The 56,636-nt window shown below is 56.7% G+C and carries 54 protein-coding genes, 2 pseudogenes and 1 riboswitch (2 of these 57 cut by a window edge); of the genes and pseudogenes, 24 read left to right on the top strand and 32 right to left on the bottom strand.

Annotated elements, in window-relative coordinates:
• The 3 genes from HF679_RS22105 to HF679_RS22095 all read left to right on the top strand — a co-directional run.
• Positions 1-647, top strand: the 3' portion of a protein-coding gene (locus HF679_RS22105) for a hypothetical protein (protein ID WP_123756475.1). The gene continues 154 nt to the left of window position 1, outside the view; 647 of the gene's 801 nt are visible here — the last part of the coding sequence; its start codon lies beyond the left edge, outside the window; its stop codon occupies positions 645-647.
• A gap of 315 nt (positions 648-962) precedes the next feature.
• Positions 963-2,882: a tyrosine-protein phosphatase gene (locus HF679_RS22100; protein WP_123756474.1), complete on the top strand. Its 1,920-nt coding sequence runs from the start codon at positions 963-965 to the stop codon at positions 2,880-2,882.
• 170 nt (positions 2,883-3,052) lie between these two features.
• The gene (locus HF679_RS22095) at positions 3,053-3,241 is read left to right on the top strand and encodes a hypothetical protein (protein ID WP_123756473.1); all 189 of its coding nucleotides are present in this window, start codon (positions 3,053-3,055) and stop codon (positions 3,239-3,241) included.
• Between the two features lie 166 nt (positions 3,242-3,407).
• On the opposite strand, the gene HF679_RS22090 is transcribed toward HF679_RS22095, so the two are convergent.
• The 3 genes from HF679_RS22090 to HF679_RS24985 all read right to left on the bottom strand — a co-directional run bounded on the left by HF679_RS22090 (position 3,408) and on the right by HF679_RS24985 (position 6,757).
• Positions 3,408-4,589 (bottom strand): PLP-dependent aminotransferase family protein, encoded by a 1,182-nt coding sequence (locus HF679_RS22090; RefSeq protein ID WP_123756472.1) that lies wholly within the window; start codon positions 4,587-4,589, stop codon positions 3,408-3,410.
• A gap of 116 nt (positions 4,590-4,705) precedes the next feature.
• The gene (gene gss / locus HF679_RS22085; protein WP_123756471.1) at positions 4,706-6,577 is read right to left on the bottom strand and encodes a bifunctional glutathionylspermidine amidase/synthase; all 1,872 of its coding nucleotides are present in this window, start codon (positions 6,575-6,577) and stop codon (positions 4,706-4,708) included.
• A 75-nt stretch (positions 6,578-6,652) separates the two neighbouring features.
• A complete protein-coding gene (locus HF679_RS24985) occupies positions 6,653-6,757 on the bottom strand; it encodes a hypothetical protein (protein WP_315970249.1) in 105 nt (34 codons plus the stop codon).
• A 99-nt stretch (positions 6,758-6,856) separates the two neighbouring features.
• Here HF679_RS24985 and HF679_RS22080 point away from each other — a divergent pair, with 99 nt between their 5' ends.
• Both HF679_RS22080 and yghU read left to right on the top strand, forming a co-directional pair.
• Positions 6,857-7,417, top strand: a complete 561-nt coding sequence (locus HF679_RS22080; protein ID WP_123756470.1) for a DsbA family protein — start codon at positions 6,857-6,859, stop codon at positions 7,415-7,417.
• 154 nt (positions 7,418-7,571) lie between these two features.
• Positions 7,572-8,438: a glutathione-dependent disulfide-bond oxidoreductase gene (gene yghU / locus HF679_RS22075; protein ID WP_123756469.1), complete on the top strand. Its 867-nt coding sequence runs from the start codon at positions 7,572-7,574 to the stop codon at positions 8,436-8,438.
• Between the two features lie 34 nt (positions 8,439-8,472).
• On the opposite strand, the gene HF679_RS22070 is transcribed toward yghU, so the two are convergent.
• Complete coding sequence (locus HF679_RS22070; RefSeq protein WP_123756468.1) at positions 8,473-8,760, bottom strand: DUF2623 family protein; 288 nt, start codon at positions 8,758-8,760, stop codon at positions 8,473-8,475.
• Between the two features lie 147 nt (positions 8,761-8,907).
• Complete coding sequence (yghX, locus tag HF679_RS22065) at positions 8,908-9,795, bottom strand: YghX family hydrolase (RefSeq protein ID WP_123756932.1); 888 nt, start codon at positions 9,793-9,795, stop codon at positions 8,908-8,910.
• A gap of 147 nt (positions 9,796-9,942) precedes the next feature.
• Here yghX and mgrA point away from each other — a divergent pair, with 147 nt between their 5' ends.
• Positions 9,943-10,983 (top strand): L-glyceraldehyde 3-phosphate reductase, encoded by a 1,041-nt coding sequence (gene mgrA, locus HF679_RS22060; RefSeq protein WP_123756467.1) that lies wholly within the window; start codon positions 9,943-9,945, stop codon positions 10,981-10,983.
• A 39-nt stretch (positions 10,984-11,022) separates the two neighbouring features.
• Here mgrA and HF679_RS22055 read toward each other — a convergent pair whose 3' ends face one another.
• The 3 genes from HF679_RS22055 to exbB form a co-directional block, all read right to left on the bottom strand.
• Positions 11,023-11,517, bottom strand: coding sequence for a TIGR00645 family protein (locus HF679_RS22055; RefSeq protein ID WP_123756466.1), 495 nt, complete (start codon positions 11,515-11,517; stop codon positions 11,023-11,025).
• A 130-nt stretch (positions 11,518-11,647) separates the two neighbouring features.
• Entirely contained in the window at positions 11,648-12,073 is a 426-nt protein-coding gene (gene exbD, locus HF679_RS22050) for a TonB system transport protein ExbD (protein WP_123756465.1), read from the bottom strand.
• 6 nt (positions 12,074-12,079) lie between these two features.
• Positions 12,080-12,811, bottom strand: a complete 732-nt coding sequence (gene exbB / locus HF679_RS22045; RefSeq protein ID WP_123756464.1) for a tol-pal system-associated acyl-CoA thioesterase — start codon at positions 12,809-12,811, stop codon at positions 12,080-12,082.
• Between the two features lie 251 nt (positions 12,812-13,062).
• On the opposite strand from exbB, the gene metC reads away from it, so the two are divergent.
• Positions 13,063-14,250: a cystathionine beta-lyase gene (metC, locus tag HF679_RS22040; protein ID WP_123756463.1), complete on the top strand. Its 1,188-nt coding sequence runs from the start codon at positions 13,063-13,065 to the stop codon at positions 14,248-14,250.
• A 129-nt stretch (positions 14,251-14,379) separates the two neighbouring features.
• Positions 14,380-15,042 (top strand): DedA family general envelope maintenance protein YghB, encoded by a 663-nt coding sequence (gene yghB, locus HF679_RS22035; RefSeq protein ID WP_123756462.1) that lies wholly within the window; start codon positions 14,380-14,382, stop codon positions 15,040-15,042.
• Between the two features lie 27 nt (positions 15,043-15,069).
• On the opposite strand, the gene HF679_RS22030 is transcribed toward yghB, so the two are convergent.
• From HF679_RS22030 to HF679_RS22015, 4 genes are all read right to left on the bottom strand, one after another.
• A complete protein-coding gene (locus HF679_RS22030) occupies positions 15,070-15,690 on the bottom strand; it encodes an ABC transporter ATP-binding protein (RefSeq protein ID WP_123756461.1) in 621 nt (206 codons plus the stop codon).
• Entirely contained in the window at positions 15,677-16,489 is an 813-nt protein-coding gene (locus HF679_RS22025) for an ABC transporter permease (protein WP_123756460.1), read from the bottom strand. Before HF679_RS22025 ends, HF679_RS22030 begins: the two co-directional genes overlap by 14 nt.
• 6 nt (positions 16,490-16,495) lie before the next feature.
• Positions 16,496-17,242, bottom strand: coding sequence for a molybdate ABC transporter substrate-binding protein (gene modA, locus HF679_RS22020; protein WP_123756459.1), 747 nt, complete (start codon positions 17,240-17,242; stop codon positions 16,496-16,498).
• Positions 17,243-17,579: 337 nt separating this feature from the next.
• Entirely contained in the window at positions 17,580-18,479 is a 900-nt protein-coding gene (locus HF679_RS22015; RefSeq protein WP_123756458.1) for an AraC family transcriptional regulator, read from the bottom strand.
• 196 nt (positions 18,480-18,675) lie between these two features.
• Between HF679_RS22015 and yqhD the strand changes: the two genes are divergently transcribed.
• Entirely contained in the window at positions 18,676-19,839 is a 1,164-nt protein-coding gene (gene yqhD / locus HF679_RS22010; protein ID WP_123756457.1) for an alcohol dehydrogenase, read from the top strand.
• A gap of 144 nt (positions 19,840-19,983) precedes the next feature.
• Positions 19,984-20,811 carry a 2,5-didehydrogluconate reductase DkgA gene (gene dkgA / locus HF679_RS22005; protein ID WP_123756456.1) on the top strand — a complete coding sequence of 276 codons (828 nt, stop codon included), beginning with the start codon at positions 19,984-19,986 and terminating at the stop codon, positions 20,809-20,811.
• A 162-nt stretch (positions 20,812-20,973) separates the two neighbouring features.
• On the opposite strand, the pseudogene HF679_RS22000 reads toward dkgA, so the two are convergent.
• The 6 genes and pseudogenes from HF679_RS22000 to HF679_RS21975 form a co-directional block, all read right to left on the bottom strand.
• Positions 20,974-23,212 (bottom strand): annotated as a pseudogene (locus tag HF679_RS22000) (YgiQ family radical SAM protein); the annotation flags it as partial.
• Between the two features lie 33 nt (positions 23,213-23,245).
• The gene (gene ftsP / locus HF679_RS21995) at positions 23,246-24,658 is read right to left on the bottom strand and encodes a cell division protein FtsP (RefSeq protein WP_123756454.1); all 1,413 of its coding nucleotides are present in this window, start codon (positions 24,656-24,658) and stop codon (positions 23,246-23,248) included.
• A gap of 85 nt (positions 24,659-24,743) precedes the next feature.
• Positions 24,744-25,481, bottom strand: a complete 738-nt coding sequence (gene plsC, locus HF679_RS21990) for a 1-acylglycerol-3-phosphate O-acyltransferase (protein WP_123756453.1) — start codon at positions 25,479-25,481, stop codon at positions 24,744-24,746.
• Positions 25,482-25,666: 185 nt separating this feature from the next.
• Positions 25,667-27,925 (bottom strand): DNA topoisomerase IV subunit A, encoded by a 2,259-nt coding sequence (parC, locus tag HF679_RS21985; protein WP_154144084.1) that lies wholly within the window; start codon positions 27,923-27,925, stop codon positions 25,667-25,669.
• 121 nt (positions 27,926-28,046) lie between these two features.
• Positions 28,047-28,916, bottom strand: coding sequence for a GyrI-like domain-containing protein (locus HF679_RS21980; RefSeq protein WP_123756451.1), 870 nt, complete (start codon positions 28,914-28,916; stop codon positions 28,047-28,049).
• A gap of 72 nt (positions 28,917-28,988) precedes the next feature.
• Positions 28,989-29,396: a YgiW/YdeI family stress tolerance OB fold protein gene (locus HF679_RS21975; RefSeq protein ID WP_123756450.1), complete on the bottom strand. Its 408-nt coding sequence runs from the start codon at positions 29,394-29,396 to the stop codon at positions 28,989-28,991.
• A gap of 175 nt (positions 29,397-29,571) precedes the next feature.
• On the opposite strand from HF679_RS21975, the gene qseB reads away from it, so the two are divergent.
• From qseB to HF679_RS21955, 4 genes are all read left to right on the top strand, one after another.
• On the top strand, positions 29,572-30,231 hold the full coding sequence (qseB, locus tag HF679_RS21970) for a quorum sensing response regulator transcription factor QseB (protein ID WP_154144085.1): 660 nt from the start codon (positions 29,572-29,574) through the stop codon (positions 30,229-30,231).
• Entirely contained in the window at positions 30,228-31,568 is a 1,341-nt protein-coding gene (gene qseC / locus HF679_RS21965) for a quorum sensing histidine kinase QseC (RefSeq protein ID WP_187042376.1), read from the top strand. The genes qseB and qseC overlap by 4 nt, the downstream gene beginning before the upstream one ends.
• A 107-nt stretch (positions 31,569-31,675) precedes the next feature.
• Positions 31,676-32,257, top strand: a complete 582-nt coding sequence (locus tag HF679_RS21960; RefSeq protein ID WP_123756447.1) for an NAD(P)H-dependent oxidoreductase — start codon at positions 31,676-31,678, stop codon at positions 32,255-32,257.
• 35 nt (positions 32,258-32,292) lie between these two features.
• Complete coding sequence (locus HF679_RS21955; protein ID WP_123756446.1) at positions 32,293-32,607, top strand: putative quinol monooxygenase; 315 nt, start codon at positions 32,293-32,295, stop codon at positions 32,605-32,607.
• Between the two features lie 125 nt (positions 32,608-32,732).
• Here the strand turns inward: HF679_RS21955 and parE are convergent, their stop codons facing one another.
• From parE to nudF, 5 genes are read right to left on the bottom strand one after another with little or no spacing between them, the layout of a single operon-like run.
• Positions 32,733-34,628 (bottom strand): DNA topoisomerase IV subunit B, encoded by a 1,896-nt coding sequence (gene parE / locus HF679_RS21950; protein ID WP_123756445.1) that lies wholly within the window; start codon positions 34,626-34,628, stop codon positions 32,733-32,735.
• Positions 34,629-34,658: 30 nt separating this feature from the next.
• Entirely contained in the window at positions 34,659-35,234 is a 576-nt protein-coding gene (gene yqiA, locus HF679_RS21945) for an esterase YqiA (RefSeq protein ID WP_187042375.1), read from the bottom strand.
• Positions 35,234-36,061, bottom strand: a complete 828-nt coding sequence (gene cpdA / locus HF679_RS21940) for a 3',5'-cyclic-AMP phosphodiesterase (RefSeq protein ID WP_123756443.1) — start codon at positions 36,059-36,061, stop codon at positions 35,234-35,236. Before cpdA ends, yqiA begins: the two co-directional genes overlap by 1 nt.
• 24 nt (positions 36,062-36,085) lie before the next feature.
• The gene (locus tag HF679_RS21935) at positions 36,086-36,508 is read right to left on the bottom strand and encodes a DUF1249 family protein (protein WP_123756442.1); all 423 of its coding nucleotides are present in this window, start codon (positions 36,506-36,508) and stop codon (positions 36,086-36,088) included.
• Positions 36,505-37,137: an ADP-ribose diphosphatase gene (nudF, locus tag HF679_RS21930; RefSeq protein ID WP_187042374.1), complete on the bottom strand. Its 633-nt coding sequence runs from the start codon at positions 37,135-37,137 to the stop codon at positions 36,505-36,507. The genes HF679_RS21935 and nudF overlap by 4 nt, the downstream gene beginning before the upstream one ends.
• Positions 37,138-37,332: 195 nt before the next feature.
• Here nudF and tolC point away from each other — a divergent pair, with 195 nt between their 5' ends.
• The 3 genes from tolC to HF679_RS21915 all read left to right on the top strand — a co-directional run bounded on the left by tolC (position 37,333) and on the right by HF679_RS21915 (position 40,824).
• On the top strand, positions 37,333-38,805 hold the full coding sequence (gene tolC / locus HF679_RS21925; RefSeq protein WP_187042373.1) for an outer membrane channel protein TolC: 1,473 nt from the start codon (positions 37,333-37,335) through the stop codon (positions 38,803-38,805).
• 181 nt (positions 38,806-38,986) lie between these two features.
• Entirely contained in the window at positions 38,987-39,658 is a 672-nt protein-coding gene (locus HF679_RS21920) for a DUF1190 family protein (RefSeq protein WP_123756439.1), read from the top strand.
• Positions 39,659-39,663: 5 nt separating this feature from the next.
• The gene (locus HF679_RS21915; protein WP_123756438.1) at positions 39,664-40,824 is read left to right on the top strand and encodes a glutathionylspermidine synthase family protein; all 1,161 of its coding nucleotides are present in this window, start codon (positions 39,664-39,666) and stop codon (positions 40,822-40,824) included.
• Between the two features lie 53 nt (positions 40,825-40,877).
• Here HF679_RS21915 and ygiD read toward each other — a convergent pair whose 3' ends face one another.
• Entirely contained in the window at positions 40,878-41,669 is a 792-nt protein-coding gene (gene ygiD, locus HF679_RS21910) for a 4,5-DOPA dioxygenase extradiol (protein WP_123756437.1), read from the bottom strand.
• 263 nt (positions 41,670-41,932) lie between these two features.
• Here ygiD and zupT point away from each other — a divergent pair, with 263 nt between their 5' ends.
• Positions 41,933-42,703 (top strand): zinc transporter ZupT, encoded by a 771-nt coding sequence (gene zupT / locus HF679_RS21905; protein ID WP_123756436.1) that lies wholly within the window; start codon positions 41,933-41,935, stop codon positions 42,701-42,703.
• A gap of 55 nt (positions 42,704-42,758) precedes the next feature.
• Here zupT and ribB read toward each other — a convergent pair whose 3' ends face one another.
• The gene (gene ribB / locus HF679_RS21900) at positions 42,759-43,412 is read right to left on the bottom strand and encodes a 3,4-dihydroxy-2-butanone-4-phosphate synthase (RefSeq protein WP_154144088.1); all 654 of its coding nucleotides are present in this window, start codon (positions 43,410-43,412) and stop codon (positions 42,759-42,761) included.
• A gap of 105 nt (positions 43,413-43,517) precedes the next feature.
• Positions 43,518-43,668, bottom strand: a riboswitch (FMN riboswitch).
• A 120-nt stretch (positions 43,669-43,788) separates the two neighbouring features.
• Between ribB and ubiK the strand changes: the two genes are divergently transcribed.
• Entirely contained in the window at positions 43,789-44,058 is a 270-nt protein-coding gene (gene ubiK, locus HF679_RS21895) for a ubiquinone biosynthesis accessory factor UbiK (protein ID WP_123756434.1), read from the top strand.
• An 85-nt stretch (positions 44,059-44,143) separates the two neighbouring features.
• Here ubiK and glgS read toward each other — a convergent pair whose 3' ends face one another.
• The 4 genes from glgS to HF679_RS21875 all read right to left on the bottom strand — a co-directional run bounded on the left by glgS (position 44,144) and on the right by HF679_RS21875 (position 50,237).
• Positions 44,144-44,347: a cell surface composition regulator GlgS gene (gene glgS / locus HF679_RS21890; RefSeq protein WP_123756433.1), complete on the bottom strand. Its 204-nt coding sequence runs from the start codon at positions 44,345-44,347 to the stop codon at positions 44,144-44,146.
• A gap of 240 nt (positions 44,348-44,587) precedes the next feature.
• Positions 44,588-46,021, bottom strand: a complete 1,434-nt coding sequence (gene hldE / locus HF679_RS21885; protein WP_123756432.1) for a bifunctional D-glycero-beta-D-manno-heptose-7-phosphate kinase/D-glycero-beta-D-manno-heptose 1-phosphate adenylyltransferase HldE — start codon at positions 46,019-46,021, stop codon at positions 44,588-44,590.
• 58 nt (positions 46,022-46,079) lie between these two features.
• Positions 46,080-48,917: a bifunctional [glutamate--ammonia ligase]-adenylyl-L-tyrosine phosphorylase/[glutamate--ammonia-ligase] adenylyltransferase gene (glnE, locus tag HF679_RS21880; protein ID WP_187043077.1), complete on the bottom strand. Its 2,838-nt coding sequence runs from the start codon at positions 48,915-48,917 to the stop codon at positions 46,080-46,082.
• A gap of 21 nt (positions 48,918-48,938) precedes the next feature.
• Positions 48,939-50,237, bottom strand: a complete 1,299-nt coding sequence (locus tag HF679_RS21875; RefSeq protein ID WP_187042372.1) for an inorganic triphosphatase — start codon at positions 50,235-50,237, stop codon at positions 48,939-48,941.
• Between the two features lie 221 nt (positions 50,238-50,458).
• On the opposite strand from HF679_RS21875, the gene HF679_RS21870 reads away from it, so the two are divergent.
• Entirely contained in the window at positions 50,459-51,079 is a 621-nt protein-coding gene (locus HF679_RS21870; protein ID WP_123756429.1) for a TIGR04211 family SH3 domain-containing protein, read from the top strand.
• 61 nt (positions 51,080-51,140) lie between these two features.
• Positions 51,141-52,382, top strand: a complete 1,242-nt coding sequence (locus tag HF679_RS21865; RefSeq protein ID WP_123756428.1) for a multifunctional CCA addition/repair protein — start codon at positions 51,141-51,143, stop codon at positions 52,380-52,382.
• Positions 52,383-52,409: 27 nt separating this feature from the next.
• Here HF679_RS21865 and bacA read toward each other — a convergent pair whose 3' ends face one another.
• Positions 52,410-53,231 carry an undecaprenyl-diphosphate phosphatase gene (gene bacA, locus HF679_RS21860; protein WP_123756427.1) on the bottom strand — a complete coding sequence of 274 codons (822 nt, stop codon included), beginning with the start codon at positions 53,229-53,231 and terminating at the stop codon, positions 52,410-52,412.
• Between the two features lie 257 nt (positions 53,232-53,488).
• Positions 53,489-53,842, bottom strand: coding sequence for a bifunctional dihydroneopterin aldolase/7,8-dihydroneopterin epimerase (gene folB, locus HF679_RS21855; RefSeq protein ID WP_123756426.1), 354 nt, complete (start codon positions 53,840-53,842; stop codon positions 53,489-53,491).
• A gap of 230 nt (positions 53,843-54,072) precedes the next feature.
• Here folB and plsY point away from each other — a divergent pair, with 230 nt between their 5' ends.
• Together plsY and HF679_RS21845 are read left to right on the top strand one after the other, a co-directional pair.
• Positions 54,073-54,693 carry a glycerol-3-phosphate 1-O-acyltransferase PlsY gene (gene plsY / locus HF679_RS21850; RefSeq protein ID WP_123756931.1) on the top strand — a complete coding sequence of 207 codons (621 nt, stop codon included), beginning with the start codon at positions 54,073-54,075 and terminating at the stop codon, positions 54,691-54,693.
• Between the two features lie 213 nt (positions 54,694-54,906).
• Positions 54,907-56,376 carry an MFS transporter gene (locus tag HF679_RS21845; protein ID WP_123756425.1) on the top strand — a complete coding sequence of 490 codons (1,470 nt, stop codon included), beginning with the start codon at positions 54,907-54,909 and terminating at the stop codon, positions 56,374-56,376.
• 63 nt (positions 56,377-56,439) lie between these two features.
• Here HF679_RS21845 and HF679_RS24935 read toward each other — a convergent pair.
• Positions 56,440-56,524, bottom strand: a pseudogene (locus HF679_RS24935) (short-chain dehydrogenase); the annotation flags it as partial.
• Here HF679_RS24935 and HF679_RS21840 point away from each other — a divergent pair.
• Positions 56,514-56,636, top strand: the start of a protein-coding gene (locus tag HF679_RS21840) for an urease accessory protein UreD (RefSeq protein ID WP_123756424.1). It continues 702 nt past the right edge of the window; only the first 123 of its 825 coding nucleotides appear in the window; it begins with the start codon at positions 56,514-56,516; its stop codon lies off the right edge, out of view. The pseudogene HF679_RS24935 and the gene HF679_RS21840 overlap by 11 nt on opposite strands.

Below are 56,636 nucleotides of genomic sequence, written 5' to 3'. Positions count from 1 at the left end.
ACTATGAGATGAACGACAGCAACGTCTCATTCTCAGGCTCTCTGGCCTTCGATCAGGTCAAGAAACTGAACGTCCGGGTCAATAGCGATGCTTCAGAGTGGCGCGTCGGTGGCTCATGGTTATTTCCGATTGGGATTTTGAATTTCAACTTTGGTAAAAATGAGTTTCCCGATGATTCATCGCAAACCAACTATTCCGTCGGCACCTTTATCCCTCTGAGTTTCTTTGGTATCGAGCCGGCCGGCTTCCAGATCTTCCCGATGGCGGGATATACCTATAACGATGGCGACCACATGGCGTGTAATACCGATAAACACAAGGCCTGTTCACAGCCGGGTTTTGACGGTATGCCATCGCCAGCTAACGGTTTTGAGTCCACCAATGTGACCGGCAGTAGCGGCTATCTGGGGGCATTCGCGCTGAAGCCACTTAGCGAAAATCTGCGCCTGCTGGGTTTTCTGGCGGGATCCTACGGTTCGAAGAACGATGCCGGCGACAACTACAAAGGCTACTTTGCCGGTATCGGCCTTGGCTATAACCTGACGGAACATAACTCGGTCAAAGTGATGACCTATGTTCAGGATAACAATACCTATCTGGATGAGGCGGACAAGCGCATCCTGCTCGGCTGGCAATATCAGCTGTGATCCTGCGGTGGAGGCCACGACGGCCTCCACCACTCCCCCACTATTCCCCCGCAATTACCGCAACAACGAAGGATTAGCTGGCTAACGATTGGATAAAACAACATTCTGCTTTTCCACCGCCGGGACCCCCGTTAAAAATAGCGATAAATTAAAAAATAGCTCACTATTTTGTTTTTTAATCCCCCGAACATTTCACATAACGGGTTGTTGCGAATCATAAAATCTCAGGCAGAAATAATTCTGCAACAATTCACACCTATATTTCCAGGCCTCAACAAAAAGTCAGTTTCACCCCATATATAACTGAGGCTCATTGTGAATCGCTATATTCCTTTTTCTTTGTCTCTGGTCGCCAGCACCCTTTCAGGTGCGCTCTACGCTACGCCGATTAATACCCCAATACTCTCCAGCATTGATAATTTCCGCGATATCGCGGGGACGACCTCGGTTTATACCACCAGCCACGATGGCACCATGCGCACCGGAGTGTTTTATCGCGCCAACGCGCTGACGCTCTCTGCCGCGGACCAGGCGACGCTCAGTTCACTGGGGATCAGTGACGTTTATGACTTACGTACCCCCAGCGAAATCGCCAGCGCCCCGGACGTGCTGCCGGACGGCGCCACCTATACCAACATCGACATCATCGGGAGCGGCACCTCCGGCAGCAACATCACCAGCGTGTCCGTCACCAGCGCTGCCGCCGCGAAAGCCATGATGCAGCAGGCTAACGTCTCGTTCGTCAGCGATGCGGGAATGCGCGCGCAGTTCACGACCCTGTTTAACGATTTAGCCAGCGCCGATGGCGCCGCCCTGTTTCACTGCACCGCCGGCAAAGACCGGACCGGCTGGACCGCGGCGATGCTGCTGAGCATTGCCGGCGTCGATAGCGCCACCATCATGGAAAACTACCTCGCGACCAATGACTATACCCGCCAGCGGATTGCGGCGACTCTCGCGGCGATGCCACCGGCGATGGCGGCGATCTACGAGCCGCTGCTTGGCGTCGATGCCAGCTATCTGCAGGCCGGTCTCGATGAGATCACCTCGCAATACGGCACGGTAGATAATTACCTCAAGGAAGGGCTGGGGCTGTCACAGGAGACTATCTACGTGCTGCGCGGCAAAATGGTTCACTATGCGCAGCTGCCGGGTCAGAGCGCGCTACGCGGCAACGCCGCCCAGGGCGCAGCGCTGCTGAATGCGCTACAAAATAGCGAGCTGTCCGGCCACTACACGGCTTACAACAACTACCTGCAATCGGCGATCGATGCCGGGACGCTCGGGGGCGTGGAATCGCAGGTTGGCGGGCAGATTTATGCCGATACCGCCAGCTATCTGCTGCGCAGCGGTTCGCGACTGGACAAGGCGCTGGCGCCGAATACCGACAGCCGTCAGCTACGGGACGGCGAAGGTAAGCTCTGGCTGACCGCGCTGAACGGCTATCTGGGGACCGATGGTTCTTCCCGTGCCGCCAGCAGCAACGAACACTCCACCGGGACGCTGCTGGGCTATACCCAACGGGTGAACGCGCAGCTCAGCGCTTACGGCACCGTAGGCTATAGCTGGGGCTCGCTGAGCAGCGCCAACGCGGAAGCCGACGCCAACACCACGCTGGTAGGGATCGGTACGCGTTACGCCTTCGAGGATCTCGCCCATGGTCCTTTTGCCGCCGCTGACCTTAACGCTGGCTGGGTCGATTACAGCAGCACCCGTCGGCTGAATGGCGGGTTAGGCACCGCCTCCGGCGATACCCACGGTCAGGTGGTGGGCGGTACGCTGCGCCTGGGTTACGTCAGCGCGTTTGAGGCGGTCAGCGTGGAATCCTCCATCGGCACCCGGCTCACCCATCTGCGCATGGATGCCTTCCACGAAAGCGGCAGCGAGCTGGCGCTGGACGTCGATAGCGTGAGTGAAAACAGCAGCAGCGGGCTGGCCGGGGTGAATCTCGCCTTTAACCCGCACAGCCTCGGCAGCTGGACGCTCTCGCCGGCGGTAAATATCGGCTACGAGCACTTCTTCAGCGGCCCGTCGGTCAGCACCGGTGGCCAGGTCTATCGTTATGAGGTGTGGCAGCATTCTGCCTATGATAGCCGCGATATCGTTAACGCCGGGGCCAATATTGGCCTCACCCGCGGGGCGCTGAGCCTGAATCTTGGCGGCCAGGCGGAAATCGCCAGCGGCGGAGACAGCCACGGCTACAGCGGAAACCTCAGCGTGGCTTACGCCTTTTAACGCACCGGGGCAGAGCGTTAAATGACGTTTTGCCCCGTTCATTTCTCTCGCCGGCTATTTTCCTTTGTAATAATAAGGAAATAGTCTATTTCTCACCGCTATCAAAAAAGAGTTGATCTGATATGCACAAGCTCTTACTTTGCTAACCAGTTTTCATACGAGATAAGACGATGCCGACAATAACAGCCAGTAGTATGCAAGAAGCAAAGGAATTAATTCACTGCGGGAATTACCGGGAAATTGTTCTGAATTTTGATATTGATGCTGATGATTTCTTCACCCTCGCGACGTCCCAGAATACGACCAAAGTGACCATGCGCAACACCAACCACCACTCACCGGTAACAGCAGAAAAATAATAAAACACCTCTGAGGGATTCTTTTATGTGGCTCTTTATTGGCACGCTTGCCGTGGCCTTTCTCTCTTCATTAATGCTGATTTGGCTTGATGATCGTATTGCCGAAAGCGATTAAACCATATTAAAACTCTGCGCCGCCCGGCGGCGCGGAGTTAATGATTCAGACCTACAGCGACTTCGCCAGACGTTCGACGGCGGTCATCAGCCCTTCTTCCGACACCGTAGAATAAGACAGACGCAGCGTGCGGGTGTCCGGATTGTCGTGATAGAACGCTTCGCCCGGGACGTACACCACGCCGTTTTCCAGCGTTTTCTGCAACCATGCCATGGTATCAAACGGATAACGGAAACGGGCCCACAGGAACATACCGCCTTGCGGTCGGCTGAACTCGATGTGCTCTCCGAGGCGCGATTCCAGCGCATCCGCCAGCGCCACACACTTCTTACGATAATCTTCACGGATCAGCGCGATCTGGCTATCCAGCCGGTTCATTGCCAGGTATTCCGCGGTGATCACCTGCGACAGCATATTGGTATGCAGATCCGCCGCCTGCTTGACGATCACCGTCTGGTGCGCCAGCCAGTCCGGCATGACGATCCAGCCGATACGCATCCCCGGCGCGAGGATTTTGGAGAACGTCGAGGTGTAGACCACCTGATCTTCACAGCCCAGTTCCACCGCGTGCTGATACAGCGGACGGCGGACTTCATCGGTAAAGCTGATTTCACCGTAGGGGTCATCTTCGATGATGACAAAATCGTGCTGCTTCGCCAGCTCAACCAGACGGCGGCGGCGATCGTCGCTCAGGGTTTTTCCCCCTGGGTTACCGAAGGTCGGCACCAGATAGACCGCTTTCACCTGCGTGGTGGCCAGCAGATCGGCCAGTTGCTCAACCAGCATCCCGTTATCGTCGGTATCCACGCTGAGAATATTGGCCTGCGCCAGCTGGAATACCTGCAACGCCGCCAGATAGGTCGGACGCTCCACCACGATCGCATCGCCCGGATCGAGCAGCGTGCGGGCCACGATATCCAGCGATTGCTGCGAACCGGAGGTGATATAGACGTGGCTGGCCTGGCAGGCAACACCGCGCGCCTGGCACAGTTCGCTCACGGCCTGACGCAGCGGCGGGTAGCCTTCGGTCAGCCCATACTGGAATGCATCGTTGAAGCGCCCGCTCATCACCTGCTGCACCGCCAGATTCAGACCTTCGGTATCAAAAAGTTCCGGAGCCGGAATGCCGCCGCCCAGCGAGATAACGCCGGGGAGCTTACTGTGCTTGAGAAGTTCGCGAACGGCGGAGGGCTTGAGTTCACCCGCGCGGACGGCGAGTCGCCTATCGTGCATGCTATTTTCCTTTTCTGTCTTGTTGTTGTGATGTGTTATCTGTTTCTTACTGCATATTCCCCGGCCGTGCGATGCTGGCCGGGGCTTCAGTACGTATCGTTCAGTCCGGGTTGAGGTTAACGGTTATCGTTGTCGCTCAGCACAATTAACGGCTCGATATCACTCTCTTTTTTGACCACCAGAGAATCATCGCCACGCAGGCAGGTCCCGCCGTAGTTGCCGCCCACGGTAAACGTACATACCTGAATGTATTTACCATCCACCTTCGGCAGGCACCATAGTTGCTGGTAAATATTTTTACGATCGACAAACTGCCCGCTGGTTTTATCCAGCACTTCGTCTTTCGGGCCAATCAGGTCGATGTTATTGCCGCAGCGGCCGGAGATCGGTTTCACCGCATAACCGGTTTTCGCCAGTTCTTCATTGACCACAAAGTCGGTATCCAGCAGATAGCGATGGTTCGGGAACAGCGACCACAGCACCGGCAGAATCGCCTTGTTGCCGGGGATCACCGTCCACAGCGGCTCAAACACCAGCACTTCAGGACGCAGCAGGACGTCGATCAGCCGCACCTCGTTTTGCGGATGTCCGGTGCGGATCGGCACGGCGGCATACTCATCGGCGCTCACTTCACGCACCTGTTCGATGGCGGTTTCCCAGGCCCAGGTTTTCCAGACGCAGTTCACCAGTCGTCCGTCGCCGTCGATCAACTGTCCGGCGGTATCCCAGTGCAGTTCATCGAGGCCGAACAGGATCTTGCTTTCAAAGCCTGCCTGAGTCAGCGAACGCTGGATAAACTGGGCGTGATAGTTCTCTTCCAGATCCTTGTCCTGCATGATGTGCACGAACGGACGAGCACGGCTGTGCTTCCACGCCCCCGCCAGCTCATCAAGCAGATTTTCCGCCGGATTATGGCCGGTACCGTAGTATCCCTGCTTCAGCCACTGCTCGAGGATCAGCCCGCCTTCGGTATGGCAGGAGGCGGAGTCGGCGTTGTACTCATAGACCTTCAGCCCGCGCTCATCCATACAGAAATCCATGCGGCCGGTAATCATATGATGACGACGGCGCTGCCACGAGAGGCGCAAACGCGGCCAGAGGATTTTGGGGATATCAAACAACGCCAGCAGGTTGTCATCTTTCATCACTTTGTCGGTGGCGTGCAGGTACATCAAATGCAGCTCGTTGGTCGCTTTGATCAGCTCCTGCTCGGCGCTTTCGGTGATGGTGAAATACTGGTAGGGGTCTTTATTAATGACGTGGCCGTTGGCGGCGACGTAGGCTTTCTGCAGCGAGTCTTTCTCGTTCAGCCAGTGGCCGCGGAACTGGCCTTTGTTCGGCAGTCTTGCGCCGCGGATAGCCATCGCCTCACCCGGCAGCACCGGCTGCGGCAGGCTGTGCTCGGTATCGGCGGTCTGAATCATCCAGCCTAATATTTCGGTATCGGCAAAGGTGTCTTTGATGGTGTAGAGGCCATTTTTCACCTCCAGCGTCAGCTCGCGGGTCCATTGCTGGCCCTGCGGCAGCGGCGTATGGATAACGTTTTGCTCGGCGATTCTGACCTTATTGCCCACCAGCTGCGTGATCACCGCGACGTGGCCGGTATGTTTAAACTCACCGCCTTTTTGCCAGATCAGCAGCGATCCAACCATCGGCGGGCGCTGAGAGCCGTTGGCGAAGGCCTGGAGCGGTAGAATATTGTCATTCACCACTTCGCGCAGGAAGCGCAGGGAGAATATTTCATAGGCCATGCCGACATCGGTAAAGACAAAGCCGTAGGTGAGGAACAAAAAGCGACGCGCGAATTCGACGCACTGCCATTTGTGCCCCATATACTCGCTACCGATATAACTGCGGAACGTCGCGTCATCCGGATAGTCTCGCGGATTTAAGCTGCTGTAATTCGATGAATAGATTGCTACGCCGCCCGGCGCGTAGCCTAACAATGTACCAAAAGGGGCATCACTGCTTGTCGATCCTTTGCTCATTAGCCTGACCTCAAATTAATGCAGCCTGGGCAGTTGGCGGAACAAAACTCCCTCTTCTTATCCTGCCGCAGGCACTTACCAGACAGAGGTGGGATGATGATACCACTCATTGGATTCACCGATCGTGCCCTGCGGGAAAATAACCCTGCGCCCTCGGGTAAAAGTGATATCGTTATTGATAACCTCTCCCCGTCATACTTCAGGTTGCACGCCGTTGATAACAATCCGGGTTTTTCAGGGAAAAAACAACGAATAACAAAACAACATCAGGAGTTGAGTATGAGCACACAACCGCATCTGCAGGCTCAGCCGCTGGTCTGGGGCCACGGTCCACGGACATTTGAGGTTTTCCTGGAGCCAACCTGCCCCTATTCCGTCAAGGCGTTCAGGAAACTGGACGACCTGCTGGACGAAGTCGGCGCCGATAATGTGACGATCAAAATTCGTCTGCAGTCTCAGCCCTGGCATCTGTTCTCGGGGGTGATCGTGCGTTGTATTCTTGCCGCATCGACGCTGCCGCACGGCAGAGAGCAGGCGCTCAGAGTGCTAAGAGCGGTCGCCGACCATCGCGAAGAGTTTGAGTTTACCGACCACTGTAGCGGGCCGAATATGGACACCACGCCGCAGCAGATTGTCCAGCGCATCGAGCGCTACAGCCAGGTGCTGCTGTCCACCGCCTTTGCCCGTCCTGAGCTGCAGACGGAAATTAAATGGCACAGCAAATATGCCCGGCAGAACGGCATCCACGTTTCGCCGACCTTTATGGTTAACGGTCTGGTGCAGCCGGATCTCGGCAGCGGAGACGATATTAGCGTGTGGGCCGCGCGGATTATGGCCTGAGCCTCTGCCCCTGTTCCCCGGTGAGCGGCGCTTGCCGGGGAATTTTCCCCCGCACTAAGAGCCTAATGGACTAGCCTCTAAGCCTCAGACGGTTAAACCCGACATCTAACTCCTGCTACACTCCCTCAATCTCTCACTAAAAAGGCAGGTCATCATGTCAGAGAATAATTACCAACCCGCGAAAGTGTGGGAATGGAAGCAAGGCAACGGTGGAGCATTCGCCAACATCAACCGCCCCGTCTCCGGCGCCACTCACGAAAAAACGCTGCCGGTAGGCACACATCCGCTACAGCTGTACTCGCTGGGCACGCCAAACGGCCAGAAAGTGACGATTTTGCTGGAAGAACTGCTGGCGCTGGGCGTGAGCGGTGCGGAATATGATGCATGGCTGATCCGCATCGGCGAAGGGGATCAGTTCTCCAGCGGTTTTGTTGAGGTGAACCCTAACTCAAAAATCCCGGCGCTGAGCGACCACTCCACCACCCCGCCAACCCGCGTGTTTGAATCCGGCAGCATCCTGCTCTATCTCGCCGAGAAGTTTGGTTTCTTCCTGCCAAAAGATCCCGCCGGGCGAACCGAAACCCTGAACTGGCTGTTCTGGCTACAGGGCTCAGCCCCGTTCCTGGGTGGCGGCTTTGGGCACTTCTATCATTATGCGCCAGTGAAAATCGAGTACGCGATCGACCGCTTCACGATGGAAGCCAAACGCCAGCTCGACGTGCTGGATAAACAGCTGGCCCGCACCCGCTATGTATCCGGGGAAGAGTACACCATCGCCGATATGGCCATCTGGCCGTGGTATGGCAACGTGGTGCTCGGTGGCGCCTATAACGCCGCGGAATTCCTCGATGCCGGCAGCTATAAAAACGTTCTGCGCTGGGCGCAGGATATCGCTAATCGTCCGGCGGTGAAGCGTGGGCGCATCGTTAACCGTACCAACGGCCCGCTTAACGAGCAGCTGCATGAACGCCATGATGCCAGCGACTTCGATACCCTGACCGAAGACAAACGCCAGGCATAGCCGAACGCCTACCGAAGGCTGCGGCCTTCGGTAGTTAACTCTCCAGCCGGTACCCCGCCATAAAGTAACGCACCGCCGTACAGGATTGCCCCTCTTTGAAGAAGTCCATCACCATATTACGGTCGAGGCCATAGCGACGGGTCAGGATCCCGGCTTCCCAGGCGCTAAGCTGGCGATCGCCGGTTTTTTCAAACATGCGCTGCGAATAGCCCAGCACAAACCCGCGCTTATAGTCGGCGCAAAAACTGGCCGCCTTACTGGCGCTTTCCGCCTGGGGGGCATTGAGCCCCGCCATGAGTCCTTTGCCGAAGTGGTTATCCATCTCTGCCTCCCCATCAGGCTATTTTGTGACCAAGTTGGCTGCAACAATGTACGCCTACTGGGATAGGCTCCTAATCGTTATATATAAAATTATATAGCGATTTTTTGAGCCAGCGTTAGCGCTATTTCTGGCAATTTTCCGGCAACGTTAGCTCAGGTATTTATCGAACCAGGCCAGCGTCCGTTTCCAGGCCAGTTCGGCGGCCTCGCGGTCATAGCGCGGTGTGGAGTCGTTGTGAAAACCGTGATTCGCCTGGGGATAGATGTAGGCTTCGTACACTTTGTTGTGCGCCTTCAGCGCCGCTTCATAGGCCGGCCATCCGGCGTTGATTTGCTTATCCAGCTCCCCATAGTGCAGCAGCAGCGGCGCATGGATTTTTTCAACATCGGCGACCGGCGCCTGACGGCCATAAAACGGCACCGCGCAGGCCAGCTCCGGGATGGCGACCGCGGCGGCATTGCACACTCCGCCGCCGTAACAAAAACCGGTGATCCCCACCTTGCCGCTCGCCTGCGGATGCTTTTCCATAAAGGCGACAGCGGCAAAAAAATCGTTCATCAGCTTCTGCGGATCGACTTTTTTCTGCAGCTCGCGTCCCTCGTCATCGTTGCCGGGATAGCCACCCACGGAGCTCAGGCCATCCGGCGCCAGCGCGATATAGCCGGCTTTTGCCACCCGCCGGGCAACATCTTCAATATAGGGATTCAGGCCGCGATTCTCATGCACCACAATCACCGATGCCGGTTTCACGGTCGCGGTGGTCGGCACCACCAGATAAGCGCGCACCTCGCCGTGGCCGTCGGGAGAGGGATAGCGAATATATTCCGCACGAATATCCGGGTCGGTAAACAGCACCTGCTCTGCCAGCGCATAGTTGGGTTTCAGCAGGTTAAACAGCGCCAGCGCGGTCATGCCGCCGACGGCGTATTTACCGGCCAGCTGCAAAAACTCCCGCTTGGTAATTTTGCCGTGCGCGTAATAGTCGTAATACTCCAGTAACTCTTGCGGAAAATCTTTCGCCGTCAGTCGCGTCATCATCTTTTCTCCGGAAATGAAGCCCTATTAAGCAAAGCATAAGCTCACTATGTCGCCAGCAATCTTACGCATTGTGATCCAGCAAACGTCACCAGAGTGCCATACCAGATAAAATAGAAACAACGTTTTAATTCATGAGGAGAGAACATGTCCTGGTTAGCCGCCCCTACCCGCTACGACCAGATGCAGTACCGCTACTGCGGCAAAAGCGGTCTGCAGCTGCCCCTGTTGTCGCTGGGACTGTGGCACAACTTCAGCCACGGTCACGCGCTGGATGACCAGCGTGCGCTGTTGCGCAAAGCGTTTGATCTGGGGATTACCCACTTCGATCTGGCCAATAACTACGGGCCGCCGCCCGGCAGCGCTGAAGAAAACTTTGGCCGCCTGCTGCGCGAGGATTTCGCCGCCTACCGCGATGAGCTGATCATCGCGACGAAAGCCGGCTATTCCATGTGGCCCGGCCCTTACGGCAACGGCAGCTCACGCAAATACCTGCTTTCCAGCCTCGACCAGAGCCTGAAGCGCATGGGGCTGGATTACGTCGATATTTTCTATTCGCATCGCGTCGATGAAAACACCCCGATGGAAGAGACCGCCGCCGCGCTGGCGCAGGCGGTACAGAGCGGTAAAGCGCTGTATGTCGGGATCTCCTCCTATTCACCGGAGCGCACCCGGGAGATGGCGGCGCTGCTGCGCGAGTGGAAGATCCCGCTGCTGATCCACCAGCCCTCCTACAACCTGCTTAACCGTTGGGTCGACACCAGCGGGCTGCTGGATACGCTGGAGGAGAATGGCGTCGGCTGCATCGCCTTTACGCCGCTGGCGCAGGGCTTGCTGACCGGCAAATATCTCCAGCAGATCCCGGAGGGGTCGCGGATGTTCTACGAAGGGAAACGGGCGCGCGGGCTGACGGAAAATATGCTCAGCGAGGCCAACCTCAACAGCCTGCGGTTATTGCAGGAGATGGCGAATAGCCGTGGCCAGAGTATGGCCCAGATGGCCCTCAGCTGGCTGCTGAAGGACTCGCGGGTGACCTCGGTACTGATTGGCGCCAGTCGTCCGCAGCAGCTTGAGGAGAACGTTCAGGCGCTGCAAAACCTGACCTTCAGTGCAGAAGAGCTGGCGCGGATTGACCAGCACGTGGCCGACGGGCAGCTCAATTTATGGCAAACGTCGTCGGATCAATAAGAAACCGGCCCGGCGGTCGAGCGCCGCCGGGCCTGACAATCAGTGCTTATCCTTGGTCAGACGGTCAAGATAGCCCATCACAAACGCCGACAGCACAAAGGTCAGATGGATGATGACGTACCACATCAGTTTGTTGTCCGGTACGTTTTTGGCATCCATAAAGACCCGCAGCAGATGGATCGACGAGATAGCGACAATCGACGCCGCCACTTTGTTTTTCAGCGAAGTAGCGTCCATTTTGCCCAGCCAGCTGAGCTTTTCCTTGCCTTCGTTGATATCCAGCTGAGAGACAAAGTTTTCGTAGCCGGAGAACATCACCATCACCAGCAGGCCGCCCACCAGCGTCATATCAACCAGCGACAGCAGTGTCAGAATCAGGTCCGACTCACCGACGCTGAAGATATGCGGCAGGATGTGGAATATCTCCTGAAAAAATTTGATCGACAGCGCAACCAGCCCGAGCGACAGGCCAAAATAAATCGGTGCCAGCAGCCAGCGTGAGGCATACATAGCATTTTCCAGAAAGCGTTCCATAGGATCCTGTAAGTTAATAAAAATGGGGGGCATTATATCGTAACCTGTCGGCGCCCTGGCAATATAAGCCCGTGCGTCAGGCATAAAAAAGGCTGGCACAAGGCCAGCCTGAGAAGCGTTATCGGGAGGGTTACTTCGCTTTGACGGTTTCTTCGCCCACCAGACCAATCTTCAGATAACCCGCCTGGTGCAGGGTATCCATCACTTTCATCATTGTTTCGTAGTCCACGGTCTTATCGGCGCGGAAGAAAACGGTGGTGTCTTTCTTGCCTTCCGTCAGCGCGTTCAGCTCGTTAATCATGCTCTCTTCCGTAATCGGATCGTTACCGAGGAACATGGTTTTGTCCGCTTTTACCGACAGATAAATCGGTTTTTCCGGACGCGGCTGCGGCTGGCTGGAGGAGGCAGGAAGGTTAACCTTCACGTCAACGGTAGCCAGCGGTGCCGCCACCATAAAGATGATCAGCAGCACCAGCATAACGTCGATAAACGGCGTGACGTTGATGTCATGCATCTCGCCGTTATCATCAAGATTCTCGTTAAAATGCATCGCCATGGGGCATCAACCTACTCGTAATTTCTGAGCGGAACGGACCGGCTTAACGCCGCTGGCGCTCAGGTCAAGATCACGGCTTTGCAGCAGCAGCACCTGCGCGGCAACGTCGCCGAGAGAGGCTTTGTAGCTGCCGATCATGCGGGCGAAAATGTTATAGATAACAACGGCAGGAATGGCGGCAAACAGGCCGATAGCCGTTGCCAGCAACGCTTCTGCGATACCCGGAGCGACAACCGCCAGGTTGGTGGTCTGCGTCTGGGCAATCCCGATAAAGCTGTTCATGATACCCCAGACGGTACCGAACAGGCCGACGAACGGCGAGATCGCGCCGATGGTCGCCAGGTAACCGTTGCCACGGCCCATGTAACGGCCGACAAACGCCACGCGGCGCTCAAGGCGGAAACCGGTACGTTCTTTGATGCCTTCGTTATCTTCGACACCTTCGGACAGCGTCAGCTCGTTCTGCGCTTCATTGATAAGCTGCGAGCTCAGGCTCTTCGGATGAAAATTATTTGCGATATCGCTGGCCTGGTCGAGGGAGCGAGCGTCAGCAAGCAGTTGCTGTTCACGCTTGAGGCGGCGTTTGCTGGAGAGAATTTCAGCCCCTTTGCCAAAAAAGATAGCCCATGTGACTACCGACGCCAGAATCAGGCCGATCATCACTACCTTAACGACAATATCGGCATGATGATACATACCCCAAACGGACAGGTCCGCCTGCATCAAATTATTACCCACGCTGAATCTCCAGGACGTAAATCACAAAATCTGAGCACAATAATATCAAAAAAGCATCGAATTGATAGTGGTTCTCATTAGTATTTACACTGTGCAGCAAATCACGTTTAGATTCTTTGCGCTTACGCAGTAAAAAAGCGGCCATCAGCGGATTCCGCGATATTTTTACCCGTATCGACCATTCATCAGTACACGATTGTCCATTCATGCTAGTTTAGACGTCCAGACGTATAAAAGCAGGTAATAAAAACATGGCGGACAAACATCTTGATACCGCGCTGGTGAATGCCGGGCGCAGCAAAAAATATACTCAGGGCTCGGTCAACAGCGTGATTCAGCGTGCCTCGTCGCTGGTTTTCGATACCGTTGAAGCCAAAAAGCAGGCCACCCGCAATCGGGCGAAAGGCGAACTGTTTTATGGCCGTCGCGGCACCCTCACCCACTTTTCCCTACAGGAAGCGATGTGTGAACTGGAAGGCGGCGCCGGCTGCGCGCTGTTCCCTTGCGGGGCGGCGGCGGTAGCCAATACCATTCTGGCGTTCGTCGAACAGGGCGACCATGTGCTGATGACCAACACCGCATACGAGCCCAGCCAGGACTTTTGCACCAAAATCCTCGCGAAACTCGGCGTCACCACCAGCTGGTTTGACCCGCTGGTGGGCGCGGATATCGCCCGTCAGGTCCAGCCAAATACCCGCGTGGTGTTCCTGGAATCTCCCGGCTCTATCACCATGGAAGTCCATGACGTTCCGGCTATTGTTGCCGCCGTGCGCCGCGTGGCGCCAGAAGCGATCATCATGATCGACAATACCTGGGCGGCAGGCGTGCTGTTTAAGGCGCTGGATTTTGGCGTCGATATCTCCATTCAGGCCGGGACGAAGTACCTGATCGGCCACTCCGATGCGATGGTCGGCACCGCGGTATCCAACGCGCGCTGCTGGGATCAACTGCGGGAGAATGCCTACCTGATGGGGCAAATGGTGGATGCGGATACCGCCTATATGACCAGCCGCGGCCTGCGCACCCTCGGCGTTCGCCTGCGTCAGCACCACGAAAGCAGCCTGCAGATTGCCGAATGGCTGGCGCAACATCCGCAGGTCTCACGCGTCAATCACCCTGCACTGCCGGGAAGTAAGGGCCATGAGTTCTGGAAACGCGATTTCACCGGCAGCAGCGGGTTATTCTCTTTTGTCCTCAACAAGCGCCTGACCGACAGCGAGCTGTCAACCTATCTTGACAACTTCAGCCTGTTCAGCATGGCTTACTCCTGGGGCGGCTTTGAGTCGCTGATTCTGGCGAACCAGCCGGAGCAGATCGCCGCCATCCGCCCGGAAGCGGAAGTCGATTTCAGCGGCACGCTGATTCGCCTGCATATTGGATTAGAAAATGTTGACGATCTGCGGGCGGATTTAGCGGCAGGCTTCTCTCGTATCGTGTAAAGTGACGGTGAGTGGCAATAATGGCGGACGCTCTGTATCGGCGGCCGCTTTTGTTGCGCCCGAGATCAAGGTGTTCGGGGCTCTTCAGGAGTACACTACTCGCAAATACGGTACCACTTAGGAAAGTCCATGGTTGTCATTCAAGAGATTGTCGCCGCCCTGTGGCAACATGATTTTGCCGCGTTGGCAAACCCCCAGGTTGTGGGCGTTGTTTATCTGGTCATGTTCACGACATTGTTTCTGGAAAACGGTCTGCTACCCGCTTCATTTTTACCCGGAGACAGCCTGCTGCTGCTCGCCGGGGCGCTCATTGCTAAAGGCGTCATGGACTTTGTGCCGACACTTGCCATTCTTACCGCGGCGGCCAGCCTCGGCTGCTGGTTGAGCTATCTGCAAGGGCGCTGGCTGGGCAATACCGCCACCGTGAAAGGCTGGCTGGCGCATCTGCCGCAAAAGTATCATCAACGTGCGACCTGCATGTTTGATAAACATGGTTTGCTGGCGCTGCTGGCCGGGCGTTTTCTGGCGTTCGTGCGCACCCTGCTCCCGACGATGGCCGGGATCTCCGGGCTGTCAAACCGCCGTTTCCAGTTCTTTAACTGGCTGAGCGCGCTGCTGTGGGTGAGCGTGGTCACCGGTCTGGGCTATGCGCTGAGCATGATCCCGTTCGTCAAACGCCATGAAGACCAGGTCATGACCTGCCTGATGATCCTGCCGATTGCGCTGCTGGTGGCGGGTCTGGTCGGCACCCTGGCCGTGGTTATCAAGAAGAAATACTGCAGCGCGTCATAAGTCATCAATAAGAGAGGGTCTCCTCTCTTATTTCACCTCCGCCACCAGCCTGCCGTTGTACAGCATCAGTTGCTTATCTGCCAGCGCCTCGGCCTCTTCTGGATCATGCGTGACCATAACAATCGTTACCGCCTGGCGGCGCAGCATGCGAACCACCTCCCACAGACGGCTACGTGTTTCCCGATCCAGGCTTGAGAAAGGTTCGTCCAGCAGCAGAAGTCTCGGGCGAGAGATCATCGCCCTGGCCAGCGCCACTCGTTGCTGCTCGCCGCCAGAGATTTGCCGCGGATAACGCTGCGCCAGGTGAGCGATCCCCATCTCGTCTAATAGTGCCATTTGCTGTTTTTTGTCCCGCGGCAGTGCTGCCGCATACTGCGCCAGCGCAAGATTTCCTCGTACCGTCAGATAAGGAAACAGATAAAGCCGTTGATTCAGATAACGACAGGGTCTTTGCCAGGCCGGAAGACCATCAATCCGTTGTCCATCCAGATAAATGGCCCCCCGATCAAGTGCTCCCCCGGCGATGGCATTCAGCAAGGTGGTTTTCCCGCTACCGGAAGGCCCGACAATTGCCACGCAGCTTCCCTTCGGAACGTGGAAACTTATCTCCTGCAAAATCAACGTAGCGATCTGTTCAACGCGTAACATATTCCCTCGTTTTATACAGACGCTGTATCCGATGCAGAGCCACGAGCAGCAACCCCGCCAGCAACATCAGCAGCAGCGCACAACCTATCGCTAACGAAAAATCGCCACTGGCGATATTCAAGTACACGGCCATCGGCAACGTTTCCGTTTTGAAGCGGATAGCACCCGCCAGCATCAGCGTTGCACCAAACTCTCCCAGAGCTCTGGCCAGCGCCAGTACGCCGCCGCTTAGCAGAGAGGGCCAGCAGAGCGGAATTTCCACCAACAGTAGTGTACGAACCGGCGTCAGGCCAAGGTTATGCGCCGTGGCGATATATGCAGGATCGAGTGATGCAAACGCAGCGCTGGCAGAACGAACAACAATCGCGCTGGCGACATAGGTCTGACCGATAATCACACCCAACGGAGAAAATAGCAGTGTGGGCAGTTGCGGAAATATCCCGCTCATCGGTCCACGCTGTCCCAGAAGCAGAAGCAGGCCAATTCCGACGATCAGCGGGGGCGTCACCAACGGAATATCCAGCAGCGCGTCAATAAAGCCCTTTCCCCTGAAATTTGTTCTCGCCATCATCCACGCAGCAGGCACCCCGATAAGCAGCGACAACAGCAGTGACAGCAATGCGGTAACCACTGACATCGCTACGGCAAAATGCAGTTCCGGCTCCCGCAGAACCTGGACCAGCGTGGAAAAATCCAGCTCGACTATCAACGACAGCAGCGAGCCGACAACCAGCATTAACAGTAGACAGAGTGGCGCAAACATCAGCCAGGACAGCGAGTTCCCCTTTCGATTAAACATCAGGATTTATTTTTCCAGCGGCAGATAGCCGAGGTCGGTAAACGTTTTAATCCCCTGTGGGGAGGTAAACGCCTTCGCCAGCTCGCGGGCCGCTTGCGGATGCCTGCTGGTTTGCAAAATCGCCAACGTCGCAACTTCATCGGGCGTATTTGCTGGTACTGGCAGCAGCATCAGGTGCTGCTGATTTTTCACCGCATCCGTCCTGCCGATGACTGCAGCATCTACATCACCATTCAGTAAATAGAGCACTAGCTGTTTTATCGTCGCGGTACGAACAACCACCTTCTGACGCAACGCATCGCCATATCCGGAGGCTTCCAGCAGTTTTTCACCGCTTTTACCCAGTGCGATACTTTGAGAGTCTCCCATTCCTATTTTTAGTGAGCTTTTAGCCAGTGCCTCATAAGAGTTAATACCCGCAGCCCTGTCCTTGCGCACGGCCATCACCGGCGTGTGATGGACGAGTGGAAAAGCAGACGTGACTTTGCCCTGCTGCTGTAATTTGTCGACATAATCGGCCGAGCCGGGGAGGAAAAGATCGCCCTGCTGCGTAAGCTGGTAACGCGTCAGAATTTGTCCGGAACCACCGTACTCGACCGTCACACTATTTCCGCTCTCTTTTTCATATCGGGCAACGATGAGGTCGACCGGAACACGCAGCCCGGCCCCCGCGTACAGATGCAATTCCGTGGCGGCAGACAACTGGCTGCCGGATAGTGCCAAACCGATAAGTAGCCATTTTATTATTTTCATATCGCGTTCTTCCTGCTTATAGTTATTGTGCTGACGGAGGCAGTCCGCTTTTCGCCCGATGGACGCCATGCGGCAAAGAGATGTTTACTGGTGGCATTGTGCAGAACAGATTTCTACCCGTCATACTTCAAGTTGCATGTGTGTTTGTCTGTCCTGCAACTTGAATTATTTAGGATATAAGGCTGCATAAAAAACCACCGATATATAATCACGTATATATCGATATAAAAATGGGTTGAAATCAAAAGAGAAGTGAAAAAATGCTGCGCGGGCAGGAAAGGTATAAGATATCCTTCTTACCGGGAAGGACCACGCCAGCGCCTTCCCGGTTCTGACATTAAATCCCCTGAATCATGCGGATCCGCGCCGCGTCTTCCCCCGGCGTCATGCCAAAATAGCGCTTAAACTCCCGGCTGAACTGCGACGCGCTTTCGTACCCCACGCGCATCGCCGCGGCGCTGGCTTTCATGCCGTCATGGATCATCAGCATCCGCGCTTTGTGCAGTCGATAGTTTTTCAGGTATTGCAGCGGCGAGGTGCTGGTCACCGATTTGAAATTATGGTGAAACGCCGAGACGCTCATATTGGCTTCCGCCGCCAGCTGGTCGACGCTCAGGTTTTCGGTGTACTGGCTTTCGATGCGCTTCAGAACCCGGCTAATCAAACTGAAATGGGTCTGTCGGCTCACCAGCGCCAGCAGCGCGCCGCCACACGGCCCGGTGAGCACGTAGTAGAGCATCTCGCGGATAATCTGTTTCCCGAGGATACGCGCGTCCAGCGGGCGTTCCATCACGTCCAGCAGCCGCTCCGCCGCGCAGAGGATCTCCTCCGATAACGCCGCCGAGTTGATGCCGCTTGAGGCCATCGCGGGCTGAAACTGTTCGTCCTCGCCGATATCCATCAGCAGCTCTTGTAGCTGCAGAATATCGACATTCAGGCGTAACCCCGCCAGCGGCACCTCTGGGGTAGCGAAGGTCTCGCACTCAAACGGCAGCGGTACGGTCAGCAGCAGGTATTCATTGGTGTCATAACGAAAAGTTCGCTCATTGATGTAACCAATTTTATGGCCGGAAAAGAGAAAAACGATGCCGGGCTGGTACATCACCGGGGTACGTGTACCCGGCTGCGTGCCGTACAGCAGACGGATATCTGGCAGCAGCATACTGAGACTTTCTTCTTTATCTTTCAGCGCATTAACTTTATCTGTCAGCAGCTGACATATCTCGGCGCGGTTCATTTTCGGTGACTCTCCAGCGGTTTTCTCACCACTGCATTGTGCGCACATTCCTGCCTTTTCTCCAGCACCATGGAGAAATGGGCAAGACAACGGCAGGAATGTGCATTGAGAGGAACAGGCGACAGGACCACAATGACCGTCATCTGGCCGAGGCATTATCTCTGTCGGCAGTTTTTATTTTTTGAGGACACGCGTAATGAACAATTTCAATCTATATACCCCAACCCGCATCCTGTTTGGCAAAGGCGCTATCGACAACCTGCGCGATCAGCTCCCGGCAGATGCCCGTATTCTGGTGACCTACGGCGGCGGTAGCGTGAAGAAAACCGGCGTGCTCGATCAGGTGCTCAGCGCGCTGAACGGTTTTGACGTGCTGGAGTTTGGCGGGATTGAGCCTAACCCTTCCTATGAAACCCTGATGAACGCCGTCAAAATCGCCCGTGAACAAAAGGTCACCTTCCTGCTGGCCGTTGGCGGCGGTTCGGTACTGGATGGCACTAAGTTCATCGCCGCGGCGGCGCACTATGACGAAAACGTCGACCCGTGGGAAATCCTCGAAACCTACGGCAGCAACGTGAAAAGCGCGATCCCGATGGGCTCCGTGCTGACGCTGCCAGCCACCGGTTCCGAATCTAACAAAGGTGCCGTGGTCTCCCGTAAAACCACCGGCGACAAACGCGCCTTTATGTCTTCTCACGTGCAGCCGGTATTTGCGATCCTCGACCCGGTTTACACCTACACCCTGCCGCCGCGCCAGGTCGCTAACGGGGTAGTTGACGCCTTTGTCCATACCGTTGAGCAGTACGTCACCTATCCGGTTGATGGCAAAATTCAGGATCGCTTTGCCGAAGGCATTCTGCTGACCCTGATTGAAGATGGCCCGAAAGCGCTGCAGGAGCCGGAAAACTACGATGTGCGTGCCAATATCATGTGGGCCGCGACCCAGGCGTTAAACGGCCTGATCGGCGCTGGCGTGCCGCAGGACTGGGCAACCCATATGCTGGGACACGAACTGACTGCGATGCATGGTCTTGACCACGCGCAGACTCTGGCCATCGTGCTGCCGGTGCTGTGGAATGAAAAACGCGATACCAAACGCGCCAAACTGCTGCAGTATGCCGCGCGCGTCTGGAATATCACCGAAGGTTCTGAAGACCAGCGCATCGATGCAGCTATCGCGGCGACGCGTCAATTCTTCGAACAGATGGGCGTCCCAACCCGTCTTTCTGATTACGGCCTCGACGGCAGCTCCATTCCGGCGTTATTGGCTAAACTGGAAGAACATGGCATGACTCAACTGGGTGAAAATCAGGATATCACCCTCGACGTCAGCCGCCGGATTTACGAGGCTGCACGCTAAGTTCGTCCGCGTTCGTCACCTCTCCATCGCCCGATCCGCGGCGATGGAGAAGAGTTTAACTACCGTTTTGAGCTATTTCGTCCAGACTTAATGCTACCCCCTGGCGGAATGAATACCGCCAGGTTTCATTAACAGGAGGAAGGCATGACACATCCCACCGTTATAAAACTGCACGACGGCAATCTGATGCCACAGTTGGGTCTCGGCGTGTGGAAAGCAGGCAACGAGGAAGTCGTCTCCGCCATTCATAAGGCGCTGGAAGTCGGTTATCGCTCCATTGATACCGCCGCAGCCTACCAGAATGAGAGCGGCGTCGGCACGGCGTTAAGCAGTGCAGGCGTCCCACGCGATGAGCTGTTCATTACCACCAAGCTGTGGAATGACGACCAAAAACATCCGCGTGAAGCACTGCAGGAGAGCCTGCGTAAACTGCAGCTCGACTACGTCGATTTATACCTTATCCACTGGCCCGTTCCGGCCGTAGACCACTACGTTGACGCCTGGAAAAACCTGATCGCACTGAAAGAAGAGGGGCTGATCAAGAGCATCGGCGTCTGTAATTTCCAGGTCCACCATCTGCAGCGGCTGCTCGATGAAACTGGCGTAGCGCCGGTTGTCAATCAGGTGGAACTCCATCCCCTGCTACAACAGCGTCAGCTCCATTCCTGGAACGCCACCCACAAGATCCAGACTGAATCCTGGAGCCCGCTGGCACAGGGCGGTGAAGGGGTGTTTGATCAGAAAATTATCCACCATCTGGCAGATAAGTACGGAAAAACGCCGGCGCAAATCGTCATTCGCTGGCATCTAGACAACGGTCTGGTGGTCATTCCTAAATCCGTGACCCCGGCGCGTATCGCCGAAAACTTTAACGTCTGGGACTTCCGTCTCGATAAAGACGAACTGAGTGAAATGGCAAAACTGGACCAGAACAAGCGTCTTGGTCCGGATCCGGATCAGTTTGGCGGATAAAAGTCTGCCGACTAAAAAGTAAAAAGCCGGACTGGCGTGAATACCAGTCCGGCTTTTTTTCAGCTTTTTCAGCTTTTTCAGCGTATTGTCTGCCCGGCAAGCGATACGCCACCGGGCAATACCATCGTCTTAGCGACTGGCGCTCTTAGCGCGCTTTACCGGCTTCTTCGCCGTCGCCTCACCGTTCGAACGCTGATGCACAATTGGCGTATGTTTGGTTAACGCCGGGCGCGTGTGGCGGTTCTGACGGCGTGCTTCACGCATCTCATCAAGGGTCGGTGCAGGCACCAGACACTCGCGGCGTGAGCCAATCAGGTGTTTTTTGCCCATGGTCTCCAGCGCCTGACGAATCAGCGGCCAGTTTGCCGGATCATGGTAACGCAGCAGCGCTTTATGCAGACGACGCTGTTTGTCCCCTTTCGGCACCACAATGTCTTCACTCTTATAGCCAATTTTACCCAGCGGGTTCTTGCCGGTGTAATACATGGTGGTCGAGTTGGCCAGCGGCGACGGATAGAAGTTCTGCACCTGATCGAGACGGAAACGGTTTTTCTTCAGCCACAGCGCCAGGTTCACCATATCTTCGTCACGGGTTCCCGGGTGAGCGGAAATAAAGTACGGGATCAGGTACTGCTCTTTGCCCGCCTGCTTCGAATAGGTATCGAACAGCTCTTTAAAGCGGTCGTAGCTGCCCATTCCCGGCTTCATCATTTTCGACAGCGGGCCTTCTTCGGTATGTTCCGGCGCGATCTTCAGATAGCCGCCCACGTGGTGGGTCGCCAGCTCTTTGATGTAACGCGGATCCTCAACGGCGATGTCATAGCGCACACCTGAAGCGATCAGGATTTTTTTGATCCCTTTCAGATCGCGAGCGCGGCGATACAGATTAATCGTTGGCTCATGGTTGGTGTCCATGTGCGGGCAGATATCAGGATAGACGCAGGACAAGCGGCGGCAGGTTTGCTCAGCACGCGGTGACTTACAGCGCAGCATATACATGTTGGCCGTTGGACCACCAAGATCGGAGATAATACCGGTAAAGCCCGGTACCGTGTCGCGAATGGCTTCGATTTCGTTAATGATCGAATCTTCGGAACGGCTCTGAATAATGCGCCCTTCATGCTCGGTGATCGAACAGAACGAACAGCCGCCGAAACAGCCGCGCATGATGTTGATCGAGAAGCGGATCATCTCGTAAGCCGGGATACGTTCGTCGCCGTAGACCGGGTGCGGAACGCGCTTATACGGCAGCGCAAACACGCTATCCATCTCTTCCGTCGACAGCGGGATCGCCGGTGGGTTTACCCAGATATAACGCTCGCCGTGCTTTTGCATCAGCGCGCGGGCGCAGCCAGGGTTGGTCTCATGATGCAGAATACGTGACGCATGGGCGTAAAGTACCTTGTCCCCTTTGACCTTCTCGAAGGAAGGCAGCAGAACGTAGGTCTTTTCCCATGGTTTCGGGCGCGGCGGCTGAACGGTCACCTGTTTGGCTTCTTGTTTCGGCGGCGCCACGGTTTTGTTATCGGCGCACGGCAGATCTTCCCCGTACGGGTGCGGAATCGGGTCGATTCTGCCCGGGGTGTCCAGACGCGTGGAGTCCACGCCGCTCCAGCCAGGCAGCGCCTCTTTGACCATAATGGCGGTGTTGCGCACGTCGCGAATGTGGCCAATCGGCTCGCCGGCGGCCAGACGATGCGCCACTTCAACCAGCGGGCGTTCGCCGTTGCCGAACATCAGCATATCGGCCTTCGAGTCCACCAGCACCGAACGGCGTACGGTATCAGACCAGTAATCATAATGCGCGGTACGACGCAGGCTGGCTTCGATGCCGCCGAGGATAACCGGGACATCTTTCCACGCTTCTTTGCAGCGCTGGGTATAAACCAGGGTGGCGCGGTCCGGGCGTTTACCGGCAACGTTGCCGGCGGTGTAGGCATCGTCGTGACGCAGTTTACGGTCGGCGGTATAGCGGTTGATCATCGAATCCATGTTGCCGGCGGTGACGCCGAAGAACAGGTTCGGTTTACCCAAACGCATAAAGTCATTTTTATTGTTCCAGTCCGGCTGGGAAATAATCCCGACGCGGAACCCCTGCGCTTCCAGCATGCGCCCGCAGATAGCCATACCGAAGCTCGGATGGTCAACATAAGCATCGCCGGTTACCAGAATAATGTCGCAGCTATCCCAGCCAAGTTGATCCATCTCTTCGCGTGACATTGGTAAAAACGGCGCGGGGCCAAAGCAGGCGGCCCAGTACTGCGGCCAGGAAAAAAGGTCACGATCCGGTTGGATCAGGGATATTGCGCTCATATTGCTTCCGGAAAAATGATAAAAAAATAATCAAAGGCCGGCGATTATAAGCCGGATCGATGATAGAAATGAAGGGAGATTTTCTTATACCCCAACCATGATGCGGCTGGGGTATGCGGCATTACGGTGCCGGATTTACCAGGATCTGACCGATAGATCCACGGTCGGCAAGTTCCAGCGTCTGGCTTAAGTACTGGAACGGGAAGTGTGGCCAGGAAGGCTGGGTGTAGTACACCAGCAGCTCCACCTGCCCGTCGATCCACACGGTATCTTTCCAGCCGCGATCTTCCGGGAACGGAACAGAACCGTTAACGTTGCGCACCTGGAACATCACGCCTTCAATATGGAACGACTGCGGCCGATCGGCACGCACCGTCCAGCGCTCCCATGTCCCCTGCTGCGCGGTAATATCAATGCGTTGCGGATCCCACAGATTGCCGTTAATACCCGGATCGTCGCCCAGCGTGATATCGCGGGTGCGGGTCGGCGTCCCGGTGAGAATTTCCGTCGGCAGCAGACGCACCGGCAGGCTATCGGTCACCAGCGGCAGCAGGCCCGTCGGACGCAGCGTTAATAGCAGGGTAGAAATCAGGATGCTTGAAGGTTCGAAGAAGCCCCGAATACGATCAACAATGCTGGCCGCTTCACCGCAGGTGATCGACACTTCATCGCCGTTGGTCATATCGACCAGGATTTCGCGCCGCTCGCCGGGAGCCAGCGATAGCTGCTTCAACGACACCGGGGCCGGTAAAAAGCCCTGGTCGCCAGAAATAACATGTATCAGCCGGCCATCGCTCATCTGCAGCTGATAGCGACGGGAGTTAGAGGCATTCAGCAGGCGCAGGCGCACCCAACCGCGTGACACTTCGACATACGGGCTCTGCGCGCCGTTCGCCAACAGCGTATCGCCAACAAAACCACCGCTGCCCGGCTCGCTATACTCCGGCGTACCGAAGTTATCCAGGCGCTTATCCTGAATGATCACCGGGAAGTCGTCGACGCCGTAGTGATTCGGCACCGGGAGATTTTTGCTGACCTCATCTTCTATCAGCCACATCCCGGCCAGACCGTTGTAGACCTGTTTGGCCATATGGTTGGGGGTGTTCGCCTGATACCAGAGGGTGGAAGCGCCCTGGCGAATCGGCAGCACCGGCGCCCAATCGGCGTTCGGCGACATCATGCGGGCCGCCCCGCCAATCAGCGGGCCGGGAACCTGCAGGCCGCGAACGGTCATGGCGACGTTTTCCGTCAGACGGTTGCTGTAGATAAGCTTTACATCATCCCCATTCCACACGCGGATTGTCGGCCCAAGGTAGCGACCGTTCACGCCCCAGACCGACGCGCGGGTGCCGGGAGTAAATGACCAGTGCGCCCGCTGCAGGGTTAAAAACAGCGGTTGGCCGCGGCGCGACTCCAGCAGCGGCGGCACCGGCAGTGCAGGCTGTTGGCCGGCGGCATGTGCGTTCAGCGGCACGGCTCCCGCGCAAAGCGCTACGCCTGAAGCCTTAATAAACTGACGCCGACTGAATGACATATTAACTCCATGAAATACAAACAAATCAAAAGGGGAATTCGTTTCCCGCTAGCCACGTGCACGCGCTATCGCGGCAGTTCCTGTTTTATTTCTTTGCCGCCGCTTCGCGCTCGGCAACTTCACGATCTAACTCTTCAATCTTCGCGGCCATCAGTTCGCGGCAGTGCGTTGCCAGCGCGCGAACGTTCTCTTTACCATACTGGCTGGTATCGACCGGCGGCAGCATTTCAACAATCACCAGACCGTTGTTCAGGCGATTGAGGTTAATTTTATTCGAAGTGTTAGAAACGCATACCGGAATAATTGGCACGCCAGCAGCGACAGCCGCATGGAAAGCGCCGGTTTTAAACGGCAGCAGGCCACGGCCACGGCTACGGGTACCTTCCGGGAACATCCAGAAAGAGACGTTGCGTTTTTTAAACGAATCGACGACCTGCGAAATCGTTCCGTGCGCTTTCGCCCGGTTATTTCGGTCAATCAGCAGGTTCCCCGTCAACCAGTAAAGCAGGCCAAAGAACGGGATCCACACCAGGCTCTTTTTACCTACGGTCACGGTCGGCGGCTGCACGATATTGGATGCCGTCACCATATCATAGTTGTTCTGATGGTTAGCGATGTAGATCGCATTCCCATACTGCTCAGCATCGGCAGGCTTACGCGTTTCTACTTTCAGGCCAAATACCGGGGACAGCCGGCCAAACAGATGCCCGAAGGTGGCAACATGTTTTGGATTCCGTGGGCTGAACAAGCAGTAAATACAGCCAAATATGCACACAAAGATACAATAAATAACAACAACAATTAGTCGAAAAATAAATAGCATAGCTACCTCTAAAACCCAAACCGCCTGACTCGTTGTTTAGCAGATTGCTGGCGCCGGGGTTATGCGCCGATCGCCCCGGTAGATATTGAATGATTTTGCGCCTATTGTTAATCGCAACACCTGAATAAACAACGATTTTGCGGCAAATTTTAGCACCCCCGGTTTTGCGCCAGGGGATGCTCATCTTACTCTTCGCTATCACCTGCCGATGCGCGACGCGGTGAATCAATCTCCACGCGGTCGATTTTCTGCAATCCGCGCATCAATGAACCGCGACGACCGCGTTCACCGGTGACTTTTTGCAGCTCTTCCGGACGAAGTTTGATCTTACGCTTGCCGACATGAATCGTCAGCGTGCTCTGCGGCGGCAGTACAAACAGGTGCGCCAGACCATCCTGCCCGGAGGCGGCTTCCGCCGAAGGAATATTGATAATCTTATTCCCTTTGCCTTTGGACAGTTGCGGCAGGTCGCTGACCGGGAACATCAGCATACGCCCGGCCGAGGTTATCGCCAGCAGCATGTCGGACTCATCTTCAATGACCAGCGGCTCCATCACCCGGGCGTTATCCGGCAGCGTGATCAGCGCCTTGCCCGCACGGTTGCGCGCCACCAGGTCGTTGAAGGTGCAGACGAAACCGTAGCCGGCATCAGAAGCCATCAGCAGCTTACGGTCGTCGTTTTCCATCAGCATGTGTTCCACGCTGGCGCCCGGCGGCAGCGTCAGCTTACCGGTAATCGGCTCGCCCTGGCCGCGTGCCGAAGGCAGCGTAATCGGATCGATGGCGTAGCTTCGTCCAGTGGTATCAATGAACACCACCGGCTGGTTGCTCTTGCCTTTCGACGAGGCTTTCCAGCTGTCACCCGCTTTATAGCTCAGGCCCTGCGCATCGATGTCATGGCCCTTGGCGCTGCGCACCCAGCCCATTTGCGACAGCACGATGGTCACCGGCTCGGACGGCAGCATGTCGTGCTCGCTCATCGCTTTCGCTTCTTCACGCTCGCGCAGCGGTGAGCGACGATCGTCACCAAAGGTGTCGGCGTCGGCCTGCAGCTCTTTCTTCAGCAGGTTATTCATTTTGCGTTCTGACGCGAGGATCGCCTGCAGCTGATCGCGCTCTTTTTCCAGCTCGTTCTGCTCGCCGCGGATCTTCATCTCTTCCAGTTTGGCGAGATGGCGCAGTTTTAACTCGAGGATCGCTTCCGCCTGGGTTTCGCTGATGCCAAAGCGCGACATCAGGGCCGGCTTCGGTTCGTCCTCGTGGCGGATAATTTCAATCACTTCATCGATATTGAGGAAGGCGACCAGCAAACCTTCCAGGATATGCAGCCGCTTGAGCACCTTCTCCAGACGGTAGCTCAGACGACGACGCACGGTATCGCGACGGAAGGTCAGCCACTCCGACAGGATCTCCAGCAGGTTTTTCACCGCCGGGCGATTGTCGAGGCCGATCATGTTCAGGTTAATGCGATAGCTTTTTTCGAGGTCGGTGGTGGCGAACAGGTGGTTCATCACCTGCTCCATGTCCACGCGGTTGGAGCGCGGGACAATCACCAGACGGGTCGGATTCTCGTGATCCGATTCGTCACGCAGATCGTCAACCATCGGCAGCTTTTTATTGCGCATCTGGGCGGCGATTTGCTCCAGCACACGCGCGCCGGAAACCTGATGCGGCAGCGCGCTGATCACCACCGCGCCGTCTTCTTTCTTCCATACCGCACGCATGCGCACCGAGCCGCGACCATTCTGGTAGATTTTGCGGATTTCAGCGCGCGGGGTGATGATCTCCGCTTCGGTCGGGTAATCTGGCCCGTGGACGATATCCAGCAGCTCGTCGAGCGAGGTCTGCGGCTTTTCGATCAGGGTGATCGCCGCCTGTGCCACTTCACGCAGGTTGTGCGGAGGAATATCGGTTGCCATCCCCACGGCGATGCCGGTGGTGCCGTTGAGCAAAATATTCGGCAGGCGCGCAGGCAGCATTTTCGGCTCCTGCATCGTCCCGTCAAAGTTCGGCACCCAGTCGACGGTTCCCTGGCCCAGTTCGCTCAGCAGCAGTTCTGCATACTTCGACAAACGGGATTCGGTGTAACGCATCGCGGCGAAGGATTTAGGATCGTCCGGTGCACCCCAGTTCCCCTGCCCGTCCACCAGCGGATAACGGTAGGAGAATGGCTGCGCCATCAGCACCATGGCTTCATAGCAGGCGCTATCGCCGTGCGGGTGATATTTACCCAGCACGTCACCAACGGTGCGGGCGGACTTTTTGAACTTAGCACTGGCGTTCAGTCCCAGCTCGGACATCGCATAAACGATGCGACGCTGGACCGGCTTCAGGCCATCGCCAATAAACGGTAATGCCCTGTCCATGATGACGTACATGGAATAGTTCAGGTAGGCATTTTCCGTAAATTCATGCAGCGCAAGGCGCTCTGCCATATCGCTCATTAATCGTGAATCCTCAATCTGCGTACCGACCGTGCGGGCGGCAAAACTACCGGCGATAATACCCGATCTCACGCCCTGAGTCACAGGCCGTGAGATCGACTGAGGATTCCGTTAGCGCGAATCAGCGCAACGGCAGATAAATATCGGTCTGCAGCTCGTGTTCGCCGACGTCATGCACGAAGTTGAGGTAACGGAAAAACACCGGAAAATCGCGCAGCGCCTCGCCTGACGTCGGTAGCCAGTCACGGTAAAGAGACCAGATACTTTGTGCGAGCGTATCCAGAGAGCCGTGGTGGCGCGCCACTGCACATCGCCCGCCCGGAATATTGCCATTCACAACGCCAAAGGTGTTTTCCGCTATCGGTTCACTGACGGACCCGCAGATATCAAAGCGGAATTCGTCTGCGGGGGTGGTCGCGGGATCGTCCCACGAGACGCCCCAGGTCGCGCAGGTGACAACCGGCGATAATCCGCTCGCTTTGCGCCAGGCGATAAACTGCGCCGCCGTTGTATTAACCAAATCAGGACTGCCGCGGTGACGTAACATCGCCACCTGCGTGTCGGGAAACTGAACTATTTTAACCATCATCGGATGTTGCTCCTGTAACCTGTGTTTCGGTACGCGTCGATGCCACTCCTGCCAGTCCGGTTGTTGACGGAACTGGCTGGGGCTTTGAGCGAACGCGGCACGGAAGGCACGACTGAACGATTCCGGATTCTGAAACCCGGCATCCAGGGCAATATCGATAATTTTATCCTGCGGCTTGAACACCAGGCGCCAGCAGGCGCGGCGCAAACGCAGCCACTGAATATAGCGATACAGCGGCACGCCGCTATAGGCAGTAAATTGCCGGTGAAAGTGATACGGCGAGCTATGCGCGATCGCGCTCAGCGTCTCCAGCGACAGGGATTCATCCAGATGACGCTCAATGTATAAACACACGCGCTGAAAACGCCCGGCGTACACCGGGCTTGTCCTGGTCTCGTTCATCGTCTCCTCCTCCGGACATACTCTGGCAGAGCGAGAATAGCGATTCCTGACCGATCTTGCGCGATGTCGCGATTACGGGGCGACTTTGGTGATTTGTTTGACGTCGATCTCCACCGAGTTCCAGTCTTTATCGACCTCGCCCTGAATTTCCACGGTGTCCTGCGGCGTCACGGTCAGGCCGTTCCAGCGCTTGTGATCGATATCCACATTCACGGTTCCGGAAGCATCCTGGAATTTGTACAGGTCGTCGGAGATGCGCTGAACAATTTTACCGCGCAGGGTCACCCAGGTGTCATCGCGCAGCGATTTGGCATTCTCCACCGTCGTGACGCTGCCGTTCGGGCCAATAAAGCCGCCGTTTTGCGTTGACGTCTGGCTGGATTGCGTGGCGGCAGGTCCGTTGAAACCGCCCTGCTCCGCCGCCAGTACCGGCATGGAAATTAAGGCCACGATAGCGGTCATTGCAGCAATTTTCTTCATGATAGGTTCTCCCTTTATGTTTATATCGTCACGATTACATCAGGCAAAACTTAACAACTTCTTAAGCGGTAAAAAGAAATTTTATTGCTGTACAGCGACGGTTGCAACGCGGTTTACTGCCTCTAGATCACATGGATTTCAAGTTGCAGGCAGGCGAGCCCCACAGGAGTGACCAATGCGTATTTTACTGGTGGAAGACGATAAGCTCATCGGCGATGGCATTAAAGCCGGGCTGGCAAAAATGGGCTTTAGCGTCGACTGGTTTACCCGCGGCGAAGCCGGACAAGCCGCGCTCTATACCGCCCCTTACGATGCGGTGATCCTCGACCTGACGCTGCCCGGTATCGACGGGCTGGATATCCTGCGCGCGTGGCGCGATCGGGGTCATCATGAGCCGGTGCTGATCCTCACCGCTCGCGATGCGCTCAATCAGCGGGTAGAAGGGTTGCGCCTCGGCGCCGATGATTATCTGTGTAAACCCTTCGCGCTGATTGAAGTTGCCGCCCGCCTGGAAGCGCTGGTTCGCCGCGCACACGGCCAGAGCAGCAGCCAACTGCGTCATGGCGAGGTCACGCTGGATCCCAGCGGCCTGACGGTGACGGTGAACGGCGAAAATCTACCGCTAAAACCCAAGGAGTTCGCCTTGCTGGAACTACTGATGCGCAATGCCGGACGCGTCCTGCCGCGTAAGCTGATTGAAGAGAAGCTTTATACCTGGGACGACGATGTCTCCAGCAACGCGGTCGAGGTGCACGTGCATCACCTGCGGCGCAAGCTCGGCAGCGAATTTATTCGTACCGTTCACGGTATCGGCTACACCCTCGGTGACGCATGAAACGCCTGAGCCTACGCCTGCGTCTGACGCTACTCTTTTTTCTGCTGACCAGCGCCGCCTGGGGCATCGCCAGCTTTATTGCCTGGCAACAAACCACCGAAAAGCTGGATAAGCTGTTTGATACCCAGCAACTGCTGTTTGCCCGCCGCCTGAGCACCATCAATTTCGACGAACTGCACACCCTGCCTCCGCAGATCAGGGCCAAAAAGAAGGTCAAACACGGGCATCTTGATGACGATGCGCTGGCGTTCGCTATTTTCAGCGCCGACGGCAAGAACATCATGCACGATGGCGAAAACGGCCAGGATATCCCGTGGAATAACCGCCGGGAGGGGTTCAGCGATGGCCATCTGAATAATGATGACGACGAATGGCGCTTTCTCCAGTTAACCACCCGCGATGGCCGCTACCGCATCGTCGTCGGGCAGGAGTGGGACTACCGCCGGGAGATGGCGCTGGATATCGTCACCTCGCAGCTGACGCCGTGGCTGGTGGCGCTGCCGCTAATGTTCCTGTTGCTGATTGTACTGTTAAGCCGCGAGCTGGCGCCGCTGAAACAGCTGGCCCGCACCCTGCGCCTGCGCGCGCCTGACTCAGCCGAATCGCTGGACGTCGACAAGGTGCACAGCGAAGTCAGGCCGCTGGTCGAGGCGCTGAATCAGCTGTTTGCCCGCACCCATGACACCATGATGCGCGAGCGGCGGTTCACCTCCGATGCCGCCCACGAACTGCGTAGCCCGCTGGCGGCGCTGAAGGTTCAGACCGAGGTCGCTCAGCTGTCGACGGACGACCCGCAGGGGCGCGACAGGGCGCTGGCGCAGCTGCATGAAGGGATTGACCGCGCTACCCGGTTGGTAGACCAGCTCCTGACGCTGTCGCGTCTGGATTCACTGGCCCAGCTTGATGACGTGCAGACCCTTGCCATAGATGAGCTGCTGCAATCGTCGGTAATGGAGATGTACCACATTGCGCAGCAGGCCGGGACTGAGCTGCGCCTGCATCTGCACGCCAGCCATGTCACCCGCCAGGGGCAGCCGCTGTTGCTGAGCCTGCTGGTGCGTAACCTGCTGGATAATGCGGTACGCTACAGTCCGCGCGGCAGCCAGGTGGATATCACCCTCGATGCCCGCCAGTTTACCGTCCGTGATAACGGCCCGGGCATTAGCCCTGAGGCGCTGGCGCGCATCGGCGAGCGCTTCTATCGTCCGCCGGGCCAGGATGCTCCCGGCAGCGGGCTGGGGCTCTCCATCGTCCGTCGGATCGCCGCGCTGCATCAGATGACGGTGGATTTCAACGCCGTCCACGAAGGCGGTTTCGAGGCGCGGGTACGCTGGTAGCCGTTATTATTGCGAATACAGCAAAAGACTTTGCACATTTCGCTCATTTTCCCGCTTCGCCCTGCGGGGTAAAATTGACGACAAAATCGAACATTGAAGGGTAAAAAATGAGCAACATCCTGATTATCAACGGCGCGAAAAAATTCGGCCACTCCAACGGTCAGCTGAATGACACCCTGACCGAGGTCGCGGATGGCTATCTGCGCGACGCCGGGCATGATGTTAAAATCGTTCGTGCCGATAGCGATTACGACGTCAAACAAGAAGTGCAGAATTTCCTGTGGGCCGACGTGGTTATCTGGCAAATGCCAGGCTGGTGGATGGGCGCGCCGTGGACCGTGAAGAAATACATTGATGATGTCTTCACCGAAGGCCACAGCTCGCTGTATGCCAGCGACGGACGTACCCGCTCCGACGCCAGCAAGAAATATGGCTCCGGCGGTTTAATCCAGGGCAAACAGTATATGCTCTCCCTGACCTGGAACGCACCGATGGAAGCCTTTACCGATAAAGACCAGTTCTTCCATGGCGTCGGCGTTGATGGTGTTTATCTGCCGTTCCATAAAGCTAACCAGTTCCTCGGCATGACCGCCCTGCCGACGTTTATCGCCAACGACGTCATTAAACTGCCTGATGTTCCGCATTACATCGCAGAATATCGCAAGCATCTGGCGCAAATTTTTGGTTAACTAAAGCTCTACCTACAGAAGGAGTTGAGTTAATCATGTTGACAGTGATCGCAGAAATTCGCACCCGCCCTGGCCAGCACCATCGTCAGGCCGTGCTTGAGCAGTTTGCTAAAATTACCCCTGTCGTTTTGCAGGAAGAAGGTTGCCACGGCTATGCGCCGCTGGTAGACCACGCGGCAGGCGTAAGTTTTCAGAGCACCTCCCCGGATTCCATCGTCATGGTTGAGCAGTGGGAAAGCGTTGCCCATCTTGAAGCGCACCTGCAAACGCCGCACATGAAAGCCTACGGTGAAGCGGTGAAAGGCGACGTGCTGGACACCACTATTCGGATCCTGCAGTCCGGTATTTAAGCGCTGGCGAAGCCGGGAAGGTCATCCGGCGACGCGAAGAGAAATACTGAAGAGAAGTGCTGAAGAGAAGTACAACAGCCATGCCTCAGAACTGGCGGCAGCGCCAGTTCTGATAACACCACCGGTCAGGCTTCCAGATCCGCCATATCCCCTTTTTCCTGCAGCCAGTTACGGCGATCTTCCGAACGCTTCTTGGCTAACAGCATATCCATCATCGCCGTCGTCTGCTGCTCATCTTCATCGCTGATAATCAGCTGCACCAGGCGGCGGGTATTCGGATCAAGCGTGGTTTCACGCAGCTGCATCGGGTTCATTTCGCCCAGCCCTTTAAAGCGCTGGACGTTTGGTTTGCCCTTCTTGCGTTTCAGCTGCTCCAGCACTCCGGCTTTTTCTTCCTCGGTCAAGGCGTAGTACACCTCTTTACCGAGGTCGATGCGGTATAACGGCGGCAGCGCGACATGCACGTGGCCGTGTTTCACCAGCGTGCGGAAGTGCTTCACAAACAGGGCGCACAGCAGCGTGGCAATGTGCAGACCATCGGAGTCGGCATCCGCCAGGATGCAGATTTTGCCGTAACGCAGCTGGCTTAAATCGTCGCTGTCCGGATCGATACCGATCGCCACCGAAATATCGTGGACTTCCTGCGACGCCAGCACCTCATCGGAAGAGACTTCCCAGGTATTCAGAATTTTGCCTTTCAGCGGCATGATCGCCTGATATTCACGATCGCGCGCCTGCTTGGCTGACCCGCCTGCCGAGTCCCCTTCGACGAGGAACAGCTCGGTGCGATTCAGATCCTGAGCGGTACAGTCCGCCAGCTTGCCCGGCAGCGCGGGGCCGCTGGTCAGCTTTTTACGCACCACTTTTTTGGCCGCGCGCATCCGGCGCTGGGCGCTGGAGATCGCCATTTCGGCCAGCAGCTCAGCCGCCTGGACGTTCTGATTGAGCCACAGGCTGAAGGCGTCTTTCACCACGCCGGAGACAAAGGCCGCGCACTGGCGCGAAGAGAGACGCTCTTTGGTCTGGCCGGCGAACTGCGGATCCTGCATTTTCACCGACAGCACGTAGGCGCAGCGATCCCAGATATCTTCCGCCGACAGCTTCACGCCGCGCGGCAGGATATTGCGGTATTCACAGAACTCACGCATGGCTTCGAGCAGCCCCTGACGCAGGCCGTTCACATGGGTCCCGCCCTGCATGGTTGGGATCAGGTTGACGTAGCTTTCCGTCAGCAGCTCGCCGCCTTCCGGCAGCCACAGCAGCGCCCAGTCAACCGCTTCGGTTTCCCCGGAGAAGTTGCCGACAAACGGTTTTTCCGGCAGCAGCGGCAGGCCGTTCACCGCTTCGCACAGGTAGTCCGTCAGGCCGTCCTGGTAACACCAGCGCTGCTCGCTGTTATTGACCTGATCGCGGAACACGATCTCAACGCCCGGGCAGAGTACCGCCTTGGCTTTCAGCACGTGCGTCAAGCGCGTTACGGAGAATCGCGGGCTGTCAAAGAAGCTTTCATCAGGCCAGAAATGCACGCTGGTCCCGGTATTGCGTTTGCCGCAGGTCCCGGTGACGTGGAGATCTTCGACTTTATCGCCGTTCTCGAAGGCGATGCTGTAGACCTGACCATCACGACGCACGTTCACTTCAACGCGTTTCGACAAGGCGTTGACCACCGAAATCCCCACCCCATGCAAACCACCGGAGAACTGGTAGCTCTTATTGGAGAATTTACCGCCCGCATGCAGCCGGCAGAGGATCAGTTCAACGGCCGGAACCCCTTCTTCCGGGTGGATATCAACCGGCATTCCGCGCCCGTCGTCGATCACTTCCAGCGATTGATCGGCATGAAGAATGACCTCCACGCGTTTCGCGTGGCCGGCCAGTGCTTCATCCACACTGTTATCAATAACTTCCTGACCGAGATGGTTAGGACGTGTTGTGTCAGTGTACATCCCCGGACGGCGGCGAACCGGCTCAAGCCCGGTGAGGACCTCAATGGCATCAGCGTTATATGAAGATTGCGTCATGGTGTGTATTCGTAGGTGATCCAGGGCTGCTTAACGCAGACCCAGAAAATCGATAATCTGAGTGAAATGATCTTCAAAGCCGACAAATGCGTGGTTGCCGCCCTCTTCGACCGTCTGCCGGCATAAAGCGTAATAAGCAACGGCCTGGCGGTAATCAAGCACTTCATCGCCCGTTTGCTGCAGCAGCCAGAGTAAATCGGGCGCTTCCAGTGGGTCGATTTGCATGACTTTGAGATCGTAAATATGGCGAGACTCTAGCACATATTGCTGCCCGGTGTACGGATTCTCATTGAGGCCAAGGAAATTGTTCAGCAGTTCAAAAGGGCGTACCGCCGGGTTAACCACCACGGTTGGCAGCATAAAACACTGCGATAGCCAGGTGGCGTAGTAGCCCCCGAGGGAAGAGCCGACAACCCCCAGCGGTTCCCCGCCGTGTTCCAGCACTATCGCCTCAAGTAACTCTGCGGCTTCGGCCGGATAGGCAGGCAGTTCCGGCACCACCATGTTTATTTCAGGAAAGGTCTGCGCCAGCCACTCCTTCAGCACCGTCGCTTTTGCCGACCGCGGTGAACTGTTAAAACCGTGCAGATAAAGGAGCGTAGCCATCAGTATCCTTCTGAAGCAATATCCGGGTGAAACTTCACGCCCTTAAGGCGACAGACTTCGGTGGTCAACGTCCCATCGGCATGGAGATCCAGCCAGCGCCAGCCGGGGGAAATCGTGTCCAGCGTAAAATTGGCGCAGTGGGGCTTGAACTGTACGCAGGTTGATGGGGTCGCCATCATCCGCCGTCCGTTCCAGTTGAGATCCAGTTCCTGATGAATATGGCCGCAGAGCAGATGCTTCACCCGTGGAAAAGCGGTCAGTGCGCGGTCCAGCGCGCCGGCGTTGCGCAGGCTGTGTTGATCCAGCCAGCTGCAGCCCGAAGGAAGCGGGTGGTGATGCAACAGCAGTAACGTGTATCGCTCAGGTTCTTCTGCCAGGCGCTGCTCCAACCATTCCAGCTGAAAGTCGCTCAGTTCGCCGTGGGGCACGCCGAAGACCTGGCTATCCAGCAACAATATTTGCCAGTGCTGGCCCAGTAAAACCCGTTTAGCCGGGGAGATGCCGGACTCCTGCAGCGTACTGTACATCGCAGGCTGGAAGTCATGATTGCCCGGCAGCCAGACGCAGGGCACGGCAAAACTCGCGATACCTTCAGCAAAGTGCTGATAGGCCGCGGCTGAATGATCCTGCGCCAAATCGCCTGTTGCCACAATCAGATCGCATTCACGCTGTGAAGCATGGATGGCATCCAGCACGGCCTGGTAGCTTTCCCAGGTATTGATGCCTAACAGCGTTTCATGTTTTTCAGCAAACAGGTGAGTATCAGTAATTTGTAATATCCTGACTCTGGTCTCACCAGCCAGAGGCAGATTTAACAGGCTTTCCAAATGGTGTCCTTAGGTTTCACGACGCTAACAAACCGGAATCGCCATCGCTCCATGTGCTAAACAGTATCTCAGCCAGTCCGCCAGGAACTGATTAATTTGATGCTTTTCGTCGCGTTGATGCAACTTTTTATTAGGATAATCATACTTTGCTTTGAAGCGAAAGATCTGCTGAGTCGAACACACTTCAGCCACCATCGCATCATGATAAAGACGCACCGTCATCGACGGTAAACTCCAGTAGCTTACCGCTGGCGCCGTCTGTTCAATCGTGACTAATGTAGTGTAGCGAGTCGATTCGATGATAGTGAGTCGATACTGCGCATTACCCACCTGATAACCCGCGACATCGCCAGCCGTATCGGTTCGAGGCAACAGGCGGCGCAGCTGAGCAAAATTGGTTTCGCACAGGCGCATCATTTCCGGGAAGTCAGGTGTATAACGCTTCATTTTGTCCACTCGTTACGTAAATGGTGATAATGCAATTGCAGCCATTGCAAGGCGATGACAGAGGCCGCGTTGTCGATTTTCCCCTCTTCTACCCACTGATAAGCCTGCTCCCGGCTTACCACATGCACCCGGATGTCTTCGTTTTCTTCCGCCAGGCCGTGAATCCCTTTTGCTGTCGTCGCATCGACTTCACCGACCAGAATCGACAGTCGTTCGCTGGTGCCGCCGGGGCTGGCCAGATAACTCAGCACCGGTTTTGTCCGCCCGACTTCCAGCCCGGCTTCTTCTACCGCTTCACGCCGGGCAACATCTTCAGGGGATTCGCCCTCTTCAATCATACCGGCGACCATCTCAAGCAACCACGGGCTTTTGCTGGTATCATACGCCGCAATGCGAATCTGCTCGACCAGCACAACCTCATCGCGTATCGGGTCAAAGGGTAGCAAGACTGCGGCATGCCCGCGCTCAAAAATTTCGCGCGTCACCTCTCCGCTCATCTCGCCGTTAAACAGACGGTGGCGAAAACGGTACAAGTCCAGCGAAAAAAAACCACGATAAAGCGTTTCGCGTGCAATAATTTCTACATCGTTTTTAGAGAAGGTATTTCCTTGCTGATTGGGCTTGCTCATAGTCTCTGTCCTGCGAATCCGAAATGAAGGATTTATAAGCCGTTTGGCTACCGTTTTACAGTCTGTATGTTAGATTGGTGCAAATTACCGCCCGATGGCACGTAACGCCAACTTTTTACCGCGGCAGAGTCGATACAATCAGCAGATAACTTTAAAATTTGGGCTGCACTTTATGCTTCACAACAAGGAATGCAAATGAAGAAACTTCTCCCCATCCTCATCGGCCTTGGCCTGACTGGCTTCAGCGCCATGAGCCAGGCAGAGAACCTGATGCAGGTTTATCAGCAGGCGCGCGTCAGCAACCCTGACCTGCGTAAATCAGCAGCCGATCGTGATGCTGCATTCGAAAAGATCAACGAAGCACGTAGCCCGTTACTGCCTCAGCTCGGTCTGGGTGCTGATTATACCTATACCAATGGCTACCGCGACAGCAACGGCGTGAACTCTAATGTCACCAGTGGTTCGCTGCAGTTAACACAAACGTTGTTTGATATGTCGAAATGGCGCGCCCTGACGCTGCAGGAAAAAGCAGCTGGTATTCAGGATGTGACCTATCAGACCGATCAGCAAACGCTGATTCTGAACACCGCTACGGCCTATTTTAACGTCCTGAGCGCGATTGATACGCTGTCCTACACCGAAGCGCAGAAACAGGCTATCTACCGTCAGTTAGATCAAACCACCCAACGCTTTAACGTGGGCCTGGTGGCGATCACCGACGTGCAGAACGCCCGTTCACAATACGATTCAGTGCTGGCTAACGAAGTCACTGCACGCAACGACCTCGATAACGCGGTAGAATCGCTGCGTCAGGTTACCGGCAACTACTATCCGGAACTGGCATCGCTGAACGTTGACGGCTTTAAGACCAACAAGCCGCAGACCGTGAACGCGCTGCTGAAGGAAGCGGAAAACCGTAACCTGTCGCTGCTGCAGGCACGTCTGAACCAGGATCTTGCGCGCGAACAAATTCGCCAGGCACAAGACGGCCATATGCCGACACTGGATTTGACCGCATCGACCGGGGTATCCAACACCTCCTACAGCGGTTCCAAAACCCACAACAGCCAGTATGACGACAACGACGCCGGGCAGAACAAAGTCGGCCTGAGCTTCTCGCTGCCGCTGTATCAGGGCGGGATGGTGAACTCGCAGGTCAAACAGGCGCAATACAACTTTGTTGGCGCCAGCGAACAGCTGGAAAGCTCGCATCGTAGCGTCGTACAGACCGTCCGCTCTTCCTTTAACAACATCAATGCCTCTATCAGCAGCATCAACGCCTATAAACAGGCGGTGGTCTCTGCTCAGAGCTCCCTTGATGCCATGGAAGCCGGTTATTCGGTCGGTACGCGTACCATCGTCGACGTGTTGGATGCAACCACCACGCTGTATAACGCCAAGCAACAGCTCTCCAGCGCGCGTTATAACTACCTGATTAACCAGCTGAACATTAAATCTGCGCTCGGTACGCTGAACGAGCAGGATCTGGTGGCACTGAACAACACGCTGGGTAAACCAGTAGCAACATCGCCAGACAGCGTGGCGCCGGAAACTCCGCAGCAGGATGCCAACGCAGACGGTTACAGCAGCAATGCGGCACCGGCGGCGACCCCGACATCAACCACCCGCACGACAAAAACCAGCGGCACCAATCCTTTCCGTCAGTAATCGCCCCGGTACGATAGCGCTTCGCTTAACGAATTCAGCTAAGCGAAGCGCTAAACGTAAGGCAACGTAAAGATCCCCTGCTTTCCCCTCCTTTCCGCCCCTATTCGCTTCATTTTCCACCACTCATCCTCTATCCTGAGCGTTAACAAAATGCCATACCACTGGGTCCTGGAAGACAAATATGAAACGGACAAAAAATATCAATCATGCCTCGTTCCGTAAAAGCTGGAGCGCACGTCATCTGACGCCAGTCGCCCTTGCCGTTACGGCCGTATTTATGCTTGCCGGTTGTGAAAAAACCGACGAGACGGTTTCTCTCTATCAAAACGCCGACGACTGCTCTACCGCCAACCCGGGCAAGAGCGCAGAGTGCACCACCGCGTTCAACAACGCGCAGCAGGAAGCGGTACGTACCGCACCGAAATACGCCACGCGTGAAGATTGCGTCGCGGAATTCGGTGAAGGCCAGTGCCAGCAGACGCCAGCTCAGGCGGGCGTAGCTCCAGAAAACCAGGCCCAGGCGCAAAGCAGCGGCAGCTTCTGGATGCCGTTGATGGCCGGCTACATGATGGGCCGAATGATGGGCGGCGGTATGGGCGCGCAGCAGCCGCTGTTCAGCTCGAAAAACCCGGCCAGCCCGGCCTACGGTCAATACACCGATGCCGGTGGTAAGAGCTACGGCGCCGCGCAACCGGGCCGGACAATGAACGTGCCGAAGACGGCAATGGCGCCTAAACCGGCGACCACCAGCACCGTAACGCGCGGTGGGTTTGGTGAGTCGGTGGCAAAACAATCCACCATGCAGCGTAGCGCTGCGGGCACGACCTCGACTAAACGCTCAATGGGCGGCTAAACACCATGGAAAGAATCAGCATCACGGAGCGCCCGGACTGGCGTGAAAAGGCGACGGAATACGGCTTTAACTTTCATACCATGTATGGCGAGCCCTACTGGAGCGAAGAAGCCTATTACAAACTGACGCTGGCCCAGGTTGAAACGCTCGAAAACGTCACCGCCGAGCTGCATCAAATGTGCCTGCAGGCAGTGGAAAAAGTCATCGCCAGCGATGAGCTGATGGCCAAATTCCGTATCCCGAAACATACCTGGGGCTTCGTGCGCCAGTCGTGGAAAACCAACCAGCCGTCGCTGTACTCGCGTCTCGATCTGGCGTGGGACGGTGTCGGTGCGCCAAAGCTGCTGGAGAACAACGCCGATACCCCGACTTCGCTGTATGAAGCCGCGTTCTTTCAGTGGATCTGGCTGGAAGATCAGATCAACGCTGGGCAGCTGCCGGAAGGCAGCGACCAGTTCAACAGCCTGCAGGAAAAACTGATTGAGCGCTTTGGCCAGCTGCGCGAGCAGTTTGGCTTCCAGCTGCTGCATATGGCCTGCTGTCGCGATACCGAAGAAGATCGCGGCACCGTCCAGTATCTGCAGGACTGCGCGGCGGAAGCCGGCGTCGCCACCGAGTTTCTGTATATCGAAGATATCGGCCTCGGCGAAAAGGGTCAGTTTACCGACCTGCAGGATCAGGTGATTGGCAATCTGTTCAAGCTCTACCCGTGGGAATACATGTTGCGCGAGATGTTCTCCACCAAGCTGGAAGATGCTGGCGTACGCTGGCTGGAACCGGCCTGGAAGAGCATCATCTCTAACAAAGCGCTGCTTCCGCTGCTGTGGGAAATGTTCCCTAACCACCCGAACCTGCTGGCGGCTTACTTCAGCGAAGATGCGCACCCGGAGATGGAGAAGTACGTCATCAAACCGATCTTCTCCCGCGAAGGTGCCAACGTGTCGATCGTCGAGAACGGCAAAGTGCTGGAGGCCGTAGAAGGCCCGTACGGTGAAGAAGGTACGATCGTGCAGGAGTTCTATCCGCTGCCGAAATTTGGCGACAGCTATACGCTGATCGGCAGCTGGCTGATCAACGACCAGCCCGCCGGGATCGGCGTGCGCGAAGATCGGGCGCTGATCACTCAGGATCTGTCCCGCTTCTACCCGCATATTTTCGTCGAGTAAACCTCACCCCGGCAGCGCAAAATGGTTGCCGGGGTGATTTATTGCCGCCGCCGTTACGCCCCAATCAGCACAGACAGCATACTCAGCGATCCCATCTCAATACCGTCTACCGGAATAGAAATCGGCTCTTCGCCGTCCCAGGTGCCCAGCACATAGAGCAGCGGCAGGAAGTGTTCCGCCGTCGGGTTTGAGAGCGAGCCACCTTCATGCGCCAGATAGTTCACCAGCGGATGTTCAGCCACCGGTCCTTTCCAGCTGAGGTTGGTTTTCACGTAATCGTTGAAGGACTCCGCCCACGGGTATGGCGTGTTCTCGCCGTGCCAGCGTGCGGTTCTCAGGTTATGGACTACGTTACCGCTCGCCACCAGCATGATGCCTTCATCACGCAGCGCCGTCAGCTTACGCCCCATCTCCAGATGCCAGGCCGCCGGTTTGGTGCTGTCGATACTCAGCTGCACCATCGGGATATCCGCATCGGGGTACATTTTAATCAGGACGCCCCATGAGCCGTGATCGAAGCCCCAGGCCTCTTTATCCAGCGTGACGGGAACCGGCGCCAGCAGCTCAACCAGGCGCTGCGCCAGCGCCGGGGAACCAGGAGCCGGATAATGCGTATCGTACAGCGCCTGCGGGAAGCCGCCAAAATCGTGGATCGTTTTCGGCGTTTCCATGGCCGTCACCCCGGTGCCGCGCGTAAACCAGTGCGCAGAAACCACCACGATCGCTTTTGGACGCGGCAATGTGTCGCCCAGCTGGCGCCAGGTACGGGTATAAATATTGTCTTCCAGCACGTTCATCGGGCTGCCGTGGCCTAAAAACAACGCTGGCATTCGGGTACGGGACATGGTGATATCCTTAATAACTAGAGAGGAATTGTGATGCCTTCACATTACGCGTTTTTGCGTCAGGAATAACTCAGATAAGCATGATGATGATCGTCAGAAAATTTGAATGTATACCCTCAATACTTCGAGTTGCAGGAAGGCCAACGCTGATGCAACTTGAAGTATGACGGATATAATTCGCTGTAAAAGGGCACTTCACCCTCTCGCCGTACTCTGACAATTTCGATATTATTAATGATAATCATTATCAAAGGAGGGGAATGATGTCGTCACCCTTAATATTGACGCTACTGGCCGGGAGCGCGACGTTCATCGGTGCTATTTTTGGCGTCCTGGGTCAGAAACCGTCTAATCGCCTGCTGGGATTCTCCCTCGGATTTGCCGCCGGGATCATGTTGCTGATCTCGCTGATGGAGATGCTACCCGCGGCGCTGAACGCCGAAGGGATGTCGCCGCTGCTCGGTTACGGTATGTTTGTCATCGGCCTGCTGGGCTACTTTGCGCTCGACCATCTGCTACCGCACGCCCATCCGCAGGACCTGATGTCACCCGGTATCGCACGGCCGCGTAATCTACGCCGTACCGCGATTTTGTTGACCCTCGGTATCAGCCTGCATAACTTCCCGGAGGGGATTGCCACCTTTGTGACCGCCAGCAACAACCTCGAGCTGGGTATGGGCATCGCGCTGGCCGTCGCGTTACATAATATTCCTGAGGGGCTGGCGGTTGCCGGCCCGGTGTATGCCGCAACCGGTTCGCGTTCTAAAGCCGTGCTGTGGGCCGGGCTGTCCGGACTGGCGGAAATCCTCGGCGGTGTGCTGGCGTGGCTGATCCTTGGCAGTCTGGTGTCGCCGGTCGTGATGGGCGCTATTATGGCCGCCGTTGCCGGCATTATGGTGGCGCTCTCGGTCGATGAGCTGATGCCGCTGGCAAAAGAGATCGATCCCCAGAGCAACCCCAGCTATGGCGTGCTGTGCGGGATGTCGGTGATGGGATTAAGTCTGGTTGCCCTGCAGGCTATGGGAATCGGCTGACCTGAAAACAACAAAGCCCACGCAAGCGTGGGCTTTGAGATGACGTCCGTCGTTATCAGCTGGCTTTACGCTCATGCTCACGACGGTAGGCCACCAGGTCTTCGATGGTGACAACGGCCATATTTTGTTTCTGAGCAAAGGCGATGCACTCTGGCGCACGCGCCATGGAGCCGTCGTCGTTTGTCAGTTCGCACAGGACACCCGCCGGCTTGAAGCCCGCCAGGGTCACCAGATCGATGGTCGCTTCAGTATGACCGCCACGGGTCAATACGCCGCCCGGCTGCGCGCGCAGCGGGAAAACGTGGCCCGGACGATTCAGGTCGGAAGGTTTTGCGCCGTCGGCAATGGCCGCACGCACGGTGGTCACACGGTCAGCGGCGGACACGCCGGTGGTGACGCCTTCAGCGGCTTCAATGGTCACGGTAAAGCCGGTGCCATAGGCGCTGGTGTTGTTTTCCACCATCATCGGCAGGTCAAGCTGCTTACGGCGTTCGTCGGTCAGGCACAGGCAGACAATGCCGCTGCCGTGACGAATGGTCAGCGCCATCTGCTCAACGGTCATGGTTTCGGCGGCGAAAATCATGTCGCCTTCGTTTTCACGGTCTTCATCATCAAGCACCATCACACCGCGGCCTTCGCGCAGTGCATTTAAAGCGTGTTCCACACGTTCAAAAGCGGTACCAAAAGAGGAAAGGAGCGTCTGATTCATGGTAAATAAACCTCATTAAAATTATGGTTACCAGAATCAGGGCAGTCTTAGGAGTGCCGGTTAAGCGGCAAAAGTCAACGCAAGCGGATCGCAATCCGGCTGAGCCGTTACTCTCTCCCATCCGGACTCTAACCGTCGGCCCCGGAATTACACCGGATCTGCTGACCTTTCTGCTTTCGCAAAAAGCGCTCGCGGGCTTTCAACGCATGGTTGATTTACCGCCGGTGGGGAATTTCGCCCCGCCCTGAGAATAAGCGAAGTAACTATAACGCTATTGATTATCATCGGCAACGTATAAGCTTCAAACATTTCTGGTTTATAGCGCCCGCCGTTCGCACTACAATAAGCGACAAATCGACCAGAGCAGGAAACCACCATGATTGACCCGAAAAAAATTGAACAAATCGCCCGCCAGGTCCATGAGTCAATGCCGAAAGGCCTGCGCGATCTTGGGGATGATGTGGAGAAGAAAATCCGCCAGGTCCTCCAGTCGCAGCTGACCCGTCTGGATCTGGTTGGCCGCGAAGAGTTTGATGTACAGACTCAGGTATTGCTGCGCACCCGCGAGAAACTGGCTTTACTGGAACAGCGTATCAGCGATCTGGAAAGCCGCTCGGCGGCCCCGGACGTCGAAGAGAAGCCGTAAAAAATAACGGGCCCGCTGCGGCCCGTTATTGCTTCAGAGCCTACCCTGGTAGGCGTACATTGTTGCCTGGCCCTGGGCCGTGCTCTTAGTGTTCAACTTCCGACGCAACCTCTTCATCGACCTGACGGCAGTAGAGTTCATACCGTTGACAAAACCATTCACGATGTTCCTCATCCATATTGCCGACAATGGCCTGGAGATCAACGCTATGGCCTTGTGCGCGCATTCTGGCAAAACTCAGCGCCAGAAAATCAAAGTTCTTCATTGAATACAGTTCGTGATGATTCATCCGCATACTCCTTCAACCGTGAGTGTTCTGTTAGGTCATATGCTGTTTACTGACTTCAGTATTTATACTTACGCTACCGCTTTCTGTACGAAAAATGCGCCTGAATAGATTATTTATTGCGCTGAATCATTTCTCTCATGATTAAATAAAAAAAAGCCCACGATCTCGCGATCGCAGGCCTTTTCAACGGGCTTATTCCTTACGCCGCCGGCCGTTTTACCGGCACTTCGGCGTCAGTCATTACTTCCCGCTATCTTTCTGAATCTTCCTGATGATATTGGTGGTTGAGCAGCCATCTTCAAAGTTGAGCACCAGCACCTCGCCGCCGTTGGCCCAGACTTCCTCGCTGCCGGCAATCTCATCCGGCTTATAATCACCGCCTTTCACCAGCAGATCCGGCAGGATCCCGGCGATCAGGCGCTGCGGGGTATCCTCTTCAAACGAGACCACCCAGTCCACGGCTTCCAGCGCGCCCAGCACGATCATGCGCTGCTCCAGCGGGTTAACCGGTCGGGTCTCGCCCTTCAGACGTTTGGTCGATGCATCGCTGTTAACCGCCACAATCAGGCGATCGCCCAGCTTGCGCGCATTGGCCAAATACGACACGTGACCGGCATGCAGAATGTCAAACACCCCGTTGGTCATGACCACTTTCTCACCGCGCTTACGTGCCGCCGCTACCGCCTGCTTCAGCTCGTCTTCGTTCATCACCCCGAACCCGGTCTCGGCACGCCCGCGGACCGCGTTTTCCAGCTCGATAGGCGATACGGTAGAGGTCCCCAGTTTGCCGACCACCACGCCCGCCGCCGCGTTGGCGAAGTAGCAGGCCTCTTCCAGGGTGTTGCCGGAGGCAAGCGTCGCCGCCAGCACGCCGATCACCGTATCACCGGCGCCGGTCACGTCATACACTTCCTGTGCCTGAGTCGGCATATGCAGCGGCGGACGGCCCGGCTGCAGCAGCGTCATCCCCTGCTCAGAGCGGGTCACCAGCAACGCGGACAGCTCGAAATCAGCAATGATTTTCAGGCCACGTTCGACAATCTCCGCTTCGTCTTTGCATTTGCCCGCCACCGCTTCAAATTCAGAGAGGTTCGGCGTCAGCAGCGTGGCGCCGCGATAACGTTCAAAATCGGTGCCTTTCGGATCAATCAGTACCGGCACGCCGGCATCACGTGCCAGCTTAATCATGGTCTGAACGCTGGTCAGCGCGCCTTTGGCGTAGTCAGACAGCACCAGCGCCCCGATGGTCCCCAACGCCTGCTGAATACGCTCATGCATCGGCTGTGGGTCAACGCCAGAGAATCCTTCTTCGAAATCAAGGCGGATCAGCTGCTGGTTACGCGACAGCACGCGCAGCTTGGTGATGGTCGGGTGCGTCGGCACGGAGACGAAATCACACTTCACATTGACGTCAGCCAGCGCTTTGCTCAACGCCCGCGCAGCATCATCAATGCCGGTGAGCCCGACCAGACGGGAGGTCGCGCCGAGGGAGGCGATATTCATTGCCACGTTTGCTGCGCCGCCAGGACGTTCCTCAATATTTTCCACTTTCACCACCGGTACCGGGGCTTCAGGGGAAATACGGCTGGTGGGACCATACCAGTAGCGGTCCAGCATCACATCGCCAACCACCAACACTCCTGCACGTTCAAACTCCGGCAGCGTTACTTTCATGACTCTCTCCTGCGAGATGCAAACTTTGCGCGCGATAATAGCACACCCGGTTTTTTAGTTAATCCATCAACCACTTCTGCCAGCTGGTGCTCACCTGCTCGCGCTCGTGGGTAAAGGCATCAGGGGCGACATTGCCCGGCAGTTCCTGCAGGGCCAGATGATGCAGCGCATCACGCAGCGTGGTGTAGGCGTGGGTCAACGCCCGAGCTTCGCCTTCATCCATAATGTCGTTTTGTGCCAGCAGTTCCAGAATGCGCACGTTATCCGACCAGCGCGTCAGCTTCGGTTTTTCATGCGCATAGCGTAGGACCAGATACTGGGTGATAAATTCAATGTCGGTAATGCCTCCGGCATCGGCTTTAATATCAAAGCGGTCGCGCTGCTTATTCCCGAGGTGGGCGCGCATCTTCTCGCGCATTTCCCGCACCTCGGTCTGCAGCGTCGCCCCGTCGCGCAGCGTGCTGAGAATATCGCGACGGATGGTATCAAACTGCTCCTGCAACGCCGGGTCGCCATAGACCACCCGAGCGCGCACCAGCGCCTGATGCTCCCAGGTCCAGGCCTCATTTTTCTGATAATCGGCGAAAGAATCGGCGGTGGTAACCAGCATGCCGGCAGCGCCGGAAGGGCGTAAGCGAGCGTCCACTTCGTAGAGAATGCCCGACGATGTGCGGGTGCTGAACAGGTGCATGATGCGCTGGGCCAGGCGCAAATAGAACTGGCGGCCATCGATTTCACGCTCGCCATCGGTCATCACTTCAACCGGGCAGTCATGGAGGAACACCAGATCGAGATCAGAACTGTAACCCAGCTCCCAGCCTCCCAGTTTGCCGTAGCCGACAACCGCAAAACCACGTCCCTGGCGGTCATGCAGATGGGTTGGCTGACCATAACGCGCCACCATCTGCATCCAGGCCTGCTGTACCACCGCATCAATCATCGCTTCAGCCAGCCAGGTTAAGTGATCGCTCACTTTCATCACCGGCAGCGTTCCGGCGATATCGGCAGCGGCAATATGCAGCAATTGCGCCTGCTTAAACTGGCGCAGCGCTTCCAGCTGTTGCTCTTCATCCTCTTCCGGCACGCGCAGCAGATACTGGCGCAGCTCATCGCGGTAGGCATCGGTAGCCGTCGGTTGATAGAGGGTGTGAGGATCCAGCAGCTCATCCAGCAGCAGCGGGTGGCGCGCCAGCTGGCTGGCCACCATCGGCGAAGCGGCACAGAGGCTGATTAAGTGCTTCAGCGCGCCGGGGAATTCACTGAGCAGCTCAAGGTAGGTGGTGCGGGTGACGATGCCGGTCAACAGCGGGGTAATGCGCGCCAGCGGTACCGGCGCATCGGTGCGGGAACACACTTCGCTGAGCAGATGCGGCATTAGCTGATCCAGCACCTGACGCCCGCGCGGGCCGATGGTGCGCTTATCCAGCTCTTTGCGGAAATCGGCAATCAGCGCCAGCACGCTGCGGCGATCGCTATCCTCAAGATGGGCCAGCGCCGGGCTGGTGTCGTCTTCTTCCAGCGCATCCTGCCACAGCTCGCGCCAGTACTCTTCCAGTTGCTCATCCGGTGACTGGGCTTCGTCATCGCCAATCAGCTCGTTAAACACCTGGCGCACGTTGGCCATTTTTTCCGCCAGCCGCGTACTGAGCGTCTCCCAGTCATCAGCCTGCATCCCCCACGCCAGACGGGCGCGGTTGAGATCGTCCTGTGGCAGCGTTTGCGTCTGCTCGTCATTGATACTTTGCAGCAGGTTTTCCAGGCGCCGCAGGAACAGATAGGCTTCGCGCAGCCGGGTGGCGTCGCCTTCCGGCAGCAAATGCAGCTCTTCAATGGCGGCCAGCGTCGGAAGCAAGGCCCGGAGCTGCAGCGCCGGTTCGCGCCCGCCGCGGATCAGCTGGAAGACCTGGACGATAAATTCGATTTCGCGGATGCCGCCAGCGCCGAGCTTTATATTGTCCTTCAGCCCACGACGGCGGACTTCACGGGCAATCATCCCTTTCATATTGCGCAGCGACTGGATCACGCTGAAGTCGATATAGCGACGGAAGACAAACGGCCGCAGCATGGCGCGCAGCTCGTTGGCGTAAGTCCCTTCGTTATCGCCCATGATCCGCGCTTTGACCATCGCATAGCGCTCCCAGTCGCGCCCCTGCTCCTGATAATAATCTTCCAGCGCGGCAAAGCTCAGCACCAGCGGCCCGCTGTCGCCAAAGGGACGCAGGCGCATATCGACGCGGTAGACAAAGCCATCCTGCGTCGGCTGGTCGAGCACTTTAATCAGTCGCTGTCCCAGGCGGGTAAAGAACTGGGCATTATCCAGCTCCCGACGCCCGCCGAGGGCGGAGCCATGCTCCGGCCAGGCAAAAATCAGGTCGATATCCGACGAGAAGTTAAGCTCGCCGCCGCCCAGTTTGCCCATCCCGAGAATCAGCAGCGGCTGAGGCTTGCCTTGGGCATTCGATGGCGTCCCCCACTCTTTGCAGCAGGCGCTATACAGCCAGTCGCGGGCGGCAACGATTAACGTCTCGGCCAGCGCGCTTAGCTGCTGCAAACTGCTCTCTTCGCTGACCAACAGCAGCGCCTGGGCCCAGGCGATGCGCACCATAATACGGCGGCGGAACAGGCGCAGCTCGCGCATCAGCGCCGCTTCGTCGTTAGCCTCAGCCAGCGCCGCCTGTAGCCACTCGGCATAGTGTCGCCACTCTTCCGCGCTGGGCGGGGCGCTTTCCAGCTCCGCCAGCCACTGCGGCTGGGCCACCAGGCTTTGCTCGACGAAATCGCTGAACGCCATCACCGACTGCGCCTGTGGGCTTAATGTCGATACTGGAAAATCCGCTGGCAGGCGGTCCACAACCGTCTGCCAGTGCTGCTGTAACTGCGAAGAAAGCGGCATTATAGGGGTCTCCCTGGCCTGAAATTATCGTTTGCCACTATGCAGCCAGAATGGCTCTGCGGCCAGCGCCTGGCGGCGGAAATAATCGATGACGCTGCGATCCCGGTGTTCTATGGCACGACGCACTTCCAGCCAGTTCTCCAGCCAGGCGGCGGCAGCGGCGGCATAGGCGCCGGCCAGCAGTTGAATGCTGTCGATGTCACGGGTGAGGCGCGGCAGCTGGCCTTCATAGTCGTCCCCCAGGGTTTGCTGGAACGCATTTTTTAATTCGGCAGCCGCGCGCGATAGCTGGATATCGGCAAAGCGTTTAAACGAGCCGGCGATTTTCTTCTGCGCACCCTCATTTAACGATTCACGCCAGCCGCGGTTCACCAGCCATTCGGTCAGCGTGAGTTTGGCGCTGACCGTGGCAATGCTAAACACCGCCGATGGGTCTTTTCCGGCCTCTACCAGCGCCGCTTCAGCCACGTTGAGCGCTTCACGCAACGAGGCGGTAGCCTTACGCGGCACAATTCCGCCAAACAGCACCAGCGCGTGACGAACCCGCGCGATGGCCCGCAGAATTTCGGTTTTGGCCGCCGGATTGCCGCGGCTCCAGACCTCATCATGATAGAGCCAGTGCGCCAGCGCGTTTTCCAGCGCCGCTTCCAGCCCCTGCTCAACGCTGGCTTTTGCCGCGACCTGCACAACCCCGAACGCCGTGACCGGGCGCTCAGCGTTGCCCTGGGCCAGATGGTAGCCGCGGGCGGCTTTGCTCAGGCTCCCCTGCCGCAGTACGCCGGTTTCCAGCAGACGACGGGCCAGCGTCAGCACATCTTCCGTCTTGCCGGAGAGCAGCTCCAGTTCCAGTTCGCCGATCGTTTCCTGATGGTCAGCGGTCTTCACTTCCCCGCGATCGAGGGCGATTTCAATCTGGCTTTCACCTTCACTGACCACCCATTTTTCACGCTCAAAATCGGTGCTGAACAGCGGCTGCACGCCTTGTACAAGCTCAGCAGGCAGCTCCCCCTGCGGCCAGACTTCGGCAGGAAGGCGCTCCAGCGCCAGCTCGGGACCGTCCAGCGGGATATTGTATTCCGGACGCTGATGCAATCCGCCCACCACCCGGCCGGCAATTTTCAGGGTCATTTCGTAACGACCGCTGTCGCCGCGAACCCGCAGCCCCATATCATGACGACGCAACCAGTTATCCGCGGTTTCATAATAAATATTGAGCAACTGGCCCGCAGGCGTATGTTGGGCATTGAGCGTGTTAAGGTGCTGACGCAGTGCTTCTACGCCATTGTCGGAGACGATAAATTTTAATTCGATTTCTTGAGTCATGACTGAATTCTTCCGCTTCTGTGCTCTGCCGGGAAAATACGGCGAACTAATGCCGATATTTTTTGTCAGTAGATAGTATTTTGCGGCGATTCGCCATGCAATGCACATTGCGCATTTTGCCGGGCCACCCTTTGGATGTTTCCGATTGTGGCAGAAAACTTTGCGTCGCTATGGCGATGCCACTACTATCGTTCACCTTTTTATGACTTAACGATGACCTGATGCCAAAATTACGCCTTATTACTTTTGTTGTGCTGGCGCTTAGCGCCGCGACGGCGGTTCATGCAGAAGAAAAACGCTATGTTTCTGATGAACTGAACACCTGGGTTCGTACGGGTCCTGGCGATAATTATCGTCTTCAGGGCACCATCAACGCTGGGGAAGAAGTCTCTCTGCTGCAAACCAATGACAGCACCAATTATGCACAGATCCGCGACGGCAATGGCCGTACCGCCTGGATTCCGCTGAAAGAGCTGAGCACCGAGCCCAGCCTGCGTACCCGCGTGCCGGATCTGGAAAATCAGGTGAAAACCCTGACCGACAAGCTGAATAACATCGATACCACCTGGAACCAGCGCACTGCCGACATGCAGAAAAAAGTCGCGGGCAGCGATAACGTCATCAACGCGCTGAAAGACGAGAACCAAAAGCTGAAAAATGAGCTGGTTGTCGCCCAGAAGAAGGTCAATGCCGCCAATCTCCAGCTGGATGACAAACAGCGCACCATTATTATGCAGTGGTTTATGTACGGCGGTGGCGTGCTGGGTATCGGCCTGCTGCTCGGTCTCGTGTTGCCTCATCTGGTTCCGAGCCGTAAACGTAAAGACCGGTGGATGAACTAATTCGTCTTCTCTGCCAGACTTACGTATCATCTTGCACAAAGCAGATACGGGAGAGCAGGGCGTGAAGATTTATTTGGTCGGTGGTGCGGTTCGGGATGCATTATTAGGGCTACCGGTCAAAGATAAAGATTGGGTTGTCGTGGGCGCGACGCCTGAGCAACTGCTTGACGCGGGCTACCAGCAGGTAGGCCGCGATTTTCCCGTGTTTCTGCATCCGCAAAGCCGGGAAGAGTACGCGCTGGCGCGTACCGAGCGGAAATCCGGCTCGGGCTACACCGGCTTCACCTGCTATGCCGCCCCGGATGTCACTCTCGAGCAAGATCTGCTGCGCCGTGACCTGACGGTCAATGCGCTGGCCCAGGACGCTGACGGCCAGATTATCGACCCCTACGGCGGTCAGTCCGACCTGCACCTGCGCCTGCTGCGCCATGTATCCCCGGCATTCAGTGAAGATCCGCTACGCGTTTTACGCGTGGCGCGCTTTGCGGCGCGTTATGCCCACCTTGGTTTTCGCATTGCCGATGAGACCCTGGCGCTGATGCGCGAGATGGCCGACGCTGGCGAACTGGCCCACCTGACGCCCGAGCGGGTGTGGAAAGAGACCGAAAACGCCCTCAGCACCCGCAATCCGCAGGTGTTCTTCCAGACCTTACGCGATTGCCATGCGCTCGGCGTGCTGTTCCCGGAGATCGACGCGCTGTACGGCGTACCCGCCCCGGCAAAATGGCACCCGGAAATCGACACCGGCCTGCATACCCTGATGACCCTGACGATGGCGGCAATGCTGTCGCCGGACGTTGACGTGCGTTTTGCGACCCTGTGCCACGACCTTGGCAAAGGGCTGACGCCGAAGGCGCTGTGGCCACGCCACCACGGCCACGGCCCGGCGGGTGTTAAGCTGGTGGAGCAACTCTGCGCCCGTCTGCGTGTGCCAAACGATATTCGCGATCTGGCGAAGCTGGTTGCCGAGTTCCACGACCTGATCCACACCCTGCCAATCCTGCAGCCCAAAACGCTGATTAAGCTGTTCGACAATATCGACGCCTGGCGCAAGCCGCAGCGCGTCAGGCAAATTGCACTAACCAGCGAGGCCGATGTTCGCGGACGCACCGGGTTTGAAGCCTGCGATTACCCGCAGGGGCGTTTGCTGCTTGAAGCCTGGGATGTCGCCCAGTCGGTGTCGACCAAAGAGGTGGTCGCGCTGGGGCTTAAAGGGCCGGAGATTCGTGAAGAACTGACGCGACGCCGGATTCTGGCCGTCGCGCAGTGGAAGGAACAACGCTGCCCTCAGCCGCAAGACTGAGGGCCAGGTTTACCCTGTGCTTAGTGCTTAGAAGAACACCACGTAGACCACTGCCGCGACGATAAAGCGGTAGATGGCGAACGGGATAAACGAGATACGTTTAATCAGCTGCAGGAAGGTTTTAATCGCGATCAGCGCCACGATGAACGCCATGATAAACCCAACGGCAAACATCGGAATGTCGCTCACGCTGAGGAAACCGATGCTCTTATACAGATCCAGCACGGTGGCGCCCATCATCATCGGCACGGCCAGCAGGAAAGAGAACTCTGATGCCGCATAACGGCTGACGCCCATCAGCATCCCACCGGAAATGGTCGCCCCTGAACGGGAGAAGCCCGGCCACAGCGCCAGACACTGGAAACAGCCAATCGCAAACGCCTGACGATAGGTCATATCATCGATGCCCACGGCGCGCGGTTGCTTCGGTTTAAACACTTCCGCGGCGATCAGCAGTACGCCACCCACCACCAGCGCATACATCACGTTGATCGGGTTAAACAGCGATTTGATCATATCGTGGAAGACCAGCCCCAGCACCACCGCCGGAATCATCCCCAACAGAATATGAATCAGCGATAAGCGCCCGCTTCCCTGCCCTTCATGCACCGGCGGTTTGCCGAAATGAATACCGATCAAGCCAAACAGACGACGCCAGAACATCACGACAACCGCCAGGATAGAACCTAACTGAATGACCACCTCAAAAGTATTCGCGGTATCACCTTCAAAACCCAGAAGATGACCGACGATAATCATATGCCCGGTACTGGAAACCGGTAAAAACTCCGTTAACCCTTCAACCACACCCAATATTGCCGCCACCAGCAGCGAGTGTATATCGCTCATCCCATAAACCCTTTAACAGTAAAATGAAAAAACCAGATACGCTGAACCCTTCCATCAGGTGATATTGATGCGGCCAGTTTGGACACGGACGGCGCGGGAAATCGGAGCGTACACGGAGTCCGCTCAAATTTCGAGTCTTCTCCTGTCGTCCATCACAATAACGTATCCCGATAACCGCCAGCTATGACCGGTATAAACACCCTTTGTTTAATCAATATGACCTGAAAAGTTTTATTTCAGATTAAGGCCATGCCCGATTATGCCCGACTGCGCTCGATAATCACCCCGACATTGGCTGCCCGGGCCACCGCACCTGGCTTGCTGACTTTGATCCGCACCCACGGCGACGGGAATTTTTCCAGCAGCAGATCGGCAATCTCTTCCGCTACCCGCTCGACCAGCGCAAAGCGCCCTCCCTCAACGTGCCCCACCACCAGCTCGCTGATGTCGGCGTAGCTCAGGCAATCGCTGACATCGTCGCTGCTCGCCGCTTTACGGTTGTCCCAGGCCATTTCGATATCGAACACCAGTTTCTGTTCAATGGTCTGTTCCCAGTCATAAACCCCGATAGTGGTGATTACCGAAAGTTGCTCTATAAATACAATATCCATCACGACCTGCCTGCTTTTTGGCTAAACCGGATACCACTTCCGGCGAATTATGCGTATTATCCACAGATGCAAAGACATCCCCAAAATAATTCGCATAGCAGGAACTCCGCGGCGGTACACGCGGTCTGGCTCGACGTTTCAGGCGGCCTGCGTCTGAACGAGAACCACCGGTGCGCCGGCGACGCGAAGGGTAAAGGGGACAAAATGACATTTTCAAAATGGAACAGCTGATGAGTGCAATCGCGCCTGGACTGGTTATCCTTGCCTACCTCTGCGGCTCAATTTCCAGCGCCATTCTGGTGTGTCGTCTCGCTGGCCTGCCCGACCCTCGCGATAGCGGCTCAGGCAATCCTGGGGCGACTAACGTGCTACGAATTGGCGGCAAAGGAGCAGCCGTAACGGTTCTGATTTTTGACGTGCTCAAAGGCATGCTTCCCGTGTGGGGTGCCTGGGCGCTCGGCCTGACGCCGTTCTGGCTGGGCCTGGTCGCGATTGCGGCCTGCGTGGGCCATATCTGGCCGGTGTTCTTTCATTTTCGCGGCGGTAAAGGTGTCGCCACCGCGTTTGGTGCAATTGCCCCTATCGGCTGGGATCTGACCGGCGTGATGGCCGGCACCTGGTTGCTGACCATCCTGCTGAGCGGCTACTCGTCGCTTGGGGCTATCGTCAGCGCGCTGATTGCCCCCTTCTATGTCTGGTGGTTCAAACCGCAGTATACCTTCCCGGTATCGATGCTCTCGTGCCTGATTCTACTGCGCCACCACGACAATATTCAGCGCTTGTGGCGCCGCCAGGAAAGCAAAATCTGGGGCCGCCTGAAGAAGAACAAAAAAAAGCCAGAGCAGAAATAATCTCGCCCCCGGTTACCGTTGCCGGGCGGCGTTAGCCCCGACAATCTCACAGAATTGCCCTGTTTTACCGCCAATCATCCTGATTCGCCACCTCGCCGAAGATAATCCTTTCACAACAATCAGTTAGTTATGTCTTATAACCAAATGTGATTTATTCCCGCCTGTAGCGCTGTTTACTCTGATCCTCCTGAACAGACATCACAGAACACCATCATGACAGACGTAATTAATGCCGCTCCGGTCACCGCGACCGGCTCGCCTGGCGGGGAAGTCCAATGGATACGCGGCGCCGCCGATGTATCCCGGTTAATTAATGAAGGCAGCAGCGGGCGCAACAATGCGCGTATTGTCATCGGCATCGCCCTTGGCGGGATTTTCCTTGATGCTTACGATCTTGGCTCCCTCGCCTTCGGCCTGAAAGATATTACCCGCGAGTTCAACCTGACCCCGGCGGGCACCGGGATGGTGGCATCCGCCATCACCTTCGGGGCTATCGTTGGCGCGTTGATCGGGGGTTACCTGACCGATAAAATCGGCCGCTATCGGGTTTTTATGGCCGATATGCTGTTCTTTGTGGTGGCCGCTATCGCCTGTGCGCTGGCGCCCAATGAATATGTCCTGACCGCCGCCCGCTTTGTGATGGGGCTTGGGGTCGGGATCGACCTGCCGGTGGCGATGGCCTTCCTCAGCGAGTTCGCGAAGCTCAAAGGGCCGGGCAACAAAGCCTCCAGCGTCGCCATGTGGTGCCCGACCTGGTATGCCGCCATCAGCATCTCGTATCTGCTGGTGCTCTTTTTCTACGCCGTGCTGCCGGACAGCCACAGCGACTGGCTATGGCGCATCATTCTCGGCTTCGGCGCCGTCCCCGCGCTGGTGATCATCGCGATTCGTAGCCGCTACATGAGCGAATCCCCGGTGTGGGCCGCCAATCAGGGCAACCTGCGCGAAGCGGCCTCCATTTTGCGCCAGGCCTATAACATTAATGCCCATGTGGCCCAGGAGGCGCTGGATAACCCTGCGCCGGTGGTGAAAAAGGCCCAGTGGAGTAACTATTTACGTCTGTTCCAGGGCGTCTATCTGCGGCGTACCACCCTGGCAACGCTGCTGTCGGTAGTCTCCTCCTTTGCCTATAACGCCGTGGCTTTCGGCCTGCCGGTCATTATCTCCAGCTTCTTTGTCCAGTCGATGCTGACCACCATTCTGATCTCGCTGGCGCTGAATCTGCTGTTTGCGTTCGTTGGTGGCCTGCTGGCCGTGCGGCTGGTCCCGCGCTTAGGCGCGTGGAGGATGTCGCTGGCCGGTTACAGCTGCCAGCTGACGGCGCTGCTCGGCCTGGCGCTGGTTGGCCGCCCGGAAGGTGTCGGTGAAGGGATCGCGGCGGTCGCCATGCTGGCCCTGTTCCTTTTTGGTCAGGGCTTTGGCCCCGGCGCGCACACCATGACCTTTGCATCTCTGAGCTACCCGACTTCGCTGCGCGGCGTCGGGGTTGGCCTCAACCAGACCCTGATGCGCAGCAGCTCTACTCTGTCGCTGTTCCTGTTCCCGCTGCTGGTTGCGGCGCTGGATACTCAGGTATTCTGGGTTATCGCCGCCGCGCCGCTGATTGGCCTGCTGTCGCTGCTTGCCATTCGCTGGGAGCCTTCGGGCTACGACATTGACGCCGAGGATTACCAGGCGCCATAACCAGCCTCTGAACAGCCGTCGCGCAGGCGGCTGTTTTCCCGCGTTTCATTCATAAGCTTTTCATATGATCGCGATACTTTCTCTCCGATCAATACTCATCGCTGCTGTTTTATCTTGATTTTTGCAGGGGCGCTACATTGCACAGCACCGCGTTACCAGAACATAAAAAAGGCTGGCAGGCCACGCTGGATCTTCACTTTCACCATCGTAGCGGCAAAACGGTTCTGACCTCCGCCCGCCATGTCGGTCCACTTACCGTC

This window comes from Enterobacter sp. JUb54 (genome assembly GCF_014298075.1).
In the GTDB taxonomy this organism is placed as follows: Bacteria; Pseudomonadota; Gammaproteobacteria; order Enterobacterales; family Enterobacteriaceae; genus Klebsiella; species Klebsiella lignicola.
This window is presented reverse-complemented; position numbering and strand designations above follow the sequence as displayed.

Excerpts from the sequence above, each read along its gene's own strand:
- HF679_RS22095 (WP_123756473.1), top strand. The coding sequence starts at position 3,053 with ATGCCGACAATAACAGCCAGTAGTATGCAAGAAGCAAAGGAATTAATT.
- HF679_RS22090 (WP_123756472.1), bottom strand. The coding sequence starts at position 4,589 with ATGCACGATAGGCGACTCGCCGTCCGCGCGGGTGAACTCAAGCCCTCC.
- gss (WP_123756471.1), bottom strand. The coding sequence starts at position 6,577 with ATGAGCAAAGGATCGACAAGCAGTGATGCCCCTTTTGGTACATTGTTA.
- HF679_RS22080 (WP_123756470.1), top strand. The coding sequence starts at position 6,857 with ATGAGCACACAACCGCATCTGCAGGCTCAGCCGCTGGTCTGGGGCCAC.
- yghU (WP_123756469.1), top strand. The coding sequence starts at position 7,572 with ATGTCAGAGAATAATTACCAACCCGCGAAAGTGTGGGAATGGAAGCAA.
- HF679_RS22070 (WP_123756468.1), bottom strand. The coding sequence starts at position 8,760 with ATGGATAACCACTTCGGCAAAGGACTCATGGCGGGGCTCAATGCCCCC.
- yghX (WP_123756932.1), bottom strand. The coding sequence starts at position 9,795 with ATGACGCGACTGACGGCGAAAGATTTTCCGCAAGAGTTACTGGAGTAT.
- mgrA (WP_123756467.1), top strand. The coding sequence starts at position 9,943 with ATGTCCTGGTTAGCCGCCCCTACCCGCTACGACCAGATGCAGTACCGC.
- HF679_RS22055 (WP_123756466.1), bottom strand. The coding sequence starts at position 11,517 with ATGGAACGCTTTCTGGAAAATGCTATGTATGCCTCACGCTGGCTGCTG.
- exbD (WP_123756465.1), bottom strand. The coding sequence starts at position 12,073 with ATGGCGATGCATTTTAACGAGAATCTTGATGATAACGGCGAGATGCAT.
- metC (WP_123756463.1), top strand. The coding sequence starts at position 13,063 with ATGGCGGACAAACATCTTGATACCGCGCTGGTGAATGCCGGGCGCAGC.
- yghB (WP_123756462.1), top strand. The coding sequence starts at position 14,380 with ATGGTTGTCATTCAAGAGATTGTCGCCGCCCTGTGGCAACATGATTTT.
- HF679_RS22030 (WP_123756461.1), bottom strand. The coding sequence starts at position 15,690 with ATGTTACGCGTTGAACAGATCGCTACGTTGATTTTGCAGGAGATAAGT.
- HF679_RS22025 (WP_123756460.1), bottom strand. The coding sequence starts at position 16,489 with ATGTTTAATCGAAAGGGGAACTCGCTGTCCTGGCTGATGTTTGCGCCA.
- modA (WP_123756459.1), bottom strand. The coding sequence starts at position 17,242 with ATGAAAATAATAAAATGGCTACTTATCGGTTTGGCACTATCCGGCAGC.
- HF679_RS22015 (WP_123756458.1), bottom strand. The coding sequence starts at position 18,479 with ATGAACCGCGCCGAGATATGTCAGCTGCTGACAGATAAAGTTAATGCG.
- yqhD (WP_123756457.1), top strand. The coding sequence starts at position 18,676 with ATGAACAATTTCAATCTATATACCCCAACCCGCATCCTGTTTGGCAAA.
- dkgA (WP_123756456.1), top strand. The coding sequence starts at position 19,984 with ATGACACATCCCACCGTTATAAAACTGCACGACGGCAATCTGATGCCA.
- ftsP (WP_123756454.1), bottom strand. The coding sequence starts at position 24,658 with ATGTCATTCAGTCGGCGTCAGTTTATTAAGGCTTCAGGCGTAGCGCTT.
- plsC (WP_123756453.1), bottom strand. The coding sequence starts at position 25,481 with ATGCTATTTATTTTTCGACTAATTGTTGTTGTTATTTATTGTATCTTT.
- parC (WP_154144084.1), bottom strand. The coding sequence starts at position 27,925 with ATGAGCGATATGGCAGAGCGCCTTGCGCTGCATGAATTTACGGAAAAT.
- HF679_RS21980 (WP_123756451.1), bottom strand. The coding sequence starts at position 28,916 with ATGAACGAGACCAGGACAAGCCCGGTGTACGCCGGGCGTTTTCAGCGC.
- HF679_RS21975 (WP_123756450.1), bottom strand. The coding sequence starts at position 29,396 with ATGAAGAAAATTGCTGCAATGACCGCTATCGTGGCCTTAATTTCCATG.
- qseB (WP_154144085.1), top strand. The coding sequence starts at position 29,572 with ATGCGTATTTTACTGGTGGAAGACGATAAGCTCATCGGCGATGGCATT.
- qseC (WP_187042376.1), top strand. The coding sequence starts at position 30,228 with ATGAAACGCCTGAGCCTACGCCTGCGTCTGACGCTACTCTTTTTTCTG.
- HF679_RS21960 (WP_123756447.1), top strand. The coding sequence starts at position 31,676 with ATGAGCAACATCCTGATTATCAACGGCGCGAAAAAATTCGGCCACTCC.
- HF679_RS21955 (WP_123756446.1), top strand. The coding sequence starts at position 32,293 with ATGTTGACAGTGATCGCAGAAATTCGCACCCGCCCTGGCCAGCACCAT.
- parE (WP_123756445.1), bottom strand. The coding sequence starts at position 34,628 with ATGACGCAATCTTCATATAACGCTGATGCCATTGAGGTCCTCACCGGG.
- yqiA (WP_187042375.1), bottom strand. The coding sequence starts at position 35,234 with ATGGCTACGCTCCTTTATCTGCACGGTTTTAACAGTTCACCGCGGTCG.
- HF679_RS21935 (WP_123756442.1), bottom strand. The coding sequence starts at position 36,508 with ATGAAGCGTTATACACCTGACTTCCCGGAAATGATGCGCCTGTGCGAA.
- nudF (WP_187042374.1), bottom strand. The coding sequence starts at position 37,137 with ATGAGCAAGCCCAATCAGCAAGGAAATACCTTCTCTAAAAACGATGTA.
- tolC (WP_187042373.1), top strand. The coding sequence starts at position 37,333 with ATGAAGAAACTTCTCCCCATCCTCATCGGCCTTGGCCTGACTGGCTTC.
- HF679_RS21920 (WP_123756439.1), top strand. The coding sequence starts at position 38,987 with ATGAAACGGACAAAAAATATCAATCATGCCTCGTTCCGTAAAAGCTGG.
- HF679_RS21915 (WP_123756438.1), top strand. The coding sequence starts at position 39,664 with ATGGAAAGAATCAGCATCACGGAGCGCCCGGACTGGCGTGAAAAGGCG.
- ygiD (WP_123756437.1), bottom strand. The coding sequence starts at position 41,669 with ATGTCCCGTACCCGAATGCCAGCGTTGTTTTTAGGCCACGGCAGCCCG.
- zupT (WP_123756436.1), top strand. The coding sequence starts at position 41,933 with ATGTCGTCACCCTTAATATTGACGCTACTGGCCGGGAGCGCGACGTTC.
- ribB (WP_154144088.1), bottom strand. The coding sequence starts at position 43,412 with ATGAATCAGACGCTCCTTTCCTCTTTTGGTACCGCTTTTGAACGTGTG.
- ubiK (WP_123756434.1), top strand. The coding sequence starts at position 43,789 with ATGATTGACCCGAAAAAAATTGAACAAATCGCCCGCCAGGTCCATGAG.
- glgS (WP_123756433.1), bottom strand. The coding sequence starts at position 44,347 with ATGAATCATCACGAACTGTATTCAATGAAGAACTTTGATTTTCTGGCG.
- hldE (WP_123756432.1), bottom strand. The coding sequence starts at position 46,021 with ATGAAAGTAACGCTGCCGGAGTTTGAACGTGCAGGAGTGTTGGTGGTT.
- HF679_RS21875 (WP_187042372.1), bottom strand. The coding sequence starts at position 50,237 with ATGACTCAAGAAATCGAATTAAAATTTATCGTCTCCGACAATGGCGTA.
- HF679_RS21870 (WP_123756429.1), top strand. The coding sequence starts at position 50,459 with ATGCCAAAATTACGCCTTATTACTTTTGTTGTGCTGGCGCTTAGCGCC.
- bacA (WP_123756427.1), bottom strand. The coding sequence starts at position 53,231 with ATGAGCGATATACACTCGCTGCTGGTGGCGGCAATATTGGGTGTGGTT.
- folB (WP_123756426.1), bottom strand. The coding sequence starts at position 53,842 with ATGGATATTGTATTTATAGAGCAACTTTCGGTAATCACCACTATCGGG.
- plsY (WP_123756931.1), top strand. The coding sequence starts at position 54,073 with ATGAGTGCAATCGCGCCTGGACTGGTTATCCTTGCCTACCTCTGCGGC.
- HF679_RS21845 (WP_123756425.1), top strand. The coding sequence starts at position 54,907 with ATGACAGACGTAATTAATGCCGCTCCGGTCACCGCGACCGGCTCGCCT.